This window comes from Paraburkholderia sprentiae WSM5005 (assembly GCF_001865575.2).
Classification (GTDB): domain Bacteria; phylum Pseudomonadota; class Gammaproteobacteria; order Burkholderiales; family Burkholderiaceae; genus Paraburkholderia; species Paraburkholderia sprentiae.
This window is the reverse complement of sequence record NZ_CP017563.2, coordinates 803,343-861,013: the sequence shown is the minus strand read 5'-3', so window position 1 is coordinate 861,013 and position 57,671 is coordinate 803,343. Positions and strand designations below refer to the sequence as shown.

Here is a 57,671-nt window from a genome sequence, read left to right as displayed (position 1 = left end):
AACGGCTGCTTGCGGTTGTACAACGGCGTTGGTCAATGTTTATCGGGAGACGGGTGGTCAGCCGGCGTCGCAACGTTACTGACCGGGATGAGGGCGAGCGTCAGACGGGATTCGAGGCGGGCCGTCCTTCCAGCACGGCGGCGATATTGTCCAGCGCCGTAAAGCCCATCTGGTCGCGGGTCTCGATGGTTGCGCTGGCCATATGGGGCGTCAGGAACACGTTGTCGAGCTCAGCAAACCGCTTGTCGACGTTGGGCTCGTTCCGGTAGACATCCAGAGCCGCGCTGAACAGATGACCCGACGTCAGGGCGTCGTAAAGCGCATCTTCGTCCACCAGGCCGCCACGCGCCGCGTTAACAAAAATCGCGCCTGCGGGAAGGAGTCCAAATTCTCTTTTCGTCATGAGCGGGACGCTTCCGCCCGGCACGTGCAGCGTGAGGACCTGGCAGTGCGGCAGCATTTCGTCGAGAGTGGCATAGAACGTCGCGCCATTTTCCAGCGACGGGGCCGCACGGTGCATGTCCGTGTAGATCACGCGCATGCCGAATGCCTGCGCACGCTTAGCGACCGCCCGTCCAATACGCCCGAATCCGACGATGCCGAGCGTCTTGCCATTCACTCGCATACCCAGCATCTCGGTCATGCCGAACGATTTGCCCCATCCGTTGCGCATGATCCGCTCGTATTCTGACGCACGACGGCACGCAGCCAGCAAGAGCAGCATGGAAAAATCCGCTGTGCACTCGGTCAACGCATCGGGCGCGTTCGTCACGACGATTCCCCTTTCACGGGCCGCCGCTACGTCCATGTGATCGAAGCCCGCGCTCGCGTTCGCAATAATCTTGACCGTCGAAGGCAGCGCGGCAATGTGTTCCGCTTGCAGGCCGGATTTTTTCCCGATGAGTACGGCCGGCACGTCATGCTTCTTGCAGAAGTCGACGACAGACCACGAGTTCATATCGGACTCCGTCACGAAGGCATGGAATTCGGCCGCAGCGCGATTAGCCACGGCGGTGGGAACCGTTCGCGCAATCAACAGGCTGGTGCGTATATCTTCCGACATGGTTTTTCCTTTGGTAGGCAGACGTCGAGAGACTACGAAATCGCTGACCGGACAGTCAATGTTGATTGGATGAATCAACTCGTCGACGACGACTCGCCCCTATTGTTCGCGGCGCCTGCGCGTTGCGATCCGTTTCCGTCTTGTCCCTCTTCAATCTTGCTTGCGGCCACACGCGCATCAGGAAAACCCTAATGCGATCCCATCCGCAAGGCCCGCGGATGTTGATTCAACGAATCAAGATTGCTCAACCCCTGATGCGAATGCAACTCTGTTTCCCATGTCCAATTGACTTGACGAGAGGAAAGGAAATGTCTGCATCGAAGAAGTTTGCAGCCGTTACGGGCGCCGGCTCCGGCATCGGCCGAGCCGCCGCCGTCGCACTTGCTAACGCAGGATTCGCCGTCGCGCTGATCGGGCGCAGAGCAGAGCCGCTGCTGGAAACAAAGGAAGCAATCGGCAGGGCGGGGGGAGAAGCGGGGGTATTCCAGGCCGACGTTGGCGACGCAGCATCGGTCGAGCACGCGTTTTCGGGCATTGCCGAGGCATTCGGTCGGCTCGACGTGCTGTTCAACAATGCGGGGCGCAATGCCGGGGCTGTCCCTCTGGAAGACTACGAAGTCGACTTCTGGAACGACGTGGTGGCCACCAATCTGACCGGCGTTTTCCTCTGCGCTCGCGCCGCTTATCGTTTGATGAAGGCACAGTCCCCGCAAGGCGGACGAATCATCAACAATGGATCGATCTCCGCCCATTCGCCAAGGCCGCATACCATTGCCTATACGGCAACGAAACATGCTGTGACGGGCATCACCAGATCGATCGCGCTGGACGGACGCGCATTCAACATCGCCTGCAGCCAGATCGACATCGGCAACGCCGCCACATCGCTCACCGAACGGATGAACCGCGGCGTACTGCAAGCGGATGGACGCCTGGCACCCGAAGCAAGAATGGATGTGACGCACGTGGCGAATGCAGTCGTGCACATGGCCAGTCTTCCGCTTGAAGCCAATGTTCTCAACATGACCATCATGGCGACCGCCATGCCGTTCGTCGGCCGCGGATAAATCGCCCTTAAGCCAACTAAAAAACAACGGGCTAATGTTACGGAGACACCGATGAAAATCGGAGAGGAACAAACATTGCCGGTGGGAACTCCGGCTTATTCGGATACCACGAATCGCTCCAGAGTCCGCTACGTCGTGCTCTCGATGTTGCTCATGGCCACCATTCTGAATTACGTGGACCGGTCGGCGCTGGGCATCGTTGCGCCGGGCCTCTCGAAGGGACTGGCGCTCAACAAGATGCAGATGGGCGAGCTGTTTGCGGCATTTGGTCTTGCCTATTCCATTGCGCTCGTGCCCGGCGGGGTGCTGACCGACATTCTCGGCTCACGCCTCGCCTATGCGCTGTCTCTGGTCGGTTGGTCATTCGCCACGCTGACGCAGGGTTTCGCGACCGGCTATCAGATGCTGCTGGGGTCGCGGCTCGCCATCGGCGCACTGGAGGCGCCGGCCTTCCCTTCAAACGCACGCGCCGTGACCTTGTGGTTCCCCGCCCGGGAACGCGGCTTCGCGACCAGCGTCTATGTAATGGGGCAATACATCGGGACGCCCTTGTTCACCGGATTGTTGCTGTGGATCTCCGCCGCGTACGGTTGGCGGACGGTTTTTTATGTGACCGGTGGCTTCGGCATTCTGTTCAGTCTGCTCTGGTACCGGGTTTACCGTGATCCGCATCAGCACCCGCGCGTGAATGCCACCGAGCTGCAATACATCAATGAAGGTGCCGCGGCGACGCGCAAGCCCCGCGAGAAGTTCGACTGGCGCATGGCGCTCAAGCTGCTCAGCTACCGCCAGGTTCTCGCCATCTGTCTCGGAAAGTTCTGTAACAACACGCTGCTGGTCTTCTTCACCACGTGGTTCATGACCTATCTGATCGAAGCGCGTCACATGTCGATGATCAAGGTTGGGATCTTCCAGGCACTGCCTTTTATCGGCGCCACGGTCGGCATCCTCGCGGCCGGCTCGCTTTCGGACTTTTTTATCCGGCGCGGAGTGGCGCTTTCGACAGCGCGCAAGGCTCCGCTCATCATCGGCACGATGCTCGGCGCGTCTATCGTGCTTGTCAATTTCGTCGAGTCGAACGAGCTGGTGATCGCCATCCTGACGATCGCGTTCTTCGCGCAGGGCGTCGGATCGATGTCGTGGGCCGCCGTTTCCGAAATCGCGCCTCGACAGTACGTGGGACTGACCAGCAGCATCACGAGCCTCGCGGCCAACATCGCGGCCGTTACCACGCCGCTCATGATCGGCTACATCACCCAGCACACCGGCCACTTCTACTGGGCTCTCAACCTGATGGGCGCGATCTGCCTGCTCGGAACGTTTTCGTATTCCGTGCTGCTGGGCAAGCTGTCCCGCATCGAACTGTGATGCTTGCAACTATACGGTGAAATCGAATGATTGAATTCAAGTGGGATCATCTGCAACTGTGCTCGGCGGACGCCGAAGCCACTGCGGCATGGTTTGCGCGCTGCCTGAACGCCGAGATCGTGCGTCGTCCTGGGCGAGTGGATTTGCGCATCGGCAGCATCAACCTTTTCATCACCTCGCTGGCGAGCGCCGAAGCCGGCCACCCTCGCTGCGAGCGGCAGCAGGGCATCGATCATTTCGGCGTGGTCGTGGACGATATCGACGCGGCGTTCGTGCATCTGTTGCTCTGCGACGCGGAAATCGTCGAACCGATCAAGCAGGTTCGCCCCGGCGTCAGAGCCTGCTTCGTGCGGTCGCCCGGTGATATTCTCGTCGAGATACTGGAGCGGCGACCCGCCGAGATGACTTTTACCTGAAAAAACGTCAGTATTGGCGCTGGATCGGTCGTGCTCGAGTGCAAGGCGCGATGTGCGTCGTCATTCCCCCGTTGCGTTGCATCACCTTGCTTGCCATCCCATGCGAAACTGGATCACTCTGACTGAAGCGGCTCGACAACTCGGAGTGCAGGCGCAGACTGTCTATGCGTATGTAAGTCGAGGTACCATCGCGGTCATGTCGGATCCGCTCGACCCACGCAAGAGCCTCTATCGCGCGGAGGACGTCGCCGGTCTGTGCCGAAAAAAGCAGGTGGGACGCAAGCGCGAAGCGCTCGCCGCCGGGACCATATTCGGTGCCGAACCCTGCATTTACAACAGCATTACCACCTTCTCAAAAGGCCGGCCCTACTACCGGGGGCGGGATAGCATCCGGCTTTCGGACGCGGCGACGCTTGAAGACGTGGCGGCCATTCTCTGGAACGCGCGCGCCCCCGTTTCCTTCGAGAGCGGCGAATTACCGCTACAGGGCGACGAGCGCGGCAGGCAATGCGCGTTCACATCGCTGGCAGCGCTCGCGGCCTGTGGACACTCGACCCTCGGACGCACGGACAGCGCACTGCATGTCGAGGCCGGCCGGCTCGTGGCGCTCATCGCACAAGCGTTTGGTGCGCGACGCGGCGCGAACGCACAAATGACGCATGAGCGGCTCGCGCTTGGTTGGGGCCAGGACCGCGATGGGGCCGAACTTATCCGCCGTGCCTTAGTCCTCGTGGCCGACCATGAGATTACGAGTTCCGCGTTCGCCGCCAGGATTACCGCCTCCACCGGCGCGTCGCTGCCCGGATGCCTGCTCACGGGACTCGCGACTTTTTCCGGCCCACTGCATGGCGACGCGTCAGGCCGCGTGCGGGCCGTGTTCGACGACGTCGGAAGACTCGGTGCGCAGCACGTGGTTGCCCATCACTTGCAGTCGGCCATTCCGATCCCCGGGTTCGGACATCATCTGTACCCGGACGGCGATCCGAGGGCGGCCGCAGTGCTCGAAGTGCTGAATCCGCCTCAAGAGATCACGTCGTTCATCAACAAGGTGATGGAGCTGACCGGGCTCAAGCCAAATATCGACGTTGCGCTTGCGGCCCTGACGGCTCAACTGGCGTTGCCGCGCGATGCGTCGTTCGCGTTGTTCGCAACAGCCCGGAGCGTCGGTTTGCTCGCGCACTGTATTGAGCAACTCCGGGTGAGCAAGGTCATACGGCCACGAGGCCGCTATACCGGGCCGGCGCTGGAAGACGTCGCCCCCGAGTCGCCTGCGGAAGGCAGCGGGAATACGCTCGATCCAGCCACGCTCGACAAGAATCGCTTATTCAGGCCGGTTGGGCGCTGACAGACGCTTACCTGGATCTTTGCCGAAACAAAAACCTCGAAGTGAATCTCGACATCACGGCCGCGCCCCGAGCGCCTGATACAGCGCGGCCGTATCGGCATAACGCTGCGCGGCGGCTTTCGTGCGATCGAGTCCGGTCTGCAATGCCTGCCGCTGCGTATCGAGCAGCGTCAATTGACTGATGCCGCCCGCCTGATACCGCTGACTGGCGATCGTGGCGCTGCGTTGCGCGCTGCGCTGAGCCGCATCGAGCGCCTGTAGTGCAAGCGCGTCCTGATCGAGCGCGCGCAACGCGTCGGCGACCTGTTGCAGTCCCTGCAGCACGGTTTGCTTGTAGACCGCGAGCGCTGCTTGCCAGGCCGCTTCGGACGAACGCTTGCGCGCCAGCAGCTCGCCGCCGTGAAACAGCGGCTGCGTGAGACCCGCGCCGATATTCCATACGTTGAAGCCCGTCAGCAGATCGGAGACGTTGACGCGTTCGGTCGCCGCGCTGCCCGACAGCGTGATGCGCGGATACAGGTTCGCGGTTGCCACGCCGATATTCGCGCTCGCCTGATGCAACAGCGCCTCGGACGCGCGGATGTCGGGCCGCTGCCGCGCGAGCGTCGACGGCAATGTCAGCGGCAGGTCAACCGGCAGCACGAGCGTATCGAGGTCGAGCGCGGCGAGCTCGTGGGTGGCGCTCAGTTGCGCCGGCGCGCGTCCCAGATAGATCGCGAGTTGATGATCGGTCTGCGCGAGCTGCGTGCGCAACGGCGGTAACGTCGCGCGGGTTTGCTGCACGAGCGTGCGCTGGCTCAGCAGATCGACCTCGGAGATACCGCCCGCACGGTAGCGGTGTTCGGCAATATCGAGTTGCTGCGTCTGGTTCGCGAGCAGCGCTTGCGTGAGGGCGAGTTGCCGAGCGAGCGACGCATGCCGGATCGTCGCCGTGACGACATTGCCCGCGACGGTCAAACGCGCCGCATCGAGTTCGTATTGCTGATAGTCGACCTGCGCGGCCACCGCTTCGAGCGCGCGGCGATTCGCGCCGAACAGATCGAGCGTGTACGACACGGTGACCTGTGCGCTGTACAGCGTGAACGGCGCAAACGAGCGGCCCTGCGTCAACTGGCCGAAGCCGAGCGCCTCGGGATCGATTTTCTCGCGCGTGGTCGACAGGCTCGCATCGACTTGCGGCCATAGCGTGCCGCCCGCCTGCGCGCGATAGTCCTGCTGCGCTTCGTCGAGCGTCGCGCGGGCTTGCGCGAGGGTCGGGCTATCGTCGAGCGCCTGTTGCACGAGCGCGTCCAGCACCGGCGAGCCGAAGGCACGCCACCAGCCATCGCCGGGCAGCTCGGTCGGCACGAAGTGTTGGGCGGCGCCGCCGGGACCATCGGATGCGACGGTGCTGGCCGCAAGCGGCGCGGCTGTATAGCTCGACACGCTGGTGACGTCGGGTCGATGGAAATCCGGGCCGACGGTACACGCGCACAATGCCGCGCTTGCGCCGCAGGCGGCGAGCCGGTGCATGGTGAACCTGCAAGCCACGCGGCCAGATGCAACGACACGAAAGCCAGGAGCGGGACACATTGCAGGCCTTCCTCAATCGAGCGTGCGTCGATAGAACTTCACGGCGATCCCCATCACGACGCACAGAAAGATCAGCAGCGGCCACACATGCGGCCACATGTCGGCCCAACCGACGCCCTTGAGCAGAATGCCGCGCACGAGCCGGTTGAAGTAGGTGAGCGGCAACAGGTTGCCGATGTACTGCGCCCACTTCGGCATGCCCGCGAACGGGAACATGAAACCCGACAACAGGATGTTGGGCAGGAAATAGAACATCGTCAGTTGCATGGCCTGCAACTGGTTCTGCGCGAGCGACGACAGCGTAATGCCGATCGTCAGATTGGCCGCAACGAACAGCAGGGCGGACAGATACAGCGCGATCAGACTGCCTTCGAACGGCACATTGAACACGAAGCGCGCCGCCGCGAGAATGATGCTGACCTGCACCAGACCGATCGCCACGTAAGGCACGATCTTGCCGGTCATCACTTCGAGCGGCAGCACCGGCGTGGCGAGCAGATTTTCCATCGTGCCGCGTTCGCGTTCGCGCGTGATTGCGAGGCCCGTCATCATCACCATCGTCATCGTCAGGATCACGCCCATCAGGCCGGGCACCACGTTGTACTGGGTGATGCTTTCGGGGTTGTAGAGCCGATGCAATTGAACGTCGAAAGCGGCGGGGCCGACCGCGAGCGACGAGAGCGGACCGGTGAGGTCCTTCTGCAACACCGACTGCGCGATCGAGGGCAGCGCGCCAAGCGCGGTGCCCACCGCGGTCGGGTCCGTCGCGTCGGCTTCGACGAGCAGCGATGGGCGCACGCCCTTGGCCAGATCGCGCGTGAAACCGACGGGAATATTCAGCACGAACAACACCTTGCCCTGCGCGAGCGCGCGGCGGCCGGACGCTTCGTCGGGCAGCGTCGACACGATGTCGAAGTAATCGGAGTTGCGCATCGCCATCATGAAACTGCGCGTGAACTCGCTGTGGTCGGCGGCGATCACGGCGGTCGGCAGATGCTTCGGGTCGGTATTGATCGCGAAGCCGAACAGCGCCATCTGCATGATCGGCAGGACGATCATCATCGCAAACGTGATGCGGTCGCGCTTCAATTGCAAAAACTCCTTGCGCACGATGCTCCACCAACGCATCAGCGAAAAGCGGGGAAGGCGGCGTGCGGAATTCACGATGCCGGCTTCCCGGAAGGGGTGGCGTAATTGTCGGTCGAGCGGTTCATCATGAAGATGAACACGTCCTCCAGGCCGGTTTCCTGTCTTTCGATCCGCAGCGCCGGGTTAGAGCCACCCAGCTGGTCGATCGTCGCGTGGAGTGCCGGCGTGTCGGGACCGCTCACGTGCAGCGACGAACCGAACGCCACCGTCTGCTCGACGCCGGGCGAGCGGCGCAGCCGGTCGCCGAGCTCGACGAGATTCGGGCCGTACACGGCCCACGTCACGAGCCCTTGTGAATCGGTGACCTGTTTCGACGTGCCCTGCGCGAGCAGCTTGCCGTACGCGATATAGGCGAGCTTGTGGCAGCGTTCCGCTTCGTCCATATAGTGCGTGCTGACGAGCACCGAGATGCCGCGCGCCGCGAGGCGGTGCAGCTCTTCCCAGAAGTCGCGGCGCGCGCTCGGGTCGACACCCGCGGTCGGTTCGTCGAGCAGCAGCAGTTCCGGCTCATGCAGCATGCAGGCGGCCAGCGCGAGACGCTGCTTCCAGCCGCCCGATAGTGCGCCGGCCAGTTGCGTCGCGCGGCTCTGCAGGCCGAGCTGTTCGAGCGCGCGGTCCACCGCCTCGCGGCGGTTTTTCATCTCATAGAGGCGCGCGACGAAGTCGAGGTTTTCGCGGATCGACAGATCTTCCCAATAGGAGAAGCGCTGCGTCATATAGCCGGTGCGCCGCTTGATCTGCGCGCTGTCCTTCACGATGTCGTAGCCGAGACAGGTGCCGCTGCCGGAGTCCGGTGTCAGCAGCCCGCACATCATGCGGATGCAGGTGGTCTTGCCGCTGCCGTTTGGGCCGAGAAAACCGAAAATCTCGCCGCGCTGCACGCGCAGCGTGACGTCGTTGACCACGTGCTTCGTGCCGAAATGTTTGTTCAGCCCATGCACGTCGATCGCGTACCCGGGGTCGCTCGCGTTGCCGGAAGTCGCGGGCGCACTCATTGCAGCGTGACCGTGACAGGCTGGCCGGGCCGCAGCTTCGGCGCATCGGCGGTTTGCGGTCTGGCCTCGACCATGAACACGAGCTTCGCGCGGCTTTCGTTGCTGAAGATCACCGGCGGCGTGTACTCGGCCTGGTCCGAGATGAAGCTCAGCACGGCTGGCACATCGGCGGCGCAACCGTCGCAATGAATCGATACGCGACGGCCCGGCGCGAGCGAGCCGACCACCCCCTGCGCCACGAAGAAGCGCACCTTGACGTTCTCCGGCGGCAGCATGCGCACCACGGGGCTGCCGGCCGGCACCCATTCGCCGCTGCGATACATCGTGTCGAACACGAGGCCCGCGTGCGGCGCGTGCACGCTTTTCTGATCGAGCTTCCATTGGGCTTGGCCGAGCTGGGCCTGCGCCGCATCGACCTGTGCCTGTTGCGCGCGGATCTGTTCGATCCGTCCGGGCAGACGCGCGACGGCGAGCTGGCTTTGCAGCTCGCGCACGCGTGCGGCGCTCGACAGCGCGTTCGCGCGCGAGTCGTCGAGCTGGCTTTGCGCGATGCCGCCCGCGCCGAATTGCTGTTCGTCGCGGCGAAATTGGGTCGCGGCGCGCGCCGCGTCGGCTTCGGCCTGCACGAGTTGCGCGCGTGTCACGTCGACTTCCGGCGCACGCTTGCCGGTGCCAAGATCGGCGAGCTGGGCGCGGGCCGAGCGCAGTTGCTGGTTGGCCTGTGCCACGGCCTCGGTTTCGTTTCGCGCTTCGAGCGCGAAGAGCGGGGTGTTCTGCGCGACGGTCTGCCCGCGCGTGACCGCGAGTTCGGTCAACTGTCCCGCCTGGGACGACGCGAGATACAGGAACTCACCTTCCACGTAACCTTGCCACGTGTTCGCCGGTTGTCGCGAACAGCTCGCGCACACGAGGCAGAGTGCGAGCAACGCGGCACGTCCGGACGAGTTGGCGAACGCAGTCATGACGGCTTGCCTTTCGCGCGGCGCGCCGTGGACGCAGCCGTGCCTTTGGCCTTGCGCGCCGAGCTTGCGCTCATGCCTTGCGTGAGCAGGGCGACGACGTGGCGTTCGAGCGTCGCGCGATCGAACGAGGTACGCGGATTCAGGCGCTGCCAGATCCTGGCGGTTGCCTGCGGCAGCATCACGAGCGCCAGTACCGAATTGAACAGCAGCAAGGGTTCGAGCCGCCCGTTCAATTCACCCGAGGCGCAGCCACGCGCGATGTTCTGGCCAAACGCGGCGAGCTTTTGCGTGGGGATGTGCGCAAACGCGCGCTCGCGCAGCAGACCGCCTTCGTTGACGATTTCGCGCAGCCATAGCGAAGGCAGCCACGGCATGGTTTCGGTGACGTCGAACATGCGCTTGACGATGCCTTGCGTCAGCGCGAGCGGATCGCCGTGTTCGGGATCGACCGGGTCCCAGATCGCGCTGAACGCGGCGACGAGCCTTTCCGCGAACAATGCGTCGAGCAGTTTTTCGCGTGTGTGGAACCAGTAGTGCACCATCGCGGACGTGACGCCGCTCGCCGCGGCGATCTGCGCAACCGTCGTGTTGGCGATACCGCGCTCGGCGAACAGCGCCACCGCGACATCGAGCAGATGATCGCGTGCGTCGAAGTCCTGTGGATGAGGACGGCGACCCATTCGCGAACGGGCGGCTTGGGGCATGGGGAGCGGACTAATTGATGAATTAGTTAGTTTCAACTCGTTGATATTAGGATGTTTTCCGGTGAGGCGAAGGAGGGGAAACCCTGGCGGCGAAATGGCTTGAGCCATTCGCGTTGGCAACGCGTTTCCCACTGAGCCCGTGTGATGTTTCCATTTCCGAGAGCTTAACGATTACTGTCTATCTCCCTGTAATTGGGATTCACAACTAATCGCAGCGTAATACCATTTTAATAACGATTTGTTCTGTAAGACGCGGTAAGAGAATGGGGACTTGCTTGGTGTGCTGTCACACACAGTCCTCGATAATGACTTCATAAAATGCCCGTCGATTTGACGACCATCGTGCATTTATTCGCGTGTTGAGTTGTGCACTAAAAAGGGGCTTGGATATGAAGCGCTGCAGGGTATTGGTAATAAACGATTATGCGTCGATGGGCGGCGCGGAGGTTGTTTATCAGCAATCGGCAGATCTTCTGAGCCGACTGCCCGGCGTCGACGTCGAACGCTTCGACGACACTCATTTTCCGGTGGGAACCACCAAGTGGTCCAGGTCCTGGAATGTCCCGGCCGCGCGTGCACTCGAGAAGACTATTGTCGAATTTCGTCCGCATCGAGTGATGGTCCATAACTACCATAACGCTTTATCGAATTCGATACTGAGCGTTATCGCGCGTCAAAAACGAAAGCTCGGCTTCCGCGCCTATCACACGAGCCATGATTACCATCTCGTCTATTACAACCCGGCACTGCAATACTTCGACAAGCGGCGCCCGGTGATTCTGCCGCTGGAGGTGTTGGGCACGCGCGCGGCGCTCACTCACCGGTCGACGACGAAAGGCTTGGTGCACGACATGATGACGAAGTGTTACTGGCACGCCGTCCGCGAGGCATTTCCGCCCGCGCAGATCTTTGAAACGATCGTATGTCCGAGCGCTTTCATGGAAGAAGCGCTGCATCGCAGTGGCATCACGAATACGAGAGTCGTTTTCAATCCGTCTTCGGTACCCGTCGCGCTTCAACCTTCGAGCGCTGCCGACAAGCAGAGATTCAAGATCGCCTTTGTCGGCAGGATTTCACAGGAAAAGGGACTCGCGGAATTCATCGAGCTCGCACAACGCGTGAATTTTCATCGCATCGACGTCATAGGCGTGTACGGGGACGGGCCCGAGCGCCGTGCTATGGAGCAGCGCTTCGCGTCGCTCATCGAGCTCGGCAAACTGGTCTTTTTCGGCAGGTTGCCGCAAGAAGAATTGTTTCCCCGGATGCGGCGATTCGCCGACGCGGTCGTCGTGCCATCGTTGGGAGCCGAAAATGCGCCGCTCGTCATTGTCGAGGCCGCCATGCTCGGCATGCCTGCCCTCGTTCACGACGGCGGCAGCATGGCCACGACCGGCGACGCGGTAGGCAACAAGATCAAATTTCGGTCCGAGCCGGAGAGCTTCACGCTGGCACTGGATCGACTGGCGATGCATCTCGCGGACAACGGCCGACAGTATTCACTCGCGGAGTATCTGCCCGAGCACTACCAGCAGCGGCTCGTGGACATCATGCAAATCGGCGGGCATGCCGGCACCTCGCCTTCGAGGCGGACGGACGAGGCGGTCTGCTGACAAGCTGCGCCGGCTACGGTGAGCAGCTGCGCCGATTCGCAGACTGAGCGCGGCGAACGTCCTTGGTGAATTTCGGCAGTTTCGCAAAAAGCAAAGCGCCGCGCGCGCGATCTGTGTGCGCGAAGCGCATTTTCGCCGGAAATTTCTATACTTTCTCTAGCGCACCCGGCAGGATCGACCCCGTACGACCCAAACAAAAACACGTCAACGAAACGAAAGAATCGAAGCGAATCGAAGCGAACACGCGGCGCGCGCATCGCGGCTCACGTGCGATTCGTATGAGGAGGGAGACATGGGACACTCCGCAACCGCCGCGCCGGCGAAGGAAGGCCACGGCGAAACGTCACCGGCTCTTCCCGCGCTCGCGCTGGCCGCGCTCGGCGTAGTCTATGGCGACATCGGCACGAGCCCGCTCTATACGCTCGCCACCGTGTTCGATCCCAGCAACGGCCTCGCGCTCAATGCCTTGAACATCGTCGGCATCGTTTCGCTGATCTTCTGGTCGCTGATGATCGTCGTGTCGCTCAAGTACGTCGTGCTGATCCTGCGGGCCAATAATCACGGCGAGGGCGGCATCATGGCGCTGCTCGCGCTGGCGTCGTCGTCGATCGCGTCGCGGCCGCGCTTGCGTCGGGGGCTTCTCGTGGTGGGCGTGATGGGCGCGGCGCTCTTCTTCGGCGATAGCGTCATCACGCCGGCCATTTCCGTGCTGAGCGCCGTGGAGGGACTCGAAGTCGTCGAGCCCGCGCTCAAGACCTATGTGATTCCGGTGACGCTCGCCGCGCTGATCGTCCTGTTCGTCACGCAAAAACGCGGCACTGGCGGAATCGGCGCGGTGTTCGGGCCGGTGATGGTGCTCTGGTTCGCCGCGATCGGCGTGGCGGGCGTTGCGAATATCATGGCCGCGCCCGTCGTGCTCTACGCGCTCAATCCGCTGGAAGGGCTCGCCTTCTGCATGCATCACCGCTGGCTCGCATTCGTCGCGCTCGGCGCGGTTGTACTCTCGCTGACGGGCGCCGAGGCGCTCTACGCCGACATGGGCCATTTCGGCAAACGACCCATTCGTCTTACGTGGTTCGGGGTCGTTTTCCCCGCGCTCGCGCTCAACTATCTGGGCCAGGGCGCGCTGCTGCTAGCCAACCCCGGCGCGGTGCAAAACCCGTTTTACCGGCTGTTCCCGCAATGGGCCATCGTGCCGATGATCGTGCTGGCAACGATCGCCACCGTGATCGCCTCGCAGGCCGTAATTTCAGGCACCTATTCGATGACGATGCAGGCCATGCAGCTTTCCTTCCTGCCGCGCATGAACATCGTGCATACGTCGGAGCGCGAGATCGGGCAAATCTATGTGCCCGGCATCAACTGGATCCTGCTGATCGCCGTGGTTGCGGCCGTGTTGGGCTTTCGCTCGTCCACGGCGCTCGGGTCCGCGTATGGCATCGCGGTGACCGGCACGATGCTGATCACAACCTTCCTCACGTTCTTCGTCGTGCGTTACGCATGGCGCTACAACTGGCTGGTCTGCCTGCTGTCCACCGCGTTCTTCTTCGTGATCGACGCGTTGTTCTTCTCCGCGAATTTGCTGAAGATCGTGGATGGCGGCTGGTTCCCGCTCGTGATCGGCGCGATCGTGTTCACGGTCATGGCGACGTGGGGACGCGGCTGGGAAATGATGGTGGCCGAAGCGCGCGCGCGGGCGGGCAAGATGCCGCTCAAACCGTATCTGACTTCGCTGCTCGAAAAGTCGCCGACGCGCGTGGGCGGTACGGCGATCTTCCTCACGCCGAACGCCGAAGCAGTGCCGCACGCGCTCGTCAACAACCTGCGGCACAACCGTGTGCTGCATGAGCGTACGGTGTTCCTGAGCGTGGTCACGAAGAGCGTGCCGTGGGTGGCCGATAGCGAGCGTGTGCGGATCAAGCCGCTGTGCGCGGGCTGCTGGCACGCCACGGTGAGCTACGGATTCAAGGACGACGTGGACTTGCCGCGGACGCTGGCCGGCTACAAATCGCCGGAACTCGCCTTCGATCTGGACGATACCTCGTGGTTCCTGAGCCGTGCGGCCGTCGTGCCAAAACGCGGGCACGGCATGGCGTTATGGCGCGAGCGCCTTTTCGCGGTGATGCTGCACAACGTGGGCAATATCGCGGCGTTCTTCAAACTGCCGGCCAATCGCGTGATCGAAGTGGGCGCGCGCGTGGAGATCTAGCGCGGCTGTTCAGCAAGCGCGGAGTAACGGGCGGCCTCGATAAATGAAGAGACCGTGTTGTGCTGGTCGGCAGTTGTGCGCCCGCATCGTGCGGATTCCGCCAGCACGTCGAGGTCTGGTGCCGCTGATCGCCGCGCGAATCGTGAATTACCAACTCTTGCTGCGCCGAGGCCCATGGCCACGTCGCAGCGACCCTCTGATACTCGGGTTTGAAACTTGCTCCCAACGACCAACCCGCCGCTCGAATCGGCGCGCGCGTGTTGCCGCGCGGCAGGCGGGCATGGAAGGATTCGCGCGCCGCATCCAGCCAGGAGACGTGTCATGGGAGACGAGACTCACCAGAATCACAAATACGACCGCCGCCGCTTTCTTGCTGGCGTAGCCGCAGTGGCCGGCAGCGTTGCGCTACCGGGCTGCGGCGGCGGTGGATCGGGAGGAGATGACGGATCGGGCGGCACCGGCGGCGACCCGGCGCGCTCGATTACCGACATTCCCTCGCCCGACGGCGCCGACCGCTATAGCCTGCCGCGCCCCGCGTTGCCCGCGCCGGCCAGCTCGGGCATCGACTTTGTCGTGCTCGTCACGATGGAAAATCGTTCGTTCGACCATTTCCTCGGCTGGGTGCCGGGCGCCGAGGGCATGCCCGCGAACCGGCAGTTCAAGGACGCGTTCGGCGCGACGCAAACGCCGTTTTCGCTGTCGGGCAATCCCGCATACGGATATCAGGCGTGCGCCTATCAGGACCCCAATCACGGCTTCACGGGAGCACGCACACAACTGGCCGCGGGAGCGATGAATGGCTGGCTGCTCACCCCCGGCACGAGTCAGCACCAGGGCGACCTGCTGCCTATCGGTTACTACACGTCGGGCGATCTGCCATTCTTCAAAGCCGTGGCGAGCAGTTACACGATCGGCGATTTCTACTTCAGCGGCATCCTGACCAGCACGTTCCCCAACCGCCTCTACCTGCATAGCGGTGCCACGGACCGGCTCGATGACCGCGCCGATACGTCGTCGCTCGCGACGATCTGGGACAGGCTGAGCGACGCGAATGTCGATGGTAACTACTACTATCACGACGTACCGTTCACGGCGCTTTATGGCACGCGGTATCTCGGCATTTCGCGCCCGTTCGCGGAGTTCCTCGTGAATGCCGCGACGGGGACCTTGCCACCATTCTGCATGGTCGAGCCGTCTTTCACTGGGGAGCCGGAAGGCGTGTCGAGCGACGATCATCCGCATGCGGACGTCCGCGATGGCGAGGCGTTTCTCGGGCAAGTCTACGAGGCGCTGCGCACGAGTCCAACGTGGAGCCGCACATTGATGATCATCGTCTACGACGAATGGGGCGGGTTTCTCGAGCACGTGGTACCGCCCACCAGGCCGATCAGCAACAACGAGCTCACGCTCGGCAACGACGGCAAGCTCGGGTTTCGCGTGCCGCTCGCGCTGCTTGGCCCGCGCGTGCGCGCAGGCTCGATCGCGCGCTATCCGTTCGACCCCAGCTCGATTCACGCGCTCCTGCAATGGCGCTTTGGCCTGCAGCCGCTCGGCGTGCGCGGCAGCGATCCGGCGACGGTCAATCTCGCCTACGCGCTCGATTTCACCGGCGCGCCGCGCACCGACGCGCCCGCGTTCACGATCGCGCAGGGCCCGTTCGGCGGAGCGTGCCTGGGGGCGGTCGCGCCTTCGCCGTCCAGCTCGGTATCCGTGATCGACCAGTCGCAAAAGCCGGCGATCAACCCGACGGCGGACCGCTTCGCGGATCTGCGCGCGAAGGCGGCTTCATTAGGATTCCGGACCGGGAGCTAACGCTCGGTTTCCGCCTAAAATAAGCGGGCCGCAAGCCGGCGCCGGATTGGGCTGCGCTGGATTTTGACGCCGGCGCGCGCGGCGGGATGCGCGGCCTCGTGAAGGCATATGCCTTAGGCGCAGTTTGCTCAGAAACGCTTGCGCGCGACATCGTTTTGCGAAGCGGGTCCCGCATTTGCTGTGGGGACCCCTTCGAAGCCCCGCGGTAGCGTGCAACGTGTCATCGGCACGCGCGGCGGGCCGCCTACGTCGACGTCACCGCGTCGTCCTCAACGGGTCCGCCGATGCCATCTCCCGACGATTTCCCCTGCCTGTCGTTTCGCGCGTGGCCATCCCGCCGCGCTGCGGCCTGCGTGGCCGCCGCACTGGCGTTCGCTGCGAGCACCCGCGTCAGCGCGCAATCCGCGCCGACCTACCCGCAGACTCAGCCCGCCGTGCCGGCCGTCGCGCTGCCCGCATCGGCCGTCGCTGCGAATGCCGCCAGCAGCGCTGCGCTCCGGCAGGCCGAAAACACGGATCACGCGCAGCCGTCGCCGGTCGTGCCGACGCCGCCGTCCGAGCTGTACGGCGAGCTGTATCGCGACGTCGAGCTGGCGCGTCTTTACGCGGACAGCAAGACGTTCGCCGATATGTCGCCAGACGAACCGCCGACGCAGGTCGTCGCCGACTACAACAGCCGGCGCGCGCAGCCGCAGTTCGACCTGAAGCAATTCGTCGAACGGCGCTTCACGCTGCCCCCACGCGCGCCGAAGCGCTACGCGTCCGATCCGAACGAGAGCGTCACCGCGCACATCGACACGCTGTGGAACGTGCTGCGCCGCGAGCCGGACGCAAACGCCAGCCCGTACTCGTCGCTGTTGCCGCTGCCATCGCCGTACATCGTGCCGGGCGACCGCTTCGACGAGATTTACTACTGGGATTCGTACTTCATCCTGCTCGGGCTCGACGCGAGTGGCCAGCATGCGCTCGTCGACGACGAGCTGAACAATTTCTCGACGTTGATCGACCGTTATGGCCACATACCCAACGGCAATCGCACGTATTACCTTAGCCGCTCGCAGCCGCCGTTTTTCGCGCAGATGGTGCAGCTCGTCGCGCGCAAAGAGGGCGATCAGGTCTATGCCCACTATCTGCCCGAGCTGCGCCGTGAATACGCGTACTGGATGGCCGGCAGCGAGCATCTCGCGCCTGGCAACGCCGCGCACCATCTTGTGCGCCTCGCCGACGGCACGCTGCTCAACCGCTACTGGGACGAGCGCGCGGCGCCGCGTGACGAGTCGTACCGCGAGGATGTGATGACGGCGCAGCAGATGCCGCAACGCGATGCGCAGGATTTGTGGCGCAATTTGCGCGCGGGCGGCGAAACCGGTTGGGATTTCAGCTCACGCTGGTTCGCCGACGGCAAGACCCTCGCGACCGTCGACGTGACGTCGCTAGTGCCCGTGGACCTGAACTGCCTGATGGTGGACCTCGAACGCACGCTCGCGAAAGCCTACCGTGTGACCGGCGACGCAGGCCACGCCGAGAACCTCGAACTGCGCGCCCGTGTGCGCGCGGATGCAATCCGCCGGGTGCTGTGGGATCCGCAACTGCACGCATTCGGCGACTACGACTTCGTGCACCGCACGCTCACGCATCGGCTCACTGCCGCGACCGTGTATCCCCTCTACGCCGGGGTCGCGACGCGCAACGACGCGCGCGAGGTGGCGCAGACGATCCGACGCGATCTGCTGCGCCCGGGCGGTCTCGCGACGACGCGGACCACCACCGGCCAGCAGTGGGACGAACCGAACGGCTGGGCGCCGCTGCAGTACCTCGCGGTGATGGGGCTGCGCCGCTATAGCGAGCCGGAGCTCGCGCGCGATATCGCGACCCGCTGGATTCGCACCGACGTTGCGTACTATCAGCGCACCGGCGAGCTCGTTGGACCTCAAAGTATAATAGATGAATGCCCGCAGGGCTCCGTCCAGCAAGGGCTTCAGCCGAATGGAAGCGAAGGCTCGACCGCTGGTGTGCTACGCGTGCTGATGCAGCTCTATCCGGACGCGATGAGTTCAACGAAGCTCGATTGCCGCGAATAGATTCGCTCAATAGAGCTAGTACGCCACAGGATAGATGGACCATGTCAACGAAAGCGCAAAGCGCGACAAGCAACACGCCACGAATCTATACATACGCCCGTTTTTCCAGCTTACAGCAGGCAGACGGTAGCTCGATCGCACGGCAGGATGCCTACGCCGAAGCGTGGGCCAAGCAGCACGGCCTGATACTCGATCGCTCGTTACGCATGGAGGACCGCGGCAAGTCCGCTCACAAGGGCGAGCACGTAAAGAAGGGCGGCGCGCTCGGCGCGTTCATCGAGCGTATCAAGGCCGGTGACGTCGTACCCGGCGATACGCTGATCGTCGAAAACCTTGACCGCCTGAGCCGCCAGAGCGCGCAGGACGCGCAGACGCAGTTCAACGCCATCGTGAATACCTACGGCGTCGATATCGTCACGATGCACGACGGCGTACGCTACAACCGTGAGGAACTAGCGCGCGATCCATCGCCGCTATTCCTTGCGCTCGCGGTCATGGTCCGGGCGTACGACGAGAGCAGTCGGAAGTCGTCGAACGCTCGCGGGGCGTATCGGGACAAGTGCGAGCGCTGGCTTAAAGGCGAGTATCGCGGACTGATCGGACAGCCGAGGCATATTCGCGCATCAGACGGAAAGCTGATCAAAGGCACAGATCCGATCTGGATTCTCTACGACACGGAAGCGAAGCGTTTCGAGCTTGTACCCGAGAAGGCTGCTGCAATGCAACGAATCATCGAACTCTATAGGCAGGGCCACGGTTCGGTCGAGATCACGCGCCGCATGGAGACCGAAGGGCTAACGATTAGTGACAAGCGCGCGGTCGTCAGAATCCACAAGCTGATTACCTATCCCGCGTTGAAAGGCGACAAGGTGGTCGTCGTAGACGGCCAGACCTATACGCTCAAGGGCTACTATCCGCCGGTCGTAACCGAGACCGAGTTCGACGAACTACAGTTGCTCGTCGGCAAGAGGGGCGTCCGCAAAGGCAAAGGTAAAGTCCCTGCCATCCTGACGGGTATGAAGATGTGCTATTGCGGGTACTGCCGCCAACTTATGGTCGGGCAGACGCTTACGACAACGCGAGCAGATGGAACAACGCATCAGAACTTTCGTCGCTTGCGCTGCGGTTCGTATGCCAATCGAGCGGCTGACTGTCGAGGCGGTGCCAGTTGTAGCGGCGTCCCGGTTGAGAAGGCGATCATGACGTTCTGCGCAAACCAGATGAATCTCGATCATCTGTTCACCGGCAACGACAAGTCAGATCCGCTCATGAGGCAACTGACGGCGAAGCGGGCTTCGCTCGCGAAGACAGACCTGAAGCTTAAGGGTATCAAGGACGAGATGCTGAATGGCGACGCGCTACCGTCGACGTTCCGCGAAGTCTTGCGCGAGCTTGAGACGAACAAGCGAACGCTGACGCAGGCGATCACGAAGCTCGAGCGCGAACTGTCCATCAATTCGGCTGCGCAACCCGCACCGGCTGAGACGTGGGCCGAACTCGTCTCGGACGTCATGGCGCTCGATTACGATGCCAGGATGAAGACGCGTAGGTTAGTACAGGAGACGTTCGAACGCATCGACGTTTTCTCGAAGGGGTTCGAGTGCGATGGCGAGCATATGGCCGTTCGGGTAACGTCGAAGCGCGGCGTGGTCATGGGCTTCGAATTTAACCGGCGAACCGGAGAACTGATTGAGGCAACAAAGACGCGCAAGTCGAAACCACTACCCAAACCGGCCCGCACGCCTCGAATGAAATGAGCGCAAGCGAATTCGGATAATAAGGCGGCCCCTATCGTGGGCCGCTTTTTATTCGTCGTCGCTATCCTGCAAGAGTCCTTCGGGCGTAGAGTAGATCCGTAATAGGCTTTCGCCGACAAGGACCTGTCGGTACGATAGGATAGCCAAGTCCCAAATTTCTTGTGCTACTTCTGGCCCCGCGTCGAGGACTTTGCCATCTTGGTCGATAACCGCGAGTGTCGCGGGTCTACCATCCTCACCGGTAATTGTGTAGCCTTCCCATTGAACTGCGCTCACTTGAAAGGGTATTAAATATGAGTTCCGAAACGCCCGTTTGGACCCATTGGGCGTGAGATGCTGCAATTTCTCGAAGCGTTGGCCGGCGATCACGGCCTTGTCACGATGCGCCTCGATGCAACGCTAAACGCGGCACCATTCTATCGTCGCTGCGGTTGGTCGGGCGATTTGGTTTCGAGATACCGCACGACGCGTGGACCTGAATTGGCTTGCGTCCCGATGACGAAGCGTCTCGCCGTCCCAGGGTAGGTTGCCCCCGGCCGACGGCTGTCACCCGCGTCGGGTAGCGGTCGGCCATGAACGGTCGCTCGACACGGAATCCTAAACTAGTCATCCGAAATATAACGTCTACACACAAAGATCATTTTGTGTGTCAACATTGACAACATGGAACTTCGTAACGTCCCGAGCAAGGCTCACCACCATCACGGTCGCTATCCATTGCGCCGTGGTCCGTTACGTCCATAGCAAGGAATCGAGGGTTTTCATTCCCCCTTTCCATGCACAAACGACCAAGGCGCCTTAGGCGCCTTTTTTATTTTCTAAACCGAAGAGGATTCTCATGACCATGATTCGCGGAACCCGTTTCATCGTTGGTAAGGAAGCCGCGCAAATACGCGCTCTGGAAAGTCAGTTCCGGAGCTATCTTCATTGACGTTGGAGCAGAAGAGGCTATCGTTCCGGCCTTGTGGTCGCAAGATACGTTCATTCAAAAGGCCGGCGGCAGTGAAATCATCGGCCAAATGTGGGCGTTCCCGGATAAAAAGGGACGCGACTGCTGCCTGATCCCGGAGGCGACGGCTCTTTTCCAGGAGCGGTGTATGGAGCTGCTGGGGCGCCGACAGGAGCGAATGTTGTTTTATATCGCTCGATGCTATCGCTATGAACGACCGCAAGCTGGTCGGTATCGTGAATTCTCGCAACTGGGATTCGAGTATCTATGCCCCGATCCCGAATTGGCGGTCAAGCGTAGCCAGGAGATAGCGATTGGTTTTTTTGATTCACTTGGACTTAGCTATGAAATCGACGGCTCAGCTCGGAGGGGCCTCAGCTACTATCTGAGCGGCCGAGGCTTCGAGATGCGCTGCACCGAACTCGGAGCGCAACAGCAGGTGGTAGGCGGCGGGGCATATCGGGAAGGCGCGGGCTTCGGCATCGGCGCGGAACGGCTGCTCCTGGCGATGACAGCGCAAGGGCTCGCATAGCTAGCACACCCGACGCGGAACAGCTTGATTGTGATCAATCGCAAGCCTCATATCGCGATTGATACGCTGTCGGGTGAGGACGCGAATGTCCGCTTCCCGCTACCTCGACCGTCCCTTGTGGGTCGACTTGCGACGATCCTCCGCTGCGGGCCGGCAAGCGGTGCTCAATTCAGCTATCGGTCCGGGTTCGGCCAGGAGCGGTCAGTCGACAGCGCGGCTCAGATCATTAACAATCGGCGTGCTCCTGCGTTTGGATAAAACATCACACTCTCACCAACCCTCAATGTCGAGGAAGGTTAATGCATTCAGAAATAAACTCTCTTGCCCAAATGCTCGATCAGGCGGAAGCATTGCTTCGCTCCTATGGACAGGTTCGATGGGCGGAATGGTTGACCAAGGATGCAAGGCTGATTCGCTCTCTGGATGGCTATGGCCTCGAACATTTGCTTTCCGCATATGGAGGAATGGGCAGCCTGAACGACGTGGTTCTGCAGCGAAGTAATGGTGGCGTCGGAGTGCTGCTGGATGTGGGCGACAACGAGCGTTTCGATAAACTTCGTAGCGAAATTTACGACCTTGCGAGAAGACTCAGAACGGGCGAATGGCAATGACTCAACGTTACAGCTCGGAAAGCTTGCAAAGAACGGCGAGGCTCATCCAAGAGCGCTTTAACATGTCGGCCGCCCGCTCGGAGCAACTGGCTGCCGAAGCGCTGAACGGGATCGACGCGCACGGCCTCGATCCTGACGATTGGAGTACTGTTGCGGCCACCGTTGATGTCGTCGTTCGAACTTGGATTTCAGGCGACGCTGGTCAATAGGCAATTCATTACCGAAAGACGATGAAGTCGACAGCGCGGATCAAGTCCTCAACTCGACCCAGTTCCGTATTTGGGATCTCCCCACGACAATCTGCTCGCACTGTTCGTAAAGCGTCGCGAAGTGCACCCCAATCGTCCGTCAGGCCACTCGTCAGTGGCCATGCGGAGAGCAAATGTCGCAAAGGGCGAACGGAACGACGTTCACACCATGCATCAAATAGCTCAAAGCATCCTGCGTTGATTTCGTTTGGGGACATAGATGGGTCGGTAATCAATTACTTTTGTTGATGATGCTGCCAATGATGCAATATTTGAATGGCCGCTGCTGGGCGAGCCGAAGGTCCCTTGTGGGTCGAGTGCAGCCGGTCGCGGTCGTCAGGCAGCGCCATGGCACGGCGCGAAGCCTGATGGTTCAGCACCTTTGGCCACCGAATCTTCAATGCTCAAACCAGCCGCCATAAGAACGCATCTCGGCGGCGCAGTCCAGCGTGTTCCGTGCGTTCGGCTCTGGCTGAGCTTGCCCGAGCCCAGCTATTTCCGTTTCCCAACAGCACGGCAAATTGCGTCCGTCCCGAAGGGAGGAGCCTAAAAATTTATTTGCTTTTCGAAACGCACTACTAAGATGAAGTGTTGGGCGGTTTGGGGGCTTTCGGGCTTGCTTTCCCTGGTCACAACATCCTGCGTTCCGCGACAACGACTTTTCCTTGAATAGTCGTGACAATTCGGTGACACCGAACAGGAGGATGTATGTCGCACGGAACACAGCTCTGTCCGAGCATCGCTGTCATGTTGCGGGCCCTTTACGCACTGCTGCTAATTGCGACGGCAAACCCCGCCGCCGCGCAGATCATCAGCACCGTCGCGGGCCCCGGTCAGGGCGGCGCAGGTGCGGCCGGAATCGCCGCAGAAGCCATCGCGCTGGACCGATGGGGAAACATATACACTGCCGAACCGACATTTCGCGTCGTTCGCCGCATCGATCACGAGAGCGGAATTGTCACGACCGTTGCCGGCAACGGGCAAGAAGGCTACAGCGGCGACGGCGGCCCAGCGACGAACGCCAGTCTCGACTATCCGTCAGGGGTTGTGGTTGACCGAGCAGGCAATGTGTTCGTTGCGGATCCATACGTCGGAGTCGTGCGAAGGGTGGATCGAAAAACGGGGATCATTACTTCTGTTGCAGGTCCGGGCGTTGGCAGCGCCAACCGCGGCGACGGGGGGCCGGCCACTCAGGCCGCGCTGTTCCCAACCGACGTGGCCCTGAACCGGGAAGGTGATCTGTACATCGCCGATTCGGCGGCAGCACGCATCCGGCGCGTGGACCACGAAACGGGAATCATCACGACCGCCGTCAAGCTTGCGTCCAGTTACATCCTGGCTATCGCCTTTGGCCCGCACGGCGACCTCTACATAGTCGATCCCTCTCCGGCAACGGTCGTCCGGGTGGACAAAAGAACAGGCACTATCACCACGGTAGCCGGGAAGTCGCCCCCTTGCTCGGGGGCGGGCTTGATGGCGTCCGGGTGCTATAACGGAGATGGCATTGCGGCGACCGATGCTTTCTTGAACATCCCAACGCACATTGCGTTTGACTGCGCGGGCAATCTGACGATCAGCGATACCTTCAACGCCCGCGTGCGTCAGGTGAATAGGCAAACCGGCATCGTCACAACCATTGCCGGCAACGGGCAGGACTCCTACGGCGGCGACGGCGGCCTTGCCACTCAAGCTAGCATAGGCGGTCCCAGGGGGCTCGCGTTTGGACCCGAGGGCGATCTGTTCTTCGCTGGCTCCGGGTACATTCGCAAGGTAAGCGGCCTGCCGAAAGCCGGGCGCCGCTGCGAAGAACGTGATGAGGACCGCGACGGCGGCGATGCGGGGCGCCCCGGTGATCGCACCGATCGCAAAGATGGCGGTGCGTTGCTTCCATGGTGGTGGTGACACCGCTTGCGCTACGCCACTATTGCGCGCGCAGCAGATGATCGCGTGCGCGCCTGCGCCGGATGCGGAACAGACGAAGGCAGCCTGCTGGCCAGCAGGCTACTTCGGACCATCCCACCAGCTGCGACCGTCACAGTTCGGCCAGGTACGGTCATCCGCCCGTGCATTCGCAAGGACACCCGAACGTCAGCTGAACCTTGGAAGCCGCCGTTAAGGCCGCGCCGGGGCGACGACTCGTCCGGGTCTTCAGGTCTTTTGTTTATTGAAGTTTGTCGGTGTCGTACACGCAACCTAAACTTATTGGGTTGTTCTGCCCTTGGTTCGGATCCGAACGTTTCCTCGTCCCGAGGAGGTCACTATGCAGCCCAACGCCCATACAAGGCGCGATAGCAGACTTCGTCGAACGTTCGTATTCGCCTTCCTGGCTACGCTGACGGTGGCGCCAGCCGGCGCCCTTGCAGGGCCCGAGGTCACAGGCGGGTCGGCCGATATGCTCCTGTCGGCGTCGCCACGCCCGACAGTCACGCAAAGCCAGTTGGACACCGCCGCGTCCAACGTGGCGGACTGGCTGCTTCCCAACGGCTCGTATGATCAGACGCGCTACTACCCGGGCGCACAGATCAATACCACGAACGTGGCGAAACTGAAGCCGGCATTCGTCTTCCAGACGGCGGTCAACGGACCACTCGAAACCTCACCGTTGGTGGTGAACGGCGTGATGTTCCTGACCACGTCGTTCGATCATGTCTATGCGATCGATGCGGCGACCGGCCGGGAGTTATGGCACTACCAGCACAAGTTGGGACCCGTTACTGCCTTCTGCTGCGGACCGACCAACCACGGCGTGGCGATCTACGGCGACAAACTATTCATGGGCACGCTCGACGCAAAGCTGGTGGCGCTCGACGCCCGGACCGGCAAACTTCTGTGGGATATCGTGGTCGGCGATCCCGAGCTGGGCTACAGCGAGAAGATGGCGCCGATTGTGGTCGATGGCAAGGTACTGATTGGCATCAACGGGGGTGAGTACGGCGTTCGCGGCTCCCTGAAAGCGTTCGACGCCAACACAGGTCAACTGCTTTGGACCTTCTACACGATTCCCGAATCCGGACAGGAAGGCGTGTGGGCGACCCGGGATGCGACCGGCCGGGACCTTAAACGCAATATCGATGCCGAGAAGAAGCAACTTGCTGAGAAGGGTAGCGACTTCTACAAGACGCTCGGCGGCGGCGTGTGGATGACGCCAGCGATCGACCGGAAAACGCGCACGGTGTACTTCGTGGTTGGGAACCCCTCGCCTGACTTTTATGGCGCAATACGTCCCGGCGACAATCTGTTTACCGACTCGATGGTGGCGGTCGACCTCGACACCGGCAAGTACAAGTGGCACTACCAGTACATCCCGCATGACGTGTGGGACCTCGACGCGGCGAGCCCGCCAATCCTGGTGGATGTGCGCGACCGCGACGGACGCATGGTATCTGGGGTAATCCATGCCGGAAAGACCGGGCATGTCTATGTGCATGATCGCGCATCGGGCCAGTTAATCCGCTTCTCGCCGGCGATGATCCCGCAAGAGAACATGTGGACGCTGCCAACGCCGCAGGGCGCGCACATGCTGCCGGGTGCGAACGGCGGAGTCAATTGGTCGCCGACGGCGTACAGCCCCGAGACGCGTCTCGTGTATGCGGCCAACCTGCATCGTCCGTTGACATACCAGGTCGAGGACGCGCCGTATCCGGGCGGCGGCAAGATGTGGCTTGGCGGTTCATTCAAGACCATTCCGAGCGAACAGCAGTGGGGCAAGCTCGCAGCGGTGAACGTCGACACCGGGAAGATCGTCTGGTCGTTTAAAACCGATCAGCCGCTGATCGGCGGCGTATTGGTGACGGCGGGCAATCTCGTCTTCAATGGAGAAGGCAACGGCCTGTTTCGCGCATTTGATGCGCGCACCGGCAAGAAGTTGTGGGAGTTCCAGTGCGGCGCCGGCGTCAACGCCCCAGCGGTGTCGTACTCGGTGCGCGGCAAGCAATATGTGGCGGTTGCGGCGGGCGGCAACCAGCTACTCGACTACAAGCGCGGCGACGCGATTGTTGTGTTCGCGCTGCCGTAATGCGCACGCACTGCCTGCGCTAGAGGCTCTCCAACTGCCAAGCGGCGTCGCATACGGTCTAGCGTGTTGGTCTTCCGTGCTGCTGGCTCGAAGATCCCATTGCGCCACCGGCGTGTGGCCCGCACGCTTGGATGGAGTCACGAAGGTCGGTAATACTCCGCGAAGCAGCCGTTGACGCGGCGCCGCGTCGAACGGCGGCAGTGGGTCGACTTGCGACGATCATCCGCTGCGGGCCGGCAAGCGGTTCTCAATTCAGCTATCGGTCCCGGTTCGGCCATCTGCGGTCATTCACCCGCGCCGCAGTCCGGACGTTCGAGCGTCGCCTAGAGTCGAACAACGGCCCATCCGCGCGTCGTAGGAGGGAGTTCTCTCGGCTACCCCTTCCCTTGGATTATCCATTTACAAACAACAATATTCTGTCGCGGACCGGAAGTCCACTTGGGACGTCGGCTTGCTCTCGCTCCCAAGCAAAGACGTCCGAAGCCTCTCAGTGCCACCGGCGGCTCAGGTTTTGACGAACAAGTGTTCAACTTTTAGCGGAAGTTAACTCGGCGATTGGATCGACGATTTGAATGCCTGTACGTCCATTCCCCGTTTTTCGGACTTTCGTTCCTTTGCGGACATCACCGACGAGCCGCCCGAGGAGATCGTCGCGTCTGGCCACGACCGCTGCATCGTCCCGATCGAGCCGAATAATGTTGGTGCGTGGCTGAATTCGGACCCTGCGAATTTCTGGATGATCGCTATCGGCCCTTCTACGAGCATCGGGTGGCGACTTAACGACGTGCGGACTATGCGACCGACGCGAACCGTCCCGAAGTGGCTTTTCGCTTTCTTTCGCGCCCGACGAGCGTGTAAAAAAGCGCGAGACTTATCGAGCAAGCTTAGTGTCTAGGCGATGCCATCAAAAGGGTCGCCGAGTAGCACCTGAGCCCATCGCGCTGGGGTGCCGTTCCCACCTTTCACACAAAACCACAGTGTGCATAATCCAGTGTCGTTCGTCAGGGCGAGCAGGTCGCCGCCTTGTCCGTCCCTCGGTAGTCGCATAGTCCCCCGTAGTCCGTTAGCGATGGCCTCGGTTTGATGATTTGTAATAGTGGCTGGATATGGGCCCTTCGACTTTTGCGGAGTGAGCCGCAACTGGGCCGCATGAGCCGATTCGAACTGTCCGCCGCGACATTCGTTTCCGTGACCAACACCATGGACTCCGGCGCCGACGTCGCCCTGACCACGCACTCCGGTCGGCCCAGCGCCGAAGACGCCAATGCCCCCGGTTTCGCCGATACTCGGGTTGGGCACCATGCCCCCTGACAGCCCAATCACCCCCGCCGCAGCGAGATTGGAAATGGCCGGGTTGGTTGACACACCACCACGCGCAAATACGCCAGCCTCCGGCCCAGGAGGTCCGACCACCACGTCAGGGCCAGGCGTCCCAATTCCGTCTGCATCGAGCGGCGTCTGCATAGCCGCGTCCGCATCCGCCCCCTTTGCCCACACGCCTACACCACCCGTCTCTGTGAGCTCAGGCACTGGCCCTTGCGCGCCACCCATTGCAATGACGCCGGGAGCGTGCGGAAGACGGGCGCGATTTTGGAGTGTGACGTTCGCTCCCCCTAGCCCGACAACGCCGGCACCGGGTGGAACGATTGGTCCAGGATAAGCCTGGTTCGACGAGCCACCGACACCTTGGACACCGATACCGCCAGACCCGTCTTCATCTTTGGTGCCGCTGCCGAATCCGATCACGCCGGCACCCTGGTTTGCCCCCCCTTTGCCTACCACCCCCGCACCGGTGCCCAGTGCACCGTTCCCGCTCCAACCCACGGCCACAAGTCCGTCGCATGCGTTAGCGGGGGTGAAAGTCTCTCCGTCGCCGTAATCGGCATCGTCGTCTTTGTTGCGTGCCACCTCCACGACAAAGATCGCAGGTCCGCCAAAGTTTGGCTGCCCGGGGGGCACCTGCGCCCAAAGTCTTGTCAGGCCTTCTGCTCGATTTACGCGCCCTGTCACCATATCTTCGTCGCTTCCACTCGCCCCTGCCATGGCATTCTCCGAATGATGAAATCCTTTGCACCAGCTTCTTCATAGCGATGGCTGCTAAGGAAGAAATCAAGAGTTGATAGAAATGAATCTACAACTGTGTTCATTAGCTTTACTACTTCTATTTCACCCCCGCGATCACGCTCTGCCGTAGCCAAGATCGCGGCGTGATAATTCGTGATCGGAGCAAAAGGTTCAGTCTTAAAACGGCGTATACCGTGCTGAACGATCGCGTCGCGAGATTTAAACCTGCGCTCCGATAGCATAACGTCTCATCATTTGCCGTGCTGGAACAGAGATCAACACAAATGGGCGACCACGTGCCATACACGACACGAAGCCTCCGTCCTGCTCTGGTCGTTTAATGGGAAACGAGCAACGCAGCTAGGGTTCAGCGGTGCAGGTCCCCTAACGGTTAATAACACGTGGTCCCAATGGTGGATCTGCATACTGTCCGACAGCGAAGCCATTGGCTGATTTTTGCTGCCTTAAAGCGATGCTCGTTTTCGAAAATAACTCCTTGAACGGGAAACAACGCCGCCCCTGTCTTGACACCCTTTCCTTTCATGTCTGATTTCGTTAGTCGCGGCAGACATACCGTCTGGATTTCGTCGGCCAACACAAAAGTCGATGCACGCGCTACTCGCCGAAGATTTTTCGCACGGCGAGGTCACGTTGAACACTGCAGAATGAAGCAGCCTGTTTCGTTTTCGAAAGTGATTCGGTCAGAAAATGATAGGTTACGATTTCGAAAGTGCGACGTGCCTATGTTACCTACCGCACTTATCTTGCGAGAGATGTCCGGGTGGCCGGGGCCATGGTGGATGGTCTCCGAACATAAGTCGCTGGGCGCCTCGGTCGAAATGCCACTTTCCTATCGGTGACCTCGCCCAACGGCACCCGACCAGGAAATGGCCGTTGTGCTCAGACACCGGCCCTTGGAACCGCCACGGATCGACTGGCAGAAACGGGTCGACTTGCGACGATCATCCGCTGCGGGCCGGCAAGCGGTTCTCAATTCAGCTATCGGTCCGGGTTCGGCCCAGCTGCCGCCGTTCAAGGACGTTAGTGACTGTCCGCTTACCTGTGATTAGCGCTGTGGAAAAAGCGCTAGAGGCCCGCCAGCTCCCATAGAGCACTTTGCCCAGTAGCCGCTGAATGTCCGGTTCGAAGCTTGATCCAGCTTCTCTGCGCATGCCACCCAGTAATCCAATTGCGCTCCGTTCAGATCCGTCGTATCCATCTTTGCCTCCGCTGATTCGTCGGACGGGTTGCCCCCGCCGACATCAAAACTACTGTATGGACGTGCAGTAGATCGAGGAGCGACGGCGGTATCATAGGGTCGTCTCAGAAAGGAGTGGGCCATGTGCTACTCGGCGCAGATCGAAGCGGACTACAAGAAATTCGTTCGAGAGTTCGGCGCCCGGATGAGCTTGCGTGAGTTCGCGGAACTGTACTGGGCGCGCGCGAACGGGAGCAAGGTGAAAATCCCGAAGGCCATGGACGCGGCGTTCGACGATCCGCAGGAAGAGGAACAGCGCGGGATCAAGGCGGCGATCGACCGGTTCAACGCAGAGCAGGCCACGGCGCTCGAACAGGAGCTATTCAGGCAGCGATCGCGGCTTGCGGACGCTGAGCGGACGCTCCAGACCAGGACGACAAAGGCCGCTACCGAGAGCAAGCGCATTGCCGCAGGCATGATCGACGCGACGATCCGCCGACTCGACGATCTCCGGCGTGTCGAGCTGAAGGACCGCGACTCGCGAATCTTTCCCGGCACCTACGCGCCGGTGATGGTCGTGGAGGAAGGCCAGCGGGTGATCAAACCCATGCGCTACCAGTGCCGCCCGGCTGGCAAACCGAAGTTCTACGACAGCAAATATCCCGGCACCTACAACGCGCGGCGGGACAATCTCGAAGGATTCTGGAAGGAGCTATTCGGCTACTCGCACGGCCTGATGATCGTCAGCGCGTTCTACGAGAACGTCAGCCGCGCCAGGATGGAAGGGCGCGAGCTGCAGGACGGCGAGCAGGATGAAAACGTGGTGCTGGAATTCCAGCCGAACACGGGCGGCCAGATGCTGGTCGCCTGTCTGTGGTCACACTGGAGGGCACCTGGCGAGGCGGATCTGCTGTCGTTCGCGGCGATCACGGACGAACCGCCGGCGGAAATTGCCTCGGCTGGCCACGACCGCTGTATCGTGCCGATCAAGCCAGAGAATATCGATGCTTGGCTAAATCCGGATCCGGCGAATCTGACGGCGCTTCACGCGATCCTGGATGATCGATATCGACCGTACTACGAGCACCGGATGGCGGCCTGACCGGTCGCCGTTCGAGTGAACGTCGGTTCCTAACCAACTGAGCGCGCTAGGCCGAAAGGCGATCGATAACTAGAAGCGGTCAACAAGCGACGTTGACAGCGCGCAAACCGACGGCTGCTCGCGGGCTACAAGCCGACACACGTTCATGGCTTAAATCGTTGTCGGTCAGGCGCGTGATGCTTGCGTCCATCGCTACCATTCCGTTGCTCCGCGAGATTATTCATCCGTTTTGCGCGGCTTTGGCGACGCGACGTCGTGCGCGATCTCGGAGAGTCGCCGTTTGCCAAGCGATTCAAGCAACAAGGTTTCTGCCGAACCCAACGTCTCGCCGATGTGGCGATTTACCGCCGCCTCCACTGGACAAGAGCGATTGTCGTCGGCTAGGCCAATCACAAACGGCGCGGTGTGTCCAATGGCTTGGTAGACATCTCTCACCGTAAGATCTTCGAGGTCACAGGCGAGCACCCATCCGCCGCCTGGACCACCGGTCGACTTAACAAACCCCGATTCGCGTAACGACGCCATCGTTCGGCGAACAAAGACCGGATTCGTGTGCAGCATTAGCGCAATCGTCTCTGAGGTTGTTGCGCCTCCGCGAAGATGCATGTGGATGAGGATGTGCAGAAGTCGAGCCAGTCGGGTATCGCGTTGCATAAGTGGAAACTTGATAATGCGCAACTTTTGATGTTACGCTATATTTAGATTGCTGCGTGCTACAACCTCTCCAGAACAGCCCATGAGCGCATACCGTCAAACCTTTATTGAAGCAAACGGAATTCGCTTACACATGGCTCAACAAGGCGACGGCCCATTGGTGCTTCTTTGTCACGGCTTTCCGGAGACTTCGCATGCCTGGCGCCATCAACTGGCGGCACTTGCGCAAGCCGGCTTCCACGCCATAGCACCGGATCTTCGTGGATACGGATCAAGCGAGTGTCCAACGGCAATTGAGCAGTACACAACATTGGACGTTGTCGGTGACCTGGTGGCGCTCGTTGATATTCTTGGAGAGCGCAACGCAGTTGTTGTGGGGAACGACTGGGGTGCAACCATCGCCTGGCAAGCCGCGCTGCTTCGGCCTGACCGCTTTCGCGCTGTCGCCGCGCTCGGAGTACCAATGATGGGCCGCGCGCCGATGGCGCCGAGCCGGCTTTTCCCGCAGACTGACCAGGCGTGGTTCTACACGCATTATTTCTCCGAACCCGGGTTGGCCGAAAGCGAATTCGAGCGTGACGTTAGGGCCACATTTCGCAAGATCTATTTTTCTGCATCAGGCGACGTCGGAACCCGTGACGCAAATACGCCCAATCCATTCGGACTAATGCCCCGCAGTGGCGGGCTCCTCGACTCTCTGATAGATCCGCCTTTGTTACCTGCGTGGCTCGCACCCACCGATCTCGACCAGTTTGTCCGGGCATTCAGCATTTCTGGCTTTCGCGGTGGATTGAATTACTACCGCAACCTCGACCGCAATTGGGAAATGCAATCGGCTTTCGAGGGCCTGCTCGTCAAGGTTCCCTCCCTGTACCTTGTCGGCGAGCGAGATACAGGTCTGGCAATGCCAGGCATGCACGAAATTATTGGCGGCATGCCTCAGTTCGTGCCCAAGCTGTCAGCCTCTCGAGTCGTTCCGCAAGCAGGGCATTGGCTGCAACAGGAGGCGCCCGATTTCGTCAACGCGGCATTGATTGAGTTTCTCCGCGAGCTTTGATGTACACCGGCGCAGTGTGACGGTTCAACTACAGTTAGCAGCCATTCTTCCCGCAGATCGGTATGTCGGAGAAGGGTCGCGTGCTGCCGATCGCTGTCAGGCGGAGGTCGGCCAGCTGCAGCCTGTCGCCGCCGATACCAGTCTGCCACTCACGTGACCGTTATGCTTCGTCATCGGTCAGACGGCCGTGGAGACCTCAATGTACTCACTCGAGGCTTCTACCGGGATGTGTCAGCCTTATCGGCACTCTGGTCGCTGGACCTTCAGGTTGTAACTGACGTCCGTGTCGTCCCGCTTCCCGCCGCAACGCGTTCGCCCGCCTCACCGTGCGCGAACGCGGCGCAGGGTATGATTTTTGCGGAGATGCCCGCGAGCTTTTCCCCCAATGTTCGACCGCGAGTCTCGCAGCTCGCAGCGAAGTTTTCATACGGCTTAACGATGACGACCAGCATAGAGCCGGCTGCGGCTCGGCACACCGAACACGATTCCAACCATTTCGTCCAGTTCTACGAGTCCGACGTCGAATTGATCGAGGACGTCGGCGCGTTTCTGCACCGCGCGCTGGGCGCGGGGGGGAGTGCCATTGCGATCGCCACCGCCGATCACGTTGCCTCGCTGACGTCATGGCTCGACTCGGCCGATACTGCCAGGCGTCGCGCGCACGACGCCGTTTTCGTCGACGCGCAGGTCGCGCTCGACGGCTTCATGGTCGACGGGTGGCCGGACGACGCGCGCTTCATGTCGACGGTCGGTGCGCTCGTCGCGCGGACCGTGCGAGCAGGGCAGCCGGTGCACGCGTTCGGCGAGATGGTCGCGATCCTGTACGCGCAGGGTCTCGGCGAAGCAGCGCTGCATCTGGAAGACCTGTGGAACGGACTCGCCCGCGAGCACCGGTTCTCGCTTTTCTGCGCGTATCCTGACCGGGCGTTCGTCGGCGCCGAGCATACGCCGCTATTTCGTCACATTTGCAACGCACACCAGCATGTATTGCTTACCCGTGCGTGGCGCGACGCAGGCGATCAGGACCTGCATCTGAGGCTCGCGCTCGCGCAGCAGCGCGCGACGTCGCTCGAAGACGAGATGCGCCGCCGAAGGAGCGCCGAGCTTCAGCGCGATGCCGTGCTGATGAATTCGCCGATCGCGTCGGCACTGCTGCTCGGCAGCCGGCATACGTTTCAGTTGACGAATCCCCGCTATCTCGCGATGGTCGGCCGCGCGGACCTGATCGACCTCGCTTATCTCGACGCATTTCCGGAGGAGGCGGGCGGCGCGATTGTCGCCGCGCTGCAGCGCGTGTTCGCCGATGGCGTGCCGATCGTCCATGAAGAGTATCGGGCAAACCGAACCGGCGACGGCGACGAGCGCGTTTATACGCTTCATTTCGAACCGTTGCGCGCGTCGTCGGGAAACGTCGACGGCGTGATCCTCAGTGCCGTCGAGGTGACCAGCTACGTACGTGCACGCGAGGCCGTCGAGAAGTCGCGCACCGAGCGCGAAGCGCTGCTCGCGGATCTGCGCAACGCGAACGGTGCAAAAGATCGATTTCTCGCGATGCTCGGCCACGAGCTTCGCAATCCGCTCGCGCCGATCTCGACCGCGCTCGTGCTCGTGCGCAAGCAAAACGGCGGCACGACCGACAAACACCACGACATCATCGAGCGTCAAGTGGCGCATCTGTCGAGGCTCGTAGAGGATCTGCTGGACGTGAGTCGCATCACGCGCGGCACGATCGAACTGGCCCGCGAGCCCGTGCCGATCGCGACGGTGCTTGCGCGCGCGATCGAGGCAGCGAATCCGTTGCTCGAACAACGTTCACAGACCTTGTCGCTGGACCTCGCAGACGACGGCGGCACAGTGTCCGGCGATCCCGTCCGTCTCACGCAGGTGTTCGGCAACCTGCTGAACAACGCCGCAAAGTTCACGCAGACGGATGGGCGCATTCATGTAAAAGCCGTGTCGAGCACCACTGAAATCGTCGTGTCGGTGGCGGACAACGGCGTTGGAATCAGCGCGGATTTGATGCCGCGTCTGTTCTCGTTCTTCGAACAGGGACAGACGACGATCGACCGCGCGAACGGCGGGCTCGGGGTGGGTCTTGCGCTCGTGAAGAACTTTGTCGAACTGCACGGCGGCACGGTCGTCGCAAGCAGCGACGGACCGGGTAGGGGCGCGACTTTCACCGTCACGCTCCCGGCCGCATCGGCACCCACGACCGATCGCGGGAAGCAGCCGGCCGCGCCGCATCCGGACGGCAACGGCGTGCGCGTGCTGCTGGTCGACGACAACAAGGACGGCCTGATGGCGATGGAAGCCTATCTCGTCGAGATGGGTTTCCACGTGGCGACGGCGACCGATCCAGCGACCGCGCTCGAGGTAGCGGCGGCGTTCTCCCCGGCGTTCGCGATACTCGACATTGGCTTGCCCGGAATGGACGGATATCAGCTCGCCCGCGCGCTGCGCGCACAGCAGACGGCGACGCCCGTGAGGGTGTTCGCGCTGACCGGCTACGGGCTGGCCGAGGACCGCAGGCGTTCGAACGAAGCAGGATTCGAACGGCATTTCGTCAAGCCGGTTGCGCTTGCGGAACTGGTCGAAGCGCTGACCGGAGCATCTCGCGGGGAGCGGCCTTCGGTGTAATGGATCTTTTCAAAGCAGATTGCTGATTTAATGTTTGCACAAAACGCAGCCTTATCCCGAATAACGGTGCCTTTTGTTGGTCGTGACACCGACCGCAGCGACGAATGGAGGCCCCCTATGACTGAAGTTCGCCGTTACGAGACGCTGACGATGGTAAGCGTCGAGTGGCTGCGTTGGGTCGAATTCTGACCGACGCGGCCGGCTCGACGATGCCCCGTCGCCACGCCACGCATCGGGCTGTAGTCGGCCCAGATGGAATGGACACCGCCCTCCCTTCGGGGAGGTGGGCACATTGAGGGCCTCCAGAACCGAACGGCATCAACGTGCCAAAGTGGAGCTGCGACACAACCACTGAGGAACGGAGGCCCTAAATGAATGCTACGACATATGGACTGGATGTTGCAAAGCGGGTGTTCCAGATGTACTGGGTCGACGCACAAACTGGTGAGATAGCCAATCGCCGGTTCGGACGCGACGATCTAATCGCGTTTTTCGCGCAACGCCCAGCAGGTCGAGTGGCGCTTGAGGCTTGCGGAAGTGCTCACTGGTGGGCGCGTAAGATTCGGGCGCTGGGGCACGAGGTCGTGCTACTACATGCACAATTTATTCGGCCATTCGTACAAACGAACAAGACCGACGCAGCGGACGCTCGGGCGATTTGGACGGCTGTACAGCAACCCGGGATGCGCACGGTTGCTGCAAAGACAGAAGATCAGCAAACGATGCTGAGCCTGCACCGCATGCGCTCGTTGCTCGTCAAGTTTCGGACGATGCAGGTGAATCAGCTACGTGGGTTGCTCTACGAATTCGGCGCGACGTTTCGGGCCGGACGATTGGCAGGACTCACTGAAATCCGCGAACGCATGGCAGAGTTAGAGGACACGTTGCCACGACCGATCGTCCTTAATCTGCAAGATCAGCTACGACGTATCAACGCGTTTGAGGACGATATCAGTCAACTCGAGAAGCGCATCGGTGCCTGGCAGAAACAGGAAGCGGCGTGTCGCGCAATCTCCGAAGTGCCGGGCATCGGCAGACTCACCGCCACCGCTTTGGTCGCAACAGTTGGAGATGCCAAGACGTTCAAGTCGGGACGTGAGTTCGCTGCATTTCTCGGGCTTGTTCCTCGACAAAACGGTACGGGCGGCAAGGTTAGATTGGGCTCGATCTCAAAGCGAGGGGACCCATACCTGCGCACGCTGCTGATTCACGGGGCGCGCTCCGTCCTGTGTCACGCCAAGGTACCAACTGCTTGGCAGAAAGGAATTCAAGAGCGGCGACCTAACAACGTAGTAGCCGTGGCTCTTGCAAATAAGATGGCGCGAATTGCTTGGGCCATACTAGCCCACGAGAGCAGTTACGAAAAGAATCACGTCAGTGTGAGAGCTGCGTAGCAGTATCAGACTTGGAACGTTGAGAAATTGGTAGGTTGCTAAGATTGATTCCATGTGATGGCAAAACAGGTCGGACCGCAAGAACGCAAACCTGAACACAGCCTTGTGCCTGTAGCACGCGGCCCAGATGAGGACGTTCTTGGCGCATTCCATCAGGGCTCGCGGCTTCGGCTTGCGGAAAGCCGAATATAAGACCGCAGCCGATACCTCGTTACGGCGTCACATCAAGATCAACTTGGCAAACCGGGCGGTGTCCATATAAGACTGTGTCAAAACGTCATTTTTGACGCGTTAAAATCTCTCGTCCGATAGCGGAGGATGAGCGAGATGAAGCGGTTCGTTCAGGGCGACAGTCGTTCACAAAGCTTTCTCCTCCCCGAAGCACTTGACGACTACGTGACGGACACCAATCCCGTACGCGTAGTCGATGTTTTTGTAGATGAGCTTGATCTTCAGAAGCTCGGGTTTGAAGGTGTTGAGCCAGCGCTAACAGGTCGACCTTCGTATCACCCAGAGGTGATGCTTAAGATCTATATCTACGGTTACCTGAACCGAATTCAATCCAGTCGACGCCTTGAGCGCGAGGCTCAGCGCAACGTCGAACTGATGTGGCTCACGGGCCGCCTGGCGCCAGACTTCAAGACCATTGCGCGGTTCCGTAAAGACAACGGCAAAGCGATCCGCAGCGTCTGTCGTCAGTTCGTCATGCTATGCCAGCGTCTGGACCTCTTCGCCGAAGCGCTAGTTGCGATAGACGGGAGCAAATTCAAGGCGGTGAACCATCGCGACCGCAACTTCACGAGCGCAAAACTAGAACGGCGAATGCGGGATATCGAGGCAAGCATCAGCCGTTATCTGGTGGAAATGGACACCGCAGATCGTCAGGAGCCTACGATTGCGAAGGCGAAGACAGACCGGCTGCAAGACAAGATTGCGGCCCTCAAGGAGCAGATGCAAATCCTCAGGCAAGTCGAAGTTAAACTCGACGCAACACCGGACAAGCAAGTGTCGCTCACAGACCCGGACGCGCGTTCGATGAAGACGCGAGGGACCGGAGTCGTCGGCTACAACGTGCAGGTAGCAGTCGATGCAAAGCACCATCTGATTGTCGCGCACAAAGTCACCAACAACGGCATCGATCGTGACCAACTCACGTCGATGGCCAAGCTGGCGCGCACGGAAATCGGCGTCGATAAACTAACGGCAGTTGCTGACCGAGGTTATTACAAGAGCGAGGAGATACTCGCATGCCACGAGGCTGGCATCACGGTGTTTGTTCCAAAGACAAAGACCTCGGCCGCGACCGCTGACGGCCGTTTCAGCAAAGAAGATTTTATCTACGATGCTGAGAAGAACGAGTATAGATGCCCAGCCGGCGAACGTCTCATATGGCGCTACAAGACAACCGAACGTAGCCTGAAGTTAGATCGCTACTGGAGCTCGCAGTGCCAACAATGCTCGTTGAAAGACAAATGCACTCCAGGTACCGAACGCCGGGTGACACGCTGGGAGCACGAAGGATTGCTCGAAGAGATGCAGGTCCGGCTTGATCTCGCCCCAGACATGATGCGTACCCGACGACAGACCGTCGAGCATCCCTTTGGCACGATCAAGGCCTGGATGGGCGCGACTCATTTCCTGACGCGTACTATCGAGCGGGTGAGCACTGAGATGAGCTTGCACGTGCTCGCCTACAACATGAAACGGGTTATCAAGCTTCTCGGTTCAGAAACGGTTATGAAGGCGATGCGGGTGTGAGGCCCACACGCCCATCACGGTCCTTGCGATACGTTCAGCGCTGAATTGGCGTTTGTCGTGGCGCAATCGATAAGCCGCAATCTGTTACCGAGACACCGTGCCGTCAAATTCCCACCGGCGACGCGTTTTGACACGGTCTGGGCCACAAACTGCCGGTCACATGCGCCGCCGGAAGGCCGCTCAGGCGTCGGCTCTGCTTCGCAACCGGCCATCTGATTGTCGCAAGGCGAGCGCTCGTTCAGCGGCCAGAAGGGACATCAATCTGGCCGGCCAAAGACGCCCTGTTCCACCGGGCGGAGGCATCTCCCCTGTTAATCCCTGTCAGCTTGCCGGATTTCGTGCCATGACGACCCATGCCGCGCCGTTGATCATCACCGACCCCTCGCCGGGGAGGCTCGCGAAGGCGGCACGAACTGCGGCGGAGGCACGGGCGCGGATGTCGTCGGGCTGACCAGCGAGCGCACGCGACAGCGGGCCGACCTCAAGCGTCATCCTCACTGCGTCGTCGATCGCCGCGTCCCGCGTTTCGCCCTCGCCGAATGGGACGGCCGCGTCGAAGGGCGAGATAACGATTTCGGTGAAACCGGCCGCCGTCAGGATGCGCGCCACGTGCTCCCGGTCGCCGAACGAAAACGGGCCGGGCGCTTCGGGATCGGGGAGCGCGCTCGGCGGGACGATGTCCTTGAGCGCGCCCACCGGCAGTCGCATCCAATCGTTCTCGGCCGCACCGCGCCAGCAGACGAAAGCGACCCGGCCGCCCGGCCGGAGCGCGCGTCGCATATGGGCGAACGCCGCTGTCGGATCGGGGAAAAACATCACGCCGAAACGCGAGAACAGAATGTCGAACGCGCCTTCGGGCAGCTCTGCGCTGCTGGCGTCGGCCACCTGAAACAGGGCCGGCGTATCGTGGCGCGCAAGCGCGCGCGCTCGATCGATCAGCGGTTCGGATATGTCCACGCCCAGCACTTGGCCCCCCGCGCCGACGCGAGCGGCCAGAGCCAGACTTGACGCACCCGCGCCGCAGCCGATGTCCAGCACGCGCTCACCCGTCGCGGGCGCGGCGGCTTCGATCGCGGCCTGGCCGAACACCGCCACCAGAGCGTCGAGCCGGGCCTGGTTGGCGACCCAGCGCTCCCCGCTTTGACCATTCCAGTCACCCACCTGATCAGCACTTTGCTTTGCCATGTCATCTCCTTGACTCGACGATCCGCCTTTCGCCGCGTCGATTTACGCCAACCTTTTCGAAGGCGACGACGCAACAAGAGCAGGGATCTGTGCTCTCAAACCACCATCGACTGCTGGGCGAAGATACCCGCCATCGCGCCCTGCGATGAAGCCTGGGTGACCGAGGGCAAGAAGGGCGTGGCGAGGTCGCCAGCGGCGTAGATGCCGGGCATGCTGGTCTGGCGGCGCTCGTCGACTTTGAGGACGATGCCGGTGGGCGTATCGACCGTGGCGAGGCCCAGTGATTCATGCAGGCGTGCGGACGGCTTGTTGCGCGGATGGGCGAACAGGACGTCGACCGCGACATTGCGGCGGGTATCGAGATTGACGGTGTTGATATGGCCCTTGTGATGGGCGATCTCGACGATCCGGCCATCGACGACAGGTATGTTGCGACGCGCCAGGTCGGCCTGGATATCGGGCGCAATGTCATGACCATCGGCGAAGACAGTCAGCTTGTCCGTCCAATCGCGGAACAGCCTGGCAGACTGGTGCGACTGCGGGCTGGACCAGACGAGGCCCCAATGCTGGCCGGCGACTTCAAAGCCGTCGCAGTAGGGGCAGGGCACGATGGACGTGCCCCAGCTTTCGGCAAAGCCCGGAACATCAGGCATCTGGTCGGCGACGCCATAGCTCAGGATCAGGCGGTGCGCCCTCAGGCTTTCGTTATCGTCAGTGACGACGCAGAAATCGTCGATGGCGCCAGACACGCTCTCGGCCCGGGCATTGACCAGCCTGATCGTTGGATAGCGCGTCAACTGCTGCCGCGCCTCGACCAGGATGTCCAGCGGTGGCTTGTGATCGTGGCCGAGCAAGCCATGCGAGTGGCCTGCAAAGCGGTTGCGCGGCCGGCCGGTATCGAGAACCGTGACCTTGCGGCGGGCACGGCCGAGCTGCAGGGCGGCGGCGAGGCCGGCAAAGCTGCCGCCGATGATGATGACGTCATCCATGGTGATGGGCTCCGTGTTGTGATTGGAGGGGTGGGCTGGGCGTGGTGTGCAATATCGTCCAGCGATACGCGCTTGAGACGGTCAGCGAGTAGGGCTTCGGCATTGGCGAGAAAGTTGCTGATGGCTGTATTGATCGGCCCCACAATCCCGCATTCGATATCGCCAGGCGCCCCGGGGAAACCCGGTTTGGGCAACTGGTTGAAACCTATCCTTGGCTTGCACATTTAAGATACTGCGTGGTATCGTAGTGCAGGAGTTTGAATACTGTCAAGTACTGGAATTGTTGTGACCGAAAACAGCCAGAGCCGGCGCGGCCGGCCCGCCAACGAGGCGCTTCGCCAAACGATCGTCGACGCCGCCTGCGAACTCTTTGTGGAATTGGGTTTTCAAGCGACGACCATGGACAAGGTCGCGCAGCGGGCGAAGATATCCAAGCTCAGCATCTATCGGCACTTCGAGAACAAGGAGGCGCTGTTCAGCGCGGCCATGGTGGCCCGCTGCGATCAATTTGCACCCCAGGCCCTTTCTGAAGGCGTTGACGGTTCGGCCGAAGATCAGCTGGTGGCGGTCGGGTCCTCCCTGCTTCGCACGCTGCTGAGCCCGGACGTCCGCAGTGTCGAGGCCATGGTTTTGGCCGACAAGACGAATCAAAAGGCGTTAAGCAAGCTCCATTACGAAGCCGGGCCGGTCCATGTCATCGCCCACATCGAGGCCGTGTTGCGCCAGTTGCACGCTAAAGGGATGCTGAACGTATCCGATGCTCTCCAGTCCGCCCGCTTGTTTGCCGCGCTTTTCAAAGGATCCGATCTTCTGCTTGTCGCACGCTTCGATGAGGCGAGAGCAGAGGATGACAACGAAATCGAATCCTATTGCCGGTCGGCCGTCGCCATGTTCATCGCCGCGCACGGTGGCATCTAAAGGTGGGCTATCGCGGCTTGATGAAGAACCCGCAGAGTTGCACACGCTGTTCGCTCTAAGCAATCTGTGGATGACGCGCGAACGACTGATGCGCGAGGCCGCTGCATGAGCGCAAAAGCCGCCCGCGCGGGCAGGCAATCGGCGCCTTATGCCGAACGTAGCGCTGCATTCGAGCCAGGTGCCGCACCGCTTCCACCGCATCGGCCCTATGTGGATGGCTCAGTGCGGCAAAACGAGTTCTGAACACCATCCCTAACCTTGCGGGCGCTTCCTTTCGATCTGGTGAACGACAAGCTGATTGCTTATAGAGAAATCAAACTTAAGTTCGAGAGCAATTCGAGGGTCGAGCAAGACGTCATCCTTGCACGGCGTAAGCCGCCTCACCAACTCACGGGTGTACGCGTCCGCAGAGGCCGATGACTTGTCCCCCAGGCGACGGCACGGAATGACCGTTCCACTCCGATACCTATCCTTAGAACAGAGACTGCTCGACCGGCTGCAACGGGTCGACTTGCGGCGGTGGTCGTCAGCCCGGCTTGCTAGCACGATGCGGTTGTCTTGGCGTCGATGAAGCCGAGCTTGACCCAAGCGAACGCCTGCCGGCCGATCAGTTCCTCGGTGCAGCCGGTATTGGCGCAGAAGTGCTCGAAGTCATCCATCGCGGTATGGCCGCGCTCGTTCGGTTCGTGCGGTACGGCTTCCAGCAGGTTTTCGAGCAGCTGGACGGATTTCTGATAACACATGGCATAGTCCTCCGAGGGTCGATACGTTCGGTCAGCACTTGCGATTCCTGCGACGCGTACGCTCGACGTCTGGAAGTGTTCCGGCTATTGGTAATCGGCGCGAACGCCTGTCGCGTAAGGCTTTGCGGGGCCTGTGTTAAAACATACTTTCGTGGTCAACGAGCAAGCTGGTCGAAAAGTACGACGTCGACGCAAGCGACAAGTCGGCGGGCGGCGGCGAGTATCTGCTACAGGACGGCTTTGGCTGGACCAATGGTGTGCTGCGCGTGCTGATGCAGCTCTATCCGGATGCGGTGAGTTCGACGAAGCCGGCCGATCTGCCGGGTGGTGCGGTGGGGGTATCGGATGCGGCGGCATCGGCGGCCGCCGCGCCGCAGACATCGCACAGCACCTCGCCCGCGGGCCGCTAGCCGTCGACGAGGCGCGGGCAGTCCCGCAATTTTCGAAGAGGTAGTAACGATACCAGGATGATGGGTTGACTGCCTGATGGCACTGCACGCCGTTACGATGCTTTGGATAACTCGACCGGCTTCTAGTCAACCTGGAAACTCCCAAAGATGAATCGCAAGCTCGACCTCCCATCGGCCGAACCGGTGCCGCCGCAGGCGCAGGCCACCGCGGCCGCCCCGCCGGCCGACGACGAAGCCGCCGCGCATTGGCAGCGCAATCTCGGCGTGTGCGTGTTCGGCTCGTTCACGACCATCGTCGCGATGACGCTGCTGCTGCCGTTCCTGCCGCTCTACGTCGAGCAGCTCGGCGTCAAGGATCATGCGGCGATCGTGCAGTGGTCCGGCGCCGCGTTCGGCGCGACCTTCTTCAGCGCCGCGCTCGTCGCGCCGCTGTGGGGCAAGCTCGCCGACCTCTACGGCCGCAAGCTGATGCTGATCCGCTCGAGCCTCGGCATGGCGGTCGCGATGTCGCTGATCGGCATGGCCCACACGGCTTGGCAGCTGGTCGCGCTGCGGCTGCTCGCGGGTCTGCTCGGCGGCTATGCGTCGGGCTCGATGATCCTCGTCGCGACGCAGACGCCGAAGGCGCGTTCGGGCTGGGCGCTCGGCGTACTGTCGGCGGGGATTATGGCCGGCAATCTGGTCGGCCCATTGATCGGCGGCTTCCTGCCGCCGTTGATCGGCATCCGCGCGACCTTCTGGGCAGCGGGCGCGGCGATTTTCGTGGCCTTTCTCGCGACCGCGCTGCTGATCCGCGAAAAGCCGGTCCGCAAGCGTGCGGACAACGCGCCGAAGCAGGGCGCGTGGGCATCGGTCGACGACAAGGGGCCCGCCATCGCGATGCTTGCCACTGGTCTGCTGCTGATGGTCGCAAACATGTCGATCGAGCCGATCATCACCGTCTACGTCGCCCAGCTCACGGAGCCTCAAAGCGTGACGATGGTCGCGGGCTTCGTGATGTCGGGCGCAGCGCTCGGCAGCGTGCTGTCATCGTCGCGGCTGGGCAAGCTCGCCGATCGCGCCGGGCACTGGAATGTGATCGTCGGCTGCCTCGCCGTATCGGCGCTGCTGCTGCTGCCGCAGGCGTTCGTCACCGCGAGCTGGCAGCTGATCGTGCTGCGTTTCCTGATGGGAATCGCACTAGGCGGCCTGTTGCCGTGCATCGCGAGCGTGATCCGCCACAACGTGCCGGCGAACGTGACGGGCGCGATTCTTGGGTACTCGGTCTCGTCGCAGTACGGGGGGCAGGTGGCCGGGCCGCTGCTAGGCGGTTTCGTCGGCGGACACGTCGGCATGCGCGCGGTGTTTCTCGGCACCAGCCTGCTGATGGCGCTCGGCGCACTCGCAAACTGGCGCGTGAAGTCGGGCAGGGCGCGGGCCGCGGCGATCCGCTGATCGAGGCCGCCTCGGCGCGCAGGTGGCCGGGCAGCTCGGGCAAATCACAGCAGACGAGCACCGTTGAATCAGCCGTATCCCGGCTGCGCCGCCTAAGGCGTGCGCAGGCCGCCCGCAATGACCCGCTCCAACGACAGCTTCAGGTGCCGCTGCATCGCCGCCTGCGCCTGGATCGCATCATGCGCTTCCAGCGCTTCCAGAATCACGCGATGTTCGTCGGGCACGGCGCCCCACGTCGTTTCGTTTTCGAAGTGGCCGCGCAGCTTTTCCGACAGCGGACTATGCCGCGCATCGAATAGCGAGCTGACGGTGCGCACGAGCACTTCGTTGCCGGACATTTGCGCGATCGTGAGATGGAACGCGCGATCGGACGCGACCGGAATTCTGCCGGCTTCGACTTCCCGCTCCATCTCGTCGTAGATCGCGCGCAGCGTCTTCAGGTCTTTCGGCTTGCAGAACGGCGCGACGCTCGCGGCGATCGAGCCTTCGATCACACAACGCGCCCCCATGATGTCGAGCAGGCTGTCGCCGAGTTCGGCCTGCGACAGCGCTGCACCGTTGCGCGCGGACGGCGCCGCGCACAGATAGACGCCGGAGCCCATGCGAATCTCGACGAGTCCTTCCAGTTCCAGCGCGACCAACGCTTCGCGCACCGACGGCCGCGACACGCCGAGCGTCTCCGCCAGCGCGCGCTCCGGCGGCAGGCGGCCGTTCGGCGCGAACTCCGGCTGAGCGATCAGATCGCGCAATTTTTCCGCGATCTGAAGATAGAGACGGCGAGTGTCGGCAGGTTTGACGGTCACGAAACGTTTCCCGGCGGTGGAGCTTGTGCAAGCCAGATAAGGCGAGCGCCGATTGTAGATCGAAGCGCCCGGCGCGCAAACCGCAGGCGCTCGGCGGCGCGCTGACGGGGTGCGGAGTTTCCCTAACTCCATGCAAATTGGCTTGACCAGTATCGCACGGACCGTTACTTTTGCAAATTGGTAAGGCCAGATTGACGCCAAGCGGGTCGCTCCGCATCCCGATACCCGAACCCATTCCTCCATGACGATGAAGACAGTCATTTGCGAACAACCCGGCCAGCTCGCGCTCGCCGAACGTGCGATGCCGGATGCCGGCCCCGACGATGTGCTGATCCGCATCCGCCGAGTCGGCATCTGCGGCACCGACTTTCATATCTTCACCGGCAATCAGCCGTATCTGTCGTATCCCCGTGTGATGGGGCACGAGCTTGCCGGCATCGTCGAATCGGCGCCGGCCGGCGCGCGTGTCAAGGCCGGCGACCAGGTGTACGTGATGCCGTATCTGTCGTGCGGGCGCTGCGTGGCTTGCCGCGCGGGCAAGGGCAACTGCTGCGTGAATATCCGCGTGCTCGGCGTCCATGCCGATGGCGGCATGACGGAGTACCTGGCGGTGCCGCAAGCGTTCGTCTTCAACGCCGACGGCGTGACGCTCGACCAAGCCGCGATGCTCGAGTTTCTCGCGATCGGCGCGCACGCGGTCGCGCGCGCCGACGTGCGGGCCGGGCAACGCGTGCTGGTGGTCGGGGCCGGTCCGATCGGCATGGCCGTGACCATCTTCGCGAAGCTGCGCGGCGCCGAGCTGAGCGTGCTCGATGGCCGCGCGGACCGCTTGTCCGTGTGCGCCGGCGCATTGCAGGCGGATCACACGGTGCTGCTCGACACCAGCGACGCCGCGACCGATGCCGCCGAACTCGCCGCGCTGACCGACAACGAGTTCTTCGACGTGGTATTCGACGCCACCGGCAACGTGAAGGCGATGGAGCGTGGGCTGCAGTTCGTCGCGCATGGCGGCAAGTACGTGCTGGTGTCGATCGTCAGCGAACGGATCTCGTTTGCCGATCCCGAGTTTCACAAGCGCGAGACGACCTTGCTCGCGAGTCGCAACGCGACCGTCGCCGACTTCGAAACGGTGCTCGACGCAATGCGCGCCGGCAAGATTCCGACCGCCGCGCTCAATACGCACGTCGTCGAACTCGCCGATCTGCCGGTCGAATTCCCCAAGCTGCTGAAACCCGATGCCGGCGTCATCAAGGCGCTGGTCGCCTGTTGAGAGAGCGGGGACAACCTACGATGGGCAACCCTATCCTTCAATTTGGCACGAGCCGTTTCCTGCAGGCGCACGCGGATCTGTTCATATCGGCGGCACTCGACGCGGGCCGCGCGCTCGGGCACGTGAGCGTCGTGCAGACGACGGCCAACCCCGAGAGCCTCGCGCGCATCGAAGCATTGCGCGCGCACCGGCAGTACGACGTGCGCATTCGCGGCCTGCGCCGCGAAGCGGTGATCGACACGACCACGCGATGTCACGCGATCACCGAGGCATTGAACGCGAATACCGATTGGCCAACCGTCGTGGAGCGCTTCGCACGCGACGCGCGCGTGGTGATCTCCAACACCGGCGACCGAGGCTACGAGTGCTTCGCCGATGACACCGCCGAGCTGTTGCGCAACGAGGCGAGCGTGCCGCGCGGATTCGCGGCGAAGCTCGTGGTGCTGCTGCACGCGCGCTTCGAAGCCGGCGCCGCGCCGCTGACGCTGCTGCCATGCGAACTCGTGTCGGGCAATGGCGACACGCTGCGTGGCCTCGTCACCGATATCGCGCGCGGCTGGGGCGGCGGCTCCGAGTTTCTGCGCTACATCGAGCACACCTGCGTCTGGGTCAACTCGCTGGTAGACCGCATCGTGTCCGAGCCGTTGCGGCCGGTCGGCGCGGTCGCCGAACCCTACGCGTTGTGGGCGATCGAGCGGCATGCCGGCATGGTGCTGCCGTGCGAGCACGAAGCGATCATCGTCACCGACGACCTGTTGCACTACGAACGCCTGAAGCTGCTGCTGCTCAATCTCGGGCACACGTGGCTTGCCGAGCGCTGGCAGGCCGACGCGCGCGAGCCGGACGAGAACGTGCTGCACGCGATGCGCGATCCGCTGCTGCGTGCCGATCTCGAATCGCTGTGGCGCGACGAGGTGCTGCCGGTCTTCGATGCACTCGGTCAGGGCAGCGACGCGCGCGAATATCTCGACGAAGTGCGCGAACGCTTCGACAACCCGTTTCTCGATCATCGCCTCGCCGATATCGCGCGCAATCACGAACAAAAGAAAGAGCGGCGTTTCAAGCCGGTGATCGACCTTGCGCGCGAGCTTGGCGTGCGTGTCGAGCAACGGCGTCTGAACGCGGCGCTTGCCGCACGCGTGCCCGGCGGCTAACGGCGCGGGTCGTCAGTCGACAGTAGATCGGCAGTACACCGCGGCAGTAGACCGCGGCAGCACACACCGGCGGCCGCGAGGCCGCAAGGTTCATCCAGATAGATGCCAGCCCAGGAGGAGACGGTTTCATGAAAAAGATGCGTTGGGTAGTGATATTTCTGTGCTTTCTCGCGATCGCGGTCAATTACATCGATCGTGCGAATCTCGCGGTCGCCGCGCCGCAAATCGAAAAGGCGCTCGGCATCGGCCCCGCCGAGATGGGCTTCATTCTGAGCGGGTTCTTCTGGACCTACGCGTTGATGCAGATGCCGTTCGGCTGGTTCGTCGATCGGGTCGGCGCGCGCATCGCGTTGCCGCTCGCGGTCGGATGGTGGTCGGTGTTTACCGCGGCCACCGCGGTCACGACCAGCGTCGCCGGAATGTTCGGCTGCCGGCTGCTGCTCGGCGTCGGCGAGGCGGGCGCCTATCCGTCCTGCGCGAAGCTCGTCAGTCAATGGTTCCAGCCCAAGGAGCGCGCGATCGCGACCAGCATCTTCGATAGCGGCTCGCGGGTCGGCTCCGCGCTGTCGATTCCCGTGGTTGCGCTGATCATCGGTACGCTGGGCTGGCAGGCCGCTTTTATCCTCACCGGCGTGCTCGGCGCGGTGTGGATCGTCGGCTGGCTCGTGATCTATCGCAATCCAGTGGAAGACGCGATGGACACCGCGCGCGACGCCGCTCCGGCGGCGCAAGCGAGAGGCGAGCAGCACAAGGTGACGTGGGCGTCGCTGTTTCGTCACCGCACGCTGTGGGGGATGATGCTCGGCTTCTTCTGCCTGAACTTCGTGATCTATTTCTTCATTACGTGGTTTCCGAGCTACCTCGTGCAGACGCGCGGTTTCTCGCTGAAATCGCTCGGCACGCTCGGCATGATTCCGGCGCTGATTGCGATTCCGGGCGGCTGGCTCGGCGGCTATGTGTCCGACGCGCTGTTCCGGCGCGGCTGGAGCCTGACGGCCGCGCGCAAGACCTGCATGGTCGGCGGCATGCTGTTGTCGTCGGTGATCACGCTGTCGGCGTTCACCTCGAACATGTATCTGATGCTCGCGTTCTTCGGTATCGCCTACGGCAGCCTCGCGTTCGCCGCGGCGAGCATCTGGTCGCTGCCCGGCGACGTCGCGCCGACGCGGCATCACGTCGCGTCGATCGGCGGCATCCAGAACTTCGCGTCGAATCTGGCGGGTATCGTGATCACGACGTTCACCGGCCTGATGGTCGCGATGACGAAGGGCTCGTTCACGATTCCGCTCGTCGTGGCAGGCGGTTTCTGCTTTCTTGGCGCGTTCAGCTATCTGGTCATCGTGGGCCGCATCGAGCCGCTGTCGCTGGAATCGGACCGTCGCGATCCGAAGGCCGCGCGCTCCGCGATCTGACGTATTCTGTTTTCACCGCATTCGAACAACCTGCTTTCGAGGCTTTTCATGTCGACTCAAGCTAGTGTCGCCTCCGCGATCATCCGCCTGCATACCGGCGACGACGTCATCATCGCGACCCGGCAATTGTTGCCGGGCACGCGCATCGACGCGGAACAACTGGTCGTCGCCGGGCTGATTCCACCGGGGCACAAGATCGCGACGCGCGATATCGCGCAAGGCGAGCCGGTCAAGCGCTACAACCAGATCATCGGTGTCGCGCGTGAGGCGATCGCGCGCGGCCAGCATGTTCATACGCACAATCTCGGCATGTCCGAGTTCGCGCGCGAGCATACGTTCGGCGTCGATGCGCAGCCGACCGTCTACGTCGACGAACCCGCGCACTTCATGGGCATTCGTCGCGACGACGGCCGCATCGCGACGCGCAATTACATCGGCGTTCTGACGAGCGTGAACTGCTCGGCGACGGTCGCGCGTGCGATCGCCGATCATTTCCGGCGCGACGTGCATCCCGACGCGCTCGCCGACTATCCGAACGTCGACGGTGTGATCGCCTTGACGCACGGGCTCGGCTGCGGCATCGACATGCAGGGCGAGGGCATCGGGATCCTGCGGCGCACGCTCGCCGGTTACGCGGTGCATCCGAACTTCGCGTCGGTGCTATTCGTCGGGCTAGGCTGCGAGACCAATCAGATCGACGGCGTGCTCGCGGCGGGCGGCCTCGACGCGAGCACGCCGAAGCTGCGCAGCTTCACGATCCAGGACAGCGGCGGTACGCGCAAGACGATCGAGCGCGGTATCGCGACGGTGCGCGAGATGCTCGCCGACGCGAACCGCGTGCAGCGCGTGCCGGTGCCGGCTTCGCATCTATGCGTCGGTCTGCAATGCGGCGGCTCGGACGGCTACTCGGGCATCTCCGCGAATCCGGCGCTCGGCGCCGCGGTCGATCGGCTGGTGCGGCATGGCGGCACCGCGATCCTGTCGGAAACGCCGGAAATCTACGGCGCCGAGCATTTGCTGACGCGCCGTGCGGTGAGCGCCGCTGTCGGCGACAAGCTGCTCGCGCGCATCGCATGGTGGCAGGACTATTGCGCGCGCAATGGCGGCGCGATGGACAACAACCCATCGGCGGGCAACAAGGTCGGCGGCCTGACGACGATCCTCGAAAAGTCGCTGGGCGCGGTCGCCAAGGGCGGCACGACGAATCTGGTCGACGTGTACGAATACGCGCAGCCGATCGCCGCGAAGGGCTTCGTGTTCATGGATTCACCCGGCTACGACCCGGTGTCGGCGACGGGGCAGGTCGCCTCGGGCGCGAACCTGATCTGCTTCACCACCGGGCGCGGCTCCGCCTACGGCTGCGCGCCGTCGCCATCATTGAAGCTGGCGACCAACACCGCGTTGTGGGAGCGTCAGCAGGACGACATCGATATCAATTGCGGCGGAGTGATCGACGGCAGCACGAGCATCGACGAACTCGGCGAAGCGATCTTCCGCATGATGCTCGACTGCGCGTCCGGCACGCGCACGAAGAGCGAGTCGCACGGCTATGGACAAAGCGAATTCGTGCCGTGGCAGGTCGGCGTGGTGACCTGAGCCGCTGGATTGCAGCAACACAACCAGGAGGATGCAATTGGAACGCCGCCTTTATTCAGGCCGCGACGTAAAGCGCGCGCACAGCATCGACGATCTGCGCGCGATGGCCCGCAAGCGTCTGCCGAATTTCTGTTTCGAGTATGTCGAGGGCGGCGCCGAAGACGAAGCGACGCTGCGCCGCAATCGCGACGTATTCGGCGAGATCGCTTTTCTGCCGCGCACGCTCGTCAACGTCGAGCAGCGCGACCAGAGCGTGATGCTGTTCGGTGAGCGCAGCGCGGCGCCGTTCATGATCGGCCCGACCGGCTATAGCGGCCTGATGTTTCGCGAAGGCGACGTGAAGCTGGCCAGTGCCGCGGCGGCGGCCGGCATTCCGTTCGTGCTGAGCAACGTGTCGACGGTCGCGCTGGAGGACGTCGTGCGGCGCGCGGGCGGTCGCGTATGGATGCAGGTCTACATGTACCGCACGCGCGAATTTCTCGCCAAACTGGCGCAGCGCGCGCAGGCTGCGGGCATCGAGGCGCTGGTCGTCACGACCGATAGCGCGGTGTTCGGCAAGCGCGAATGGGACTTGCGCAACTACATCGCGCCGCTGAAGCTCGACTGGCGCAACAAGTTCGACGTGTTGCGCCATCCGCGCTGGATGGCCAATGTGCTGTGGCCCAACGGCATGCCGCGCTTCGCGAATCTCGGCGATCTGCTGCCGCCGGGGCAGGACAGCGTGAAGGGCGCGACGATCACGCTGGGCCAGCAACTGGACCCGTCGCTATCGTGGGACGACATCCGCTGGCTGCGCGATCTATGGCCGCGTCGGCTGATCGTCAAAGGGGTGCTTGGCGCACCGGATGCGCTGAAGGCGCTGGAGGCCGGCGTCGACGGTATCGTGCTGTCGAACCACGGCGGGCGGCAACTCGACAGCGCGGTATCGGCGATGGACGTGCTGCCCGAGGTCGTCGAGCAGGTCGGCGGCAAACTCTGCGTGATGCTCGACGGCGGATTTCGCCGGGGCTCCGAAATCCTGAAGGCGGTCGCGCTGGGGGCCGACGCGGTGTTGCTCGGACGCGCGACGACCTACGGTCTGAGCGCGGGCGGTCAGCCCGGTGCCGAGCGTGCCATCGAGATTCTGAAGACCGAGATCGATCGGGCGCTCGGCCTGTTGGGCTGCAGCGATATTGCCCGGCTCGACCATCGTTATCTGCGCTGGCTAGGGCATGATGCGCCGCTGTCGCGCATGCCAACGCAGACGCAAACGCGAATCGGGCCGGCGCGCGCAGCGGCTCTGCCCGTCTGACGAACTGGAGATAGGCGATGCAGCACGAACAGACTGCGGCGACCCGCGGTAACGAAGCCGTCGCCGCGCTACGCACGGCGCTCGGCGCGGACATCGTGAGCCCGCCGGCCGAGTTTGGCGGGCGGCAGTTCGCGGACTGGAGCGGCACGCCGTCGACCGAGCCGATCGCGCTGATCCGCCCGCGCACGACCGAAGAAGTCGCCACGGCGCTCAGGATCTGCCATCAATTGCGCCAGCCGGTCGTCACGCAAGGCGGCATGACCGGGCATGCGGGCGGCGCCTGCGTGCTCGGCGGCGAGGTTGCGCTGAGCGTCGAGCGGATGAACGGCGTCGTCGATATCGATCCGGTCAGCGCGACGATGACCGTGCTCGCGGGCACACCGCTGCAGGTCGTGCAGGAAGCGGCCGATCACGCCGGCTTCATGTTTGCGCTCGACCTCGGCGCGCGCGGCAGTTGCACGATCGGCGGCAACATCGCGACCAATGCGGGCGGCAATCGCGTGATCCGCTACGGGATGATGCGCGACCAGGTGCTCGACGTCGAAGCGGTGCTCGCCGACGGCAGCGTGATCGGCGGTGAGCGCAAGATGATCAAGAACAATACCGGCTACGACCTGCGCAACCTGCTGACGGGCAGCGAAGGCACGCTTGCGGTCATCACGCGCGCGGTGCTGCGCCTGCGCGCCAAGCCGCGCGCGGTCTCCACCGCATGGTGCGGCATGCCGGACTACGCGGCGGTGACCACGCTGCTCGGCCGCGCGCAGGAGCGGCTACCCGCCGGAGTGTCCGCCTTCGAGGTCCTGTGGCCCAGCTATTGCGACTTCGTGCGGCAACGCTTGCCCGAGCTGCGCGTGCCGCTCGCGAGCGATCACGCGTACTACGTATTGCTCGAGACTTGTGGCGCCGACCCGGAGCGGCAGTCGGCGGCTTTCGAGGAATTCCTTGCGGATATGCTGGACGCCGGCGTGATCGCCGATGCCGCAATCGCGCAATCGGAGGCGGACGCCGCGGCGTTCTGGGCGATTCGCGATGCGCCAGCCGAATATCCGCGCCTGATTCCGGGACGCGTCTCGTTCGATATCAGCTTCGCGGTCGCGCAGGCGGGCGATGCGGCACAGCGCTGCGACGAGCGCCTGCGGGCACGCTGGCCGCAAGCGACGATCCTCGTGTACGGGCATCTCGGCGACGGCAATCTGCACGTGGTGGCGCAGCAGCCGGGCTGGACCGACGCGGCCATCGCCGACGTCAAGCGCGTCGTCTATGAACTCACCGGGGAAATGGGCGGTTCGGTGTCGGCCGAGCATGGAATCGGCGAGGAGAAGCTGAGCGTGCTCGGCCTGTCACGCTCGCCGGCCGAACTCGCTGCGATGAAGGCGATCAAGCTCGCGCTCGATCCGCACAACATCCTGAACCCCGGCAAGGTGATTGCGATGTAGCGTGCGTGGCGGCCGCGCTAGAGTTTCATGCGCTGCAGGACGCGCTCGCCGCTGAAGAACTGATGAAACATCGCCGCTGCGATATGCAGGCAGATGAGGCCAAACAGCACCCAGGCGAGAATGCCGTGAACATCGCCCATCGCGTGTCCGAATGACGAGCCCGCCGCCGACAGCGGGGGCAACGGCAGCCACCCGGCGAGGCGAACCGTCCACGCGCGCGACGAAGCGTTGATCCAGCCGAGCAGCGGCACCAGTACGAGCAGCACGTACAGCGCCAGGTGCGCGATGGTCGAGGCGACCCGAAACAACGGCGGCAGGTTGTCCGGCGGCGGCCGATGCGTCGCGCGCCACAGCACGCGGCAGACCATCGCTGCGAGCAGCGCGGTGCCCACGCCCAGGTGCCAGGCGATTTCGCCGTCCGGTACGGTATCGCGATGCACGTCCGGCATCGTCCAGCCGATCACGAACTGCGCGGCAACCAGTCCGACGACGAGCCAATGGAGCAAACGTGCAACGATGTCATAGCGGGGTTCGGTCGAGATACGCATAAGGGAGCCAGTAGTAGAGGTTTTTTGTCGACACCGGATCGTACACTGGCGTGCTTAAGGTCAGGTTAACAGCCGGTCATCGAGGCCGTCTGTCAGCGCCGTTCGAGCCGCTCGAAGACGGCCATTCCCGCGATCATCGCCGCGACGAACACCGACGCTTTCGCCGACCCGAGCCCGAGCGCGACAAGCGCGGGGCCGGGGCAGAACCCGGCAATGCCCCACCCGACGCCGAACGCGCAACTGCCCAGCACCAGTCTTCGCGTGATATGCGCCGACGCCGGAATCTGCATGGGCAAGCCGAGCAGCGACCTGTCGCGGCGCCTTGCGATCGCGAAGCCGATCGCGGCGACCGCCACCGCGCCGATCATCACGAACGCGAGCGACGGATTCCAGCGTCCGGCGATATCGAGGAAGCCCAGCACTTTCGCGGGATTGGCCATGCCCGACAACAGCAGGCCGATACCGAACAGCAGCCCGCATACGAATGAAACGACGGTTGCCATCCTAAGCTCCGAGAAGATGTCGCGCGATATACACGGTGACGAAGCCGGTCGTCATGAAGGTCGCCGTCGCGACGAGCGAGCGCGTGGCGCCGCGTGAAATGCCGCACACGCCGTGTCCGCTGGTGCAGCCGCTGCCGTAGCGAGTGCCGATGCCGACCAGCAAGCCGGCCGCGATCACGGCGGGCCACGACGCGTCGACGGTGATCGTGACAGGCGCGCCGACCGCGCGCGCGATCACCGCGGCAACGACGAGCCCGGCCACAAAGGCGACGCGCCATGCGTTGTCGCGCCTGGTCCAGCGCAACAGGCCGCCGACTATGCCGCTGATTCCGGCGATACGGCCCAGCACGAGGACCATCGCCGCAGCCGTGGCGCCGATTAGCAGGCCCCCGCACAGGGATGCGATGGGGGTGAAATCGTCGAGATCGATCATCGTTCGTTTTGCTTGTATTGGCGTATTGCCGAATGGTCGGCCGTGGTGGCGCCAGTGAACCATAACGCGACTTCGAGTGGAAGCGTTGCGCCGTGCATGGCCGTCGCGAGAACGCCGCCACTGCGGATTCACGCAATCACGGCACCTGCTCCCGTATCGGGAATAAGATCAGCGTACGGGCGGCGAAACGGCCTTGTTGACCTCAATCGAACCGTCCAGGGCGCGGGCCGATAGCGCGGCACGATGGCCCACCCGTGCGGCGCCGCTGCGTTTCAAGGAGACCCCGATGCGAGCGATGGTGTTCGACGGCAGCTCGGCGACGCTGACCGAGCGGGAAGTGCCGGATCCGCGGCCCGGTGCCGGCGAGATCCTGATCGACGTTCGTGCCTGCGGCGTATGCCGAACGGACCTGCATCTGGTCGACCGCGAACTCGAACATCCGAAGCGGCCGGTGATTCCGGGCCATGAAATCGTTGGCCTGGTGGCCGAATTGGGCGCTGGCGTGAGCGGTTTCGCGGTGGGCGAGCGGGTCGGCGTGCCGTGGGTCGGGCGCACCTGCGGCCATTGCCGCTACTGCCTGTCCGCCCGCGAAAATCTCTGCGACGACGCAGGTTTCACCGGCTACACGATCGACGGCGGTTACGCCGAGCGTACCGTCGCCGATAGCCGCTACTGCTTCCGTCTGCCGCCGCATTACAGCGATATCGAGGCCGCGCCGCTGCTGTGCGCGGGTCTGATCGGCTATCGCACGCTAAGCATGGCGGGCAACGCGGAGCGGATCGGCATTTACGGTTTCGGCGCGGCCGCGCATCTGGTCGCGCAGGTCGCGCGTCATCAGCAGCGTACCGTCTACGCGTTCACGCGCCCCGGCGATCACGCGGCCCAGCAGCTCGCGCTGCGCCTCGGCGCGGCTTGGGCCGGTGGCAGCGACGAGGCGCCCCCCGCCGAACTCGACGCGGCGCTGCTGTTCGCGCCGGTCGGCGCACTGGTGCCGCTGGCGCTGCAGGCGGTCGCGAAGGGTGGCGTGGTGGTGTGCGGCGGCATTCATATGAGCGACATTCCCTCGTTCCCGTATGCGTTTTTGTGGGGCGAGCGGCGCGTCGTGTCGGTCGCGAACCTGACCCGCGACGATGGGCTTGCGTTCATGCGCAACGCCGCCGAGACCCGGCTCGCGATCGAGACGACCACCTACGCGTTGCGCGACGCGAACCGCGCGCTCGACGATCTGCGCCACGGCAACCTGACCGGCGCGGCCGTGCTCGCGATCCGGTCGTGATGCGCGCGACGCGGTCGACGGTTGCAATCGCTTCTGGCAATCCTATGCTGTGCTCTGGAGGGCAGCGATCATCGTTTCCGCATCCGATGCGCCGCGCGGGCGCGCTGAGCGCGTGGTGGTGGGGCTCGCAGAACGCGCTGCCGTTCGCGGGCGTCGTTTAGCCGCGCGAGCCGGCACCGCCGGGGCGCGCACCGTCAATGGCAGACACGGCAAGGAGAAGTTCAGATGGGAACGGATCGCGTGGCATTGGTCACAGGCGGAATGGGCGGGTTGGGCGCGGCGATCAGCCGGGCGCTTCATGACGCAGGCATGACGGTCGCGGTGTCGTATTCGCCGCACAACGATCATGTGTCGGCATGGCTGCAGCACGAGCGCGACACAGGACGCGACTTTCATGCGTACGAAGCCGACATCGCCGACTTCGATTCATGCGCGCGCTGCGCGCAACGCGTGCTGACCGAACTGGGCGAGGTCGACGTGCTGATCAACAACGCGGGCATCACGCGCGACACGAGCTTCGCGAAGATGAGCAAGGAGCACTGGGACGCCGTGCTGCGCACCGATCTCGATGGCCTGTTCAACATGACCAAGCCGCTGTTGTCCGGCATGCTCGAGCGGCGCCACGGCCGTATCGTCAACGTGGGGTCGGTGAACGGTTCGCGCGGGGCCTACGGGCAAACCAATTATTCGGCGGCCAAAGCGGGCGTGCACGGTTTCACGAAGGCGCTCGCGCTCGAAACCGCAAAGCACGGCATCACGGTAAACACGGTGTCGCCCGGTTATCTTGCGACCGCGATGGTCGAAGCGGTGCCGCGCGAGATCCTCGACACGAAGATCCTGCCGCAGATTCCAGTCGGCCGGCTGGGACGGCCGGACGAGGTGGCGGCGCTGATTGCGTTTTTATGCTCCGAGGACGCGGCTTTTATCACCGGTGCGGACATTGCAATCAATGGGGGCATGCATATGCATTGAGGAGGGTCCTAGCTCCTAGTGGACTAAGTCCATGTTAGTCCGATGCGGATTGCAGTCAAGCGACTCCGGTGCGTCTCGCGCGGTCTGGCGCGCTCGTGACGTGACGTGACGCTCAACGATCGCCAGATGCGGACTGGTGACGTTTCCCGGCCATCTCACGCTGATCTACGGTTTACCGAACCCTTGGCCGCGCGGCGCGGCCGGCGAACTTCCGGCGCGGCGTGTTCGACCTCGCTCCAGAATTCGCGCAGCGCCGGATGAACCGCATCGCGCCAACGCGGCCCGATGAACAGGTCGTAGTGATTGCACTGCTCGATGGTGAGTTGCCGCGCCGCTCGCAGCGGCGATGCATCGCACAGCGCATGCGCGCAATGCGTTTGCCCCGCGCCCGTGATCTCATCGCTGTCGCCCTCGATCGTGCATAGCGGGGTATCGCGCAGCGCGGCGATCCGCACCTCACGCCCGGCGACCGACCAACGATCGCGCGGCAACAGATGTTCGTGAAACACCACACGAAGCATGTCGAGGAAATAGCACTCGGCCATGTCGAGGACCGCGGCATAGTCGTTCGCCGAGCGCAGCGCCCGTTGCGCACCGGACATGTCGCCCGCGAGCCAACGGGACCAGTAGTCCGCTTCGAGTCGCAGGCGCCGCTCCGGATGCGCGGCAAACAGCGCGGCTTGCTGGATGAAACCCGGATACACGAGGCGTCCCGCGCCGCGATACGGTGGTGGAACGATATCGATCGCATTGTCGTGAAACCATTCGAGCGTATGGGAACTCGCGAAGCGGTCCGTTACGGTCGGGTTCAAACGGGTATCGATCGGGCCGCCGAGCAGCGAGACGCTCGCGATCGGCGCGGCCCCATCCTCGGCGAGCAGCGCCGCGGCGCCGAGCGCGGCCACGCTCGCCTGACAGATCGCCACCACGTGGACCGGCGATCCGAACGCGCGAACGGTGCCGACGAAG

General features: G+C 62.7%; 44 protein-coding genes and 4 pseudogenes (1 of these 48 only partly in view). 33 read left to right on the top strand and 15 right to left on the bottom strand.

The window, feature by feature from the left end; translation table 11 throughout:
* Positions 1-100: 100 nt before the first annotated feature.
* A complete protein-coding gene (locus tag BJG93_RS32465; protein WP_027194556.1) occupies positions 101-1,063 on the bottom strand; it encodes a 2-hydroxyacid dehydrogenase in 963 nt (320 codons plus the stop codon).
* Positions 1,064-1,371: 308 nt separating this feature from the next.
* Here BJG93_RS32465 and BJG93_RS32460 point away from each other — a divergent pair, with 308 nt between their 5' ends.
* The 4 genes from BJG93_RS32460 to BJG93_RS32445 all read left to right on the top strand — a co-directional run bounded on the left by BJG93_RS32460 (position 1,372) and on the right by BJG93_RS32445 (position 5,259).
* Positions 1,372-2,130, top strand: coding sequence for an SDR family oxidoreductase (locus tag BJG93_RS32460; protein ID WP_027194555.1), 759 nt, complete (start codon positions 1,372-1,374; stop codon positions 2,128-2,130).
* A 51-nt stretch (positions 2,131-2,181) separates the two neighbouring features.
* Positions 2,182-3,498 (top strand): MFS transporter, encoded by a 1,317-nt coding sequence (locus BJG93_RS32455; RefSeq protein WP_027194554.1) that lies wholly within the window; start codon positions 2,182-2,184, stop codon positions 3,496-3,498.
* A gap of 26 nt (positions 3,499-3,524) precedes the next feature.
* On the top strand, positions 3,525-3,914 hold the full coding sequence (locus BJG93_RS32450) for a VOC family protein (RefSeq protein ID WP_027194553.1): 390 nt from the start codon (positions 3,525-3,527) through the stop codon (positions 3,912-3,914).
* Positions 3,915-4,014: 100 nt separating this feature from the next.
* Complete coding sequence (locus BJG93_RS32445; protein ID WP_027194552.1) at positions 4,015-5,259, top strand: citrate synthase; 1,245 nt, start codon at positions 4,015-4,017, stop codon at positions 5,257-5,259.
* Between the two features lie 54 nt (positions 5,260-5,313).
* On the opposite strand, the gene BJG93_RS32440 is transcribed toward BJG93_RS32445, so the two are convergent.
* The 5 genes from BJG93_RS32440 to BJG93_RS32420 form a co-directional block, all read right to left on the bottom strand.
* Positions 5,314-6,771, bottom strand: coding sequence for an efflux transporter outer membrane subunit (locus tag BJG93_RS32440; RefSeq protein ID WP_034477481.1), 1,458 nt, complete (start codon positions 6,769-6,771; stop codon positions 5,314-5,316).
* A gap of 72 nt (positions 6,772-6,843) precedes the next feature.
* Entirely contained in the window at positions 6,844-7,959 is a 1,116-nt protein-coding gene (locus BJG93_RS32435; protein WP_034477479.1) for an ABC transporter permease, read from the bottom strand.
* A 32-nt stretch (positions 7,960-7,991) separates the two neighbouring features.
* A complete protein-coding gene (locus tag BJG93_RS32430) occupies positions 7,992-8,975 on the bottom strand; it encodes an ABC transporter ATP-binding protein (protein WP_027194549.1) in 984 nt (327 codons plus the stop codon).
* Positions 8,972-9,937, bottom strand: a complete 966-nt coding sequence (locus BJG93_RS32425; protein ID WP_027194548.1) for an HlyD family secretion protein — start codon at positions 9,935-9,937, stop codon at positions 8,972-8,974. The genes BJG93_RS32430 and BJG93_RS32425 overlap by 4 nt, the downstream gene beginning before the upstream one ends.
* Positions 9,934-10,617 (bottom strand): TetR/AcrR family transcriptional regulator, encoded by a 684-nt coding sequence (locus BJG93_RS32420; protein ID WP_027194547.1) that lies wholly within the window; start codon positions 10,615-10,617, stop codon positions 9,934-9,936. The genes BJG93_RS32425 and BJG93_RS32420 overlap by 4 nt, the downstream gene beginning before the upstream one ends.
* A 413-nt stretch (positions 10,618-11,030) precedes the next feature.
* Between BJG93_RS32420 and BJG93_RS32415 the strand changes: the two genes are divergently transcribed.
* The 13 genes and pseudogenes from BJG93_RS32415 to BJG93_RS32360 all read left to right on the top strand — a co-directional run bounded on the left by BJG93_RS32415 (position 11,031) and on the right by BJG93_RS32360 (position 30,829).
* Positions 11,031-12,251: a glycosyltransferase gene (locus tag BJG93_RS32415; RefSeq protein WP_027194546.1), complete on the top strand. Its 1,221-nt coding sequence runs from the start codon at positions 11,031-11,033 to the stop codon at positions 12,249-12,251.
* 292 nt (positions 12,252-12,543) lie between these two features.
* Complete coding sequence (locus BJG93_RS32410) at positions 12,544-14,460, top strand: potassium transporter Kup (protein ID WP_027194545.1); 1,917 nt, start codon at positions 12,544-12,546, stop codon at positions 14,458-14,460.
* A 321-nt stretch (positions 14,461-14,781) separates the two neighbouring features.
* Complete coding sequence (locus tag BJG93_RS32405; RefSeq protein WP_027194544.1) at positions 14,782-16,272, top strand: alkaline phosphatase family protein; 1,491 nt, start codon at positions 14,782-14,784, stop codon at positions 16,270-16,272.
* 284 nt (positions 16,273-16,556) lie between these two features.
* Positions 16,557-18,353, top strand: a complete 1,797-nt coding sequence (gene treF, locus BJG93_RS32400) for an alpha,alpha-trehalase TreF (protein ID WP_231337638.1) — start codon at positions 16,557-16,559, stop codon at positions 18,351-18,353.
* A gap of 41 nt (positions 18,354-18,394) precedes the next feature.
* Positions 18,395-20,110 carry a recombinase family protein gene (locus BJG93_RS32395; protein WP_051374197.1) on the top strand — a complete coding sequence of 572 codons (1,716 nt, stop codon included), beginning with the start codon at positions 18,395-18,397 and terminating at the stop codon, positions 20,108-20,110.
* Positions 20,111-20,431: 321 nt separating this feature from the next.
* Positions 20,432-20,635: pseudogene (locus tag BJG93_RS32390) on the top strand (GNAT family N-acetyltransferase); the annotation flags it as partial.
* 344 nt (positions 20,636-20,979) lie between these two features.
* Positions 20,980-21,591 carry an ATP phosphoribosyltransferase regulatory subunit gene (locus BJG93_RS32385; RefSeq protein WP_051374196.1) on the top strand — a complete coding sequence of 204 codons (612 nt, stop codon included), beginning with the start codon at positions 20,980-20,982 and terminating at the stop codon, positions 21,589-21,591.
* A 299-nt stretch (positions 21,592-21,890) separates the two neighbouring features.
* Positions 21,891-22,202: a DUF6966 domain-containing protein gene (locus tag BJG93_RS32380; RefSeq protein ID WP_154671696.1), complete on the top strand. Its 312-nt coding sequence runs from the start codon at positions 21,891-21,893 to the stop codon at positions 22,200-22,202.
* Positions 22,193-22,411 (top strand): hypothetical protein, encoded by a 219-nt coding sequence (locus tag BJG93_RS32375; RefSeq protein WP_071336718.1) that lies wholly within the window; start codon positions 22,193-22,195, stop codon positions 22,409-22,411. The genes BJG93_RS32380 and BJG93_RS32375 overlap by 10 nt, the downstream gene beginning before the upstream one ends.
* 747 nt (positions 22,412-23,158) lie before the next feature.
* On the top strand, positions 23,159-24,352 hold the full coding sequence (locus BJG93_RS32370; protein WP_231337637.1) for an NHL domain-containing protein: 1,194 nt from the start codon (positions 23,159-23,161) through the stop codon (positions 24,350-24,352).
* Between the two features lie 358 nt (positions 24,353-24,710).
* Positions 24,711-26,465: a pyrroloquinoline quinone-dependent dehydrogenase gene (locus tag BJG93_RS32365; RefSeq protein WP_231337636.1), complete on the top strand. Its 1,755-nt coding sequence runs from the start codon at positions 24,711-24,713 to the stop codon at positions 26,463-26,465.
* A 601-nt stretch (positions 26,466-27,066) separates the two neighbouring features.
* Positions 27,067-27,245 (top strand): annotated as a pseudogene (locus BJG93_RS36725) (SOS response-associated peptidase family protein); the annotation flags it as partial.
* 2,624 nt (positions 27,246-29,869) lie between these two features.
* Entirely contained in the window at positions 29,870-30,829 is a 960-nt protein-coding gene (locus BJG93_RS32360) for an SOS response-associated peptidase family protein (RefSeq protein WP_027194538.1), read from the top strand.
* A gap of 216 nt (positions 30,830-31,045) precedes the next feature.
* On the opposite strand, the gene BJG93_RS32355 is transcribed toward BJG93_RS32360, so the two are convergent.
* A complete protein-coding gene (locus tag BJG93_RS32355) occupies positions 31,046-31,483 on the bottom strand; it encodes an RrF2 family transcriptional regulator (protein WP_051374195.1) in 438 nt (145 codons plus the stop codon).
* An 82-nt stretch (positions 31,484-31,565) separates the two neighbouring features.
* Here BJG93_RS32355 and BJG93_RS32350 point away from each other — a divergent pair, with 82 nt between their 5' ends.
* From BJG93_RS32350 to BJG93_RS32335, 4 genes are all read left to right on the top strand, one after another.
* Positions 31,566-32,540 (top strand): alpha/beta fold hydrolase, encoded by a 975-nt coding sequence (locus BJG93_RS32350; RefSeq protein WP_027194537.1) that lies wholly within the window; start codon positions 31,566-31,568, stop codon positions 32,538-32,540.
* Positions 32,541-32,978: 438 nt separating this feature from the next.
* The gene (locus BJG93_RS32345; RefSeq protein ID WP_027194536.1) at positions 32,979-35,177 is read left to right on the top strand and encodes a hybrid sensor histidine kinase/response regulator; all 2,199 of its coding nucleotides are present in this window, start codon (positions 32,979-32,981) and stop codon (positions 35,175-35,177) included.
* Positions 35,178-35,548: 371 nt separating this feature from the next.
* The gene (locus BJG93_RS32340; RefSeq protein ID WP_027194731.1) at positions 35,549-36,571 is read left to right on the top strand and encodes an IS110 family RNA-guided transposase; all 1,023 of its coding nucleotides are present in this window, start codon (positions 35,549-35,551) and stop codon (positions 36,569-36,571) included.
* A 327-nt stretch (positions 36,572-36,898) separates the two neighbouring features.
* The gene (locus tag BJG93_RS32335) at positions 36,899-38,329 is read left to right on the top strand and encodes an IS1182 family transposase (RefSeq protein ID WP_231337635.1); all 1,431 of its coding nucleotides are present in this window, start codon (positions 36,899-36,901) and stop codon (positions 38,327-38,329) included.
* 321 nt (positions 38,330-38,650) lie between these two features.
* Here the strand turns inward: BJG93_RS32335 and BJG93_RS32330 are convergent, their stop codons facing one another.
* Both BJG93_RS32330 and BJG93_RS32325 read right to left on the bottom strand, forming a co-directional pair.
* Positions 38,651-39,514 (bottom strand): class I SAM-dependent methyltransferase, encoded by an 864-nt coding sequence (locus tag BJG93_RS32330; RefSeq protein ID WP_026226061.1) that lies wholly within the window; start codon positions 39,512-39,514, stop codon positions 38,651-38,653.
* A 95-nt stretch (positions 39,515-39,609) separates the two neighbouring features.
* Positions 39,610-40,503, bottom strand: coding sequence for an NAD(P)/FAD-dependent oxidoreductase (locus BJG93_RS32325; protein ID WP_027194535.1), 894 nt, complete (start codon positions 40,501-40,503; stop codon positions 39,610-39,612).
* A gap of 285 nt (positions 40,504-40,788) precedes the next feature.
* On the opposite strand from BJG93_RS32325, the gene BJG93_RS32320 reads away from it, so the two are divergent.
* The gene (locus BJG93_RS32320; protein WP_027194534.1) at positions 40,789-41,421 is read left to right on the top strand and encodes a TetR/AcrR family transcriptional regulator; all 633 of its coding nucleotides are present in this window, start codon (positions 40,789-40,791) and stop codon (positions 41,419-41,421) included.
* A pseudogene (locus BJG93_RS32315) lies at positions 41,409-41,530 on the top strand (IS5/IS1182 family transposase); the annotation flags it as partial. The gene BJG93_RS32320 and the pseudogene BJG93_RS32315, both read left to right, overlap by 13 nt.
* Before the next feature lie 430 nt (positions 41,531-41,960).
* Here the strand turns inward: BJG93_RS32315 and BJG93_RS32310 are convergent.
* On the bottom strand, positions 41,961-42,164 hold the full coding sequence (locus tag BJG93_RS32310) for a hypothetical protein (protein WP_027194533.1): 204 nt from the start codon (positions 42,162-42,164) through the stop codon (positions 41,961-41,963).
* A 158-nt stretch (positions 42,165-42,322) separates the two neighbouring features.
* Here BJG93_RS32310 and BJG93_RS36165 point away from each other — a divergent pair.
* A pseudogene (locus tag BJG93_RS36165) lies at positions 42,323-42,574 on the top strand (trehalase family glycosidase); the annotation flags it as partial.
* Positions 42,575-42,721: 147 nt separating this feature from the next.
* On the top strand, positions 42,722-44,008 hold the full coding sequence (locus BJG93_RS32295; RefSeq protein ID WP_027194532.1) for an MFS transporter: 1,287 nt from the start codon (positions 42,722-42,724) through the stop codon (positions 44,006-44,008).
* A 92-nt stretch (positions 44,009-44,100) separates the two neighbouring features.
* Here the strand turns inward: BJG93_RS32295 and BJG93_RS32290 are convergent, their stop codons facing one another.
* On the bottom strand, positions 44,101-44,811 hold the full coding sequence (locus tag BJG93_RS32290) for a FadR/GntR family transcriptional regulator (RefSeq protein WP_027194531.1): 711 nt from the start codon (positions 44,809-44,811) through the stop codon (positions 44,101-44,103).
* Positions 44,812-45,058: 247 nt separating this feature from the next.
* On the opposite strand from BJG93_RS32290, the gene BJG93_RS32285 reads away from it, so the two are divergent.
* The 6 genes from BJG93_RS32285 (at position 45,059) to BJG93_RS32260 (ending at position 52,970) form a co-directional block, all read left to right on the top strand.
* Complete coding sequence (locus tag BJG93_RS32285; protein WP_027194530.1) at positions 45,059-46,081, top strand: zinc-binding alcohol dehydrogenase family protein; 1,023 nt, start codon at positions 45,059-45,061, stop codon at positions 46,079-46,081.
* Between the two features lie 20 nt (positions 46,082-46,101).
* Complete coding sequence (locus BJG93_RS32280) at positions 46,102-47,235, top strand: mannitol dehydrogenase family protein (protein ID WP_027194529.1); 1,134 nt, start codon at positions 46,102-46,104, stop codon at positions 47,233-47,235.
* Between the two features lie 128 nt (positions 47,236-47,363).
* Positions 47,364-48,647, top strand: a complete 1,284-nt coding sequence (locus tag BJG93_RS32275) for an MFS transporter (RefSeq protein WP_027194528.1) — start codon at positions 47,364-47,366, stop codon at positions 48,645-48,647.
* Between the two features lie 48 nt (positions 48,648-48,695).
* Positions 48,696-50,243, top strand: coding sequence for a UxaA family hydrolase (locus BJG93_RS32270; RefSeq protein WP_027194527.1), 1,548 nt, complete (start codon positions 48,696-48,698; stop codon positions 50,241-50,243).
* A gap of 37 nt (positions 50,244-50,280) precedes the next feature.
* Positions 50,281-51,534: an alpha-hydroxy acid oxidase gene (locus BJG93_RS32265; protein WP_027194526.1), complete on the top strand. Its 1,254-nt coding sequence runs from the start codon at positions 50,281-50,283 to the stop codon at positions 51,532-51,534.
* 17 nt (positions 51,535-51,551) lie between these two features.
* The gene (locus tag BJG93_RS32260; RefSeq protein WP_027194525.1) at positions 51,552-52,970 is read left to right on the top strand and encodes an FAD-binding oxidoreductase; all 1,419 of its coding nucleotides are present in this window, start codon (positions 51,552-51,554) and stop codon (positions 52,968-52,970) included.
* Positions 52,971-52,987: 17 nt separating this feature from the next.
* On the opposite strand, the gene BJG93_RS32255 is transcribed toward BJG93_RS32260, so the two are convergent.
* From BJG93_RS32255 to BJG93_RS32245, 3 genes are all read right to left on the bottom strand, one after another.
* On the bottom strand, positions 52,988-53,518 hold the full coding sequence (locus BJG93_RS32255) for a cytochrome b (protein WP_034477466.1): 531 nt from the start codon (positions 53,516-53,518) through the stop codon (positions 52,988-52,990).
* A 92-nt stretch (positions 53,519-53,610) separates the two neighbouring features.
* Positions 53,611-54,021, bottom strand: coding sequence for a YeeE/YedE family protein (locus BJG93_RS32250; protein WP_027194523.1), 411 nt, complete (start codon positions 54,019-54,021; stop codon positions 53,611-53,613).
* Between the two features lies 1 nt (position 54,022).
* Positions 54,023-54,454, bottom strand: a complete 432-nt coding sequence (locus tag BJG93_RS32245; RefSeq protein WP_027194522.1) for a YeeE/YedE family protein — start codon at positions 54,452-54,454, stop codon at positions 54,023-54,025.
* 286 nt (positions 54,455-54,740) lie between these two features.
* Between BJG93_RS32245 and BJG93_RS32240 the strand changes: the two genes are divergently transcribed.
* Positions 54,741-55,730 carry a zinc-dependent alcohol dehydrogenase family protein gene (locus tag BJG93_RS32240; protein ID WP_027194521.1) on the top strand — a complete coding sequence of 330 codons (990 nt, stop codon included), beginning with the start codon at positions 54,741-54,743 and terminating at the stop codon, positions 55,728-55,730.
* 225 nt (positions 55,731-55,955) lie between these two features.
* Positions 55,956-56,702 (top strand): acetoacetyl-CoA reductase, encoded by a 747-nt coding sequence (phbB, locus tag BJG93_RS32235; RefSeq protein WP_027194520.1) that lies wholly within the window; start codon positions 55,956-55,958, stop codon positions 56,700-56,702.
* Between the two features lie 155 nt (positions 56,703-56,857).
* On the opposite strand, the gene phaZ is transcribed toward phbB, so the two are convergent.
* A protein-coding gene (gene phaZ / locus BJG93_RS32230; protein WP_027194519.1) for a polyhydroxyalkanoate depolymerase crosses the window boundary here: on the bottom strand, positions 56,858-57,671 show its 3' portion. It continues 485 nt past the right edge of the window; 814 of the gene's 1,299 nt are visible here — the last part of the coding sequence; the start codon falls outside the window, past its right edge — the gene reads right to left on this strand; it ends in the stop codon at positions 56,858-56,860.

Bases quoted from the DNA above. Each gene is read 5' to 3' on its own strand.
- BJG93_RS32465 (WP_027194556.1), bottom strand. From the start codon at position 1,063: ATGTCGGAAGATATACGCACCAGCCTGTTGATTGCGCGAACGGTTCCC.
- BJG93_RS32460 (WP_027194555.1), top strand. From the start codon at position 1,372: ATGTCTGCATCGAAGAAGTTTGCAGCCGTTACGGGCGCCGGCTCCGGC.
- BJG93_RS32455 (WP_027194554.1), top strand. From the start codon at position 2,182: ATGAAAATCGGAGAGGAACAAACATTGCCGGTGGGAACTCCGGCTTAT.
- BJG93_RS32450 (WP_027194553.1), top strand. From the start codon at position 3,525: ATGATTGAATTCAAGTGGGATCATCTGCAACTGTGCTCGGCGGACGCC.
- BJG93_RS32445 (WP_027194552.1), top strand. From the start codon at position 4,015: ATGCGAAACTGGATCACTCTGACTGAAGCGGCTCGACAACTCGGAGTG.
- BJG93_RS32440 (WP_034477481.1), bottom strand. From the start codon at position 6,771: ATGCACCGGCTCGCCGCCTGCGGCGCAAGCGCGGCATTGTGCGCGTGT.
- BJG93_RS32435 (WP_034477479.1), bottom strand. From the start codon at position 7,959: ATGCGTTGGTGGAGCATCGTGCGCAAGGAGTTTTTGCAATTGAAGCGC.
- BJG93_RS32430 (WP_027194549.1), bottom strand. From the start codon at position 8,975: ATGAGTGCGCCCGCGACTTCCGGCAACGCGAGCGACCCCGGGTACGCG.
- BJG93_RS32425 (WP_027194548.1), bottom strand. From the start codon at position 9,937: ATGACTGCGTTCGCCAACTCGTCCGGACGTGCCGCGTTGCTCGCACTC.
- BJG93_RS32420 (WP_027194547.1), bottom strand. From the start codon at position 10,617: ATGGGTCGCCGTCCTCATCCACAGGACTTCGACGCACGCGATCATCTG.
- BJG93_RS32415 (WP_027194546.1), top strand. From the start codon at position 11,031: ATGAAGCGCTGCAGGGTATTGGTAATAAACGATTATGCGTCGATGGGC.
- BJG93_RS32410 (WP_027194545.1), top strand. From the start codon at position 12,544: ATGGGACACTCCGCAACCGCCGCGCCGGCGAAGGAAGGCCACGGCGAA.
- BJG93_RS32405 (WP_027194544.1), top strand. From the start codon at position 14,782: ATGGGAGACGAGACTCACCAGAATCACAAATACGACCGCCGCCGCTTT.
- treF (WP_231337638.1), top strand. From the start codon at position 16,557: ATGCCATCTCCCGACGATTTCCCCTGCCTGTCGTTTCGCGCGTGGCCA.
- BJG93_RS32395 (WP_051374197.1), top strand. From the start codon at position 18,395: ATGTCAACGAAAGCGCAAAGCGCGACAAGCAACACGCCACGAATCTAT.
- BJG93_RS32380 (WP_154671696.1), top strand. From the start codon at position 21,891: ATGCATTCAGAAATAAACTCTCTTGCCCAAATGCTCGATCAGGCGGAA.
- BJG93_RS32375 (WP_071336718.1), top strand. From the start codon at position 22,193: ATGGCAATGACTCAACGTTACAGCTCGGAAAGCTTGCAAAGAACGGCG.
- BJG93_RS32370 (WP_231337637.1), top strand. From the start codon at position 23,159: ATGTCGCACGGAACACAGCTCTGTCCGAGCATCGCTGTCATGTTGCGG.
- BJG93_RS32365 (WP_231337636.1), top strand. From the start codon at position 24,711: ATGCAGCCCAACGCCCATACAAGGCGCGATAGCAGACTTCGTCGAACG.
- BJG93_RS32360 (WP_027194538.1), top strand. From the start codon at position 29,870: ATGTGCTACTCGGCGCAGATCGAAGCGGACTACAAGAAATTCGTTCGA.
- BJG93_RS32355 (WP_051374195.1), bottom strand. From the start codon at position 31,483: ATGCAACGCGATACCCGACTGGCTCGACTTCTGCACATCCTCATCCAC.
- BJG93_RS32350 (WP_027194537.1), top strand. From the start codon at position 31,566: ATGAGCGCATACCGTCAAACCTTTATTGAAGCAAACGGAATTCGCTTA.
- BJG93_RS32345 (WP_027194536.1), top strand. From the start codon at position 32,979: ATGACGACCAGCATAGAGCCGGCTGCGGCTCGGCACACCGAACACGAT.
- BJG93_RS32340 (WP_027194731.1), top strand. From the start codon at position 35,549: ATGAATGCTACGACATATGGACTGGATGTTGCAAAGCGGGTGTTCCAG.
- BJG93_RS32335 (WP_231337635.1), top strand. From the start codon at position 36,899: ATGAAGCGGTTCGTTCAGGGCGACAGTCGTTCACAAAGCTTTCTCCTC.
- BJG93_RS32330 (WP_026226061.1), bottom strand. From the start codon at position 39,514: ATGGCAAAGCAAAGTGCTGATCAGGTGGGTGACTGGAATGGTCAAAGC.
- BJG93_RS32325 (WP_027194535.1), bottom strand. From the start codon at position 40,503: ATGGATGACGTCATCATCATCGGCGGCAGCTTTGCCGGCCTCGCCGCC.
- BJG93_RS32310 (WP_027194533.1), bottom strand. From the start codon at position 42,164: ATGTGTTATCAGAAATCCGTCCAGCTGCTCGAAAACCTGCTGGAAGCC.
- BJG93_RS32295 (WP_027194532.1), top strand. From the start codon at position 42,722: ATGAATCGCAAGCTCGACCTCCCATCGGCCGAACCGGTGCCGCCGCAG.
- BJG93_RS32285 (WP_027194530.1), top strand. From the start codon at position 45,059: ATGAAGACAGTCATTTGCGAACAACCCGGCCAGCTCGCGCTCGCCGAA.
- BJG93_RS32280 (WP_027194529.1), top strand. From the start codon at position 46,102: ATGGGCAACCCTATCCTTCAATTTGGCACGAGCCGTTTCCTGCAGGCG.
- BJG93_RS32275 (WP_027194528.1), top strand. From the start codon at position 47,364: ATGAAAAAGATGCGTTGGGTAGTGATATTTCTGTGCTTTCTCGCGATC.
- BJG93_RS32270 (WP_027194527.1), top strand. From the start codon at position 48,696: ATGTCGACTCAAGCTAGTGTCGCCTCCGCGATCATCCGCCTGCATACC.
- BJG93_RS32260 (WP_027194525.1), top strand. From the start codon at position 51,552: ATGCAGCACGAACAGACTGCGGCGACCCGCGGTAACGAAGCCGTCGCC.
- BJG93_RS32255 (WP_034477466.1), bottom strand. From the start codon at position 53,518: ATGCGTATCTCGACCGAACCCCGCTATGACATCGTTGCACGTTTGCTC.
- BJG93_RS32250 (WP_027194523.1), bottom strand. From the start codon at position 54,021: ATGGCAACCGTCGTTTCATTCGTATGCGGGCTGCTGTTCGGTATCGGC.
- BJG93_RS32245 (WP_027194522.1), bottom strand. From the start codon at position 54,454: ATGATCGATCTCGACGATTTCACCCCCATCGCATCCCTGTGCGGGGGC.
- BJG93_RS32240 (WP_027194521.1), top strand. From the start codon at position 54,741: ATGCGAGCGATGGTGTTCGACGGCAGCTCGGCGACGCTGACCGAGCGG.
- phbB (WP_027194520.1), top strand. From the start codon at position 55,956: ATGGGAACGGATCGCGTGGCATTGGTCACAGGCGGAATGGGCGGGTTG.